This is a genomic window from Bilophila sp. T19-St14 (genome assembly GCF_059728385.1).
In genome coordinates, this window is the sequence record NZ_BAAGFT010000002.1 from 624120 (window position 1) to 681790 (window position 57671).

The 57671-nt window shown below is 57.8% G+C and carries 52 protein-coding genes (2 of these 52 cut by a window edge); 34 read left to right on the forward strand and 18 right to left on the reverse strand.

The window, feature by feature from the left end; genetic code table 11:
- The 7 genes from hpsG to AC6I1V_RS17190 form a co-directional block, all read left to right on the forward strand.
- Positions 1–2503, forward strand: the 3' portion of a protein-coding gene (hpsG, locus tag AC6I1V_RS17160) for a (2S)-3-sulfopropanediol dehydratase (protein ID WP_497737275.1). It extends 11 nt beyond the left edge of the window; only the last 2503 of its 2514 coding nucleotides appear in the window; its start codon lies beyond the left edge, outside the window; the stop codon is at positions 2501–2503.
- Positions 2503–3408, forward strand: a complete 906-nt coding sequence (locus AC6I1V_RS17165; protein WP_497737276.1) for a glycyl-radical enzyme activating protein — start codon at positions 2503–2505, stop codon at positions 3406–3408. Before hpsG ends, AC6I1V_RS17165 begins: the two co-directional genes overlap by 1 nt.
- Positions 3409–3487: 79 nt before the next feature.
- On the forward strand, positions 3488–3643 hold the full coding sequence (locus tag AC6I1V_RS17170; RefSeq protein WP_497737335.1) for a hypothetical protein: 156 nt from the start codon (positions 3488–3490) through the stop codon (positions 3641–3643).
- Positions 3627–4040: a flavodoxin family protein gene (locus AC6I1V_RS17175; RefSeq protein WP_497737277.1), complete on the forward strand. Its 414-nt coding sequence runs from the start codon at positions 3627–3629 to the stop codon at positions 4038–4040. Before AC6I1V_RS17170 ends, AC6I1V_RS17175 begins: the two co-directional genes overlap by 17 nt.
- 17 nt (positions 4041–4057) lie before the next feature.
- On the forward strand, positions 4058–5482 hold the full coding sequence (locus AC6I1V_RS17180; protein ID WP_497737278.1) for an SLC13 family permease: 1425 nt from the start codon (positions 4058–4060) through the stop codon (positions 5480–5482).
- A gap of 40 nt (positions 5483–5522) precedes the next feature.
- Complete coding sequence (locus AC6I1V_RS17185; protein WP_302553620.1) at positions 5523–6380, forward strand: amidohydrolase family protein; 858 nt, start codon at positions 5523–5525, stop codon at positions 6378–6380.
- Positions 6381–6795: 415 nt separating this feature from the next.
- Positions 6796–7299: a helix-turn-helix domain-containing protein gene (locus AC6I1V_RS17190; RefSeq protein WP_497737279.1), complete on the forward strand. Its 504-nt coding sequence runs from the start codon at positions 6796–6798 to the stop codon at positions 7297–7299.
- Positions 7300–7705: 406 nt separating this feature from the next.
- Here AC6I1V_RS17190 and AC6I1V_RS17195 read toward each other — a convergent pair whose 3' ends face one another.
- Together AC6I1V_RS17195 and AC6I1V_RS17200 are read right to left on the reverse strand one after the other, a co-directional pair.
- Positions 7706–7960, reverse strand: coding sequence for a hypothetical protein (locus tag AC6I1V_RS17195; protein ID WP_497737280.1), 255 nt, complete (start codon positions 7958–7960; stop codon positions 7706–7708).
- Between the two features lie 535 nt (positions 7961–8495).
- Positions 8496–8666 carry an Rpn family recombination-promoting nuclease/putative transposase gene (locus tag AC6I1V_RS17200; RefSeq protein ID WP_486854274.1) on the reverse strand — a complete coding sequence of 57 codons (171 nt, stop codon included), beginning with the start codon at positions 8664–8666 and terminating at the stop codon, positions 8496–8498.
- Positions 8667–8897: 231 nt separating this feature from the next.
- Here AC6I1V_RS17200 and AC6I1V_RS17205 point away from each other — a divergent pair, with 231 nt between their 5' ends.
- Positions 8898–9422: a helix-turn-helix transcriptional regulator gene (locus tag AC6I1V_RS17205; RefSeq protein ID WP_486854275.1), complete on the forward strand. Its 525-nt coding sequence runs from the start codon at positions 8898–8900 to the stop codon at positions 9420–9422.
- 377 nt (positions 9423–9799) lie between these two features.
- Here AC6I1V_RS17205 and AC6I1V_RS17210 read toward each other — a convergent pair whose 3' ends face one another.
- A complete protein-coding gene (locus AC6I1V_RS17210; protein ID WP_497737281.1) occupies positions 9800–9952 on the reverse strand; it encodes a hypothetical protein in 153 nt (50 codons plus the stop codon).
- Entirely contained in the window at positions 9949–10365 is a 417-nt protein-coding gene (locus AC6I1V_RS17215) for a tyrosine-type recombinase/integrase (RefSeq protein WP_486854280.1), read from the reverse strand. The genes AC6I1V_RS17210 and AC6I1V_RS17215 overlap by 4 nt, the downstream gene beginning before the upstream one ends.
- Between AC6I1V_RS17215 and AC6I1V_RS17220 the strand changes: the two genes are divergently transcribed.
- The 4 genes from AC6I1V_RS17220 (at position 10270) to AC6I1V_RS17235 (ending at position 12871) form a co-directional block, all read left to right on the forward strand.
- Positions 10270–10806, forward strand: coding sequence for a hypothetical protein (locus AC6I1V_RS17220; protein ID WP_486854281.1), 537 nt, complete (start codon positions 10270–10272; stop codon positions 10804–10806). The two genes, AC6I1V_RS17215 and AC6I1V_RS17220, sit on opposite strands and share 96 nt — an antisense overlap.
- 19 nt (positions 10807–10825) lie before the next feature.
- Positions 10826–11056 (forward strand): ASCH domain-containing protein, encoded by a 231-nt coding sequence (locus tag AC6I1V_RS17225; protein ID WP_302553624.1) that lies wholly within the window; start codon positions 10826–10828, stop codon positions 11054–11056.
- A gap of 305 nt (positions 11057–11361) precedes the next feature.
- Positions 11362–12072, forward strand: a complete 711-nt coding sequence (locus tag AC6I1V_RS17230) for a FadR/GntR family transcriptional regulator (protein ID WP_302553625.1) — start codon at positions 11362–11364, stop codon at positions 12070–12072.
- 1 nt (position 12073) lies between these two features.
- Positions 12074–12871: a sulfite exporter TauE/SafE family protein gene (locus AC6I1V_RS17235; protein WP_308771698.1), complete on the forward strand. Its 798-nt coding sequence runs from the start codon at positions 12074–12076 to the stop codon at positions 12869–12871.
- A 69-nt stretch (positions 12872–12940) separates the two neighbouring features.
- On the opposite strand, the gene AC6I1V_RS17240 is transcribed toward AC6I1V_RS17235, so the two are convergent.
- Positions 12941–13576, reverse strand: a complete 636-nt coding sequence (locus AC6I1V_RS17240) for a CPBP family intramembrane glutamic endopeptidase (protein WP_486854276.1) — start codon at positions 13574–13576, stop codon at positions 12941–12943.
- Positions 13573–14574: a 1,4-dihydroxy-2-naphthoate octaprenyltransferase gene (gene menA, locus AC6I1V_RS17245; RefSeq protein WP_486854277.1), complete on the reverse strand. Its 1002-nt coding sequence runs from the start codon at positions 14572–14574 to the stop codon at positions 13573–13575. Before menA ends, AC6I1V_RS17240 begins: the two co-directional genes overlap by 4 nt.
- Positions 14575–15488: 914 nt before the next feature.
- Here menA and AC6I1V_RS17250 point away from each other — a divergent pair.
- A complete protein-coding gene (locus AC6I1V_RS17250; protein ID WP_486854278.1) occupies positions 15489–16457 on the forward strand; it encodes an exodeoxyribonuclease VII large subunit in 969 nt (322 codons plus the stop codon).
- Between the two features lie 608 nt (positions 16458–17065).
- Here AC6I1V_RS17250 and AC6I1V_RS17255 read toward each other — a convergent pair.
- The 4 genes from AC6I1V_RS17255 to AC6I1V_RS17270 form a co-directional block, all read right to left on the reverse strand.
- On the reverse strand, positions 17066–17236 hold the full coding sequence (locus AC6I1V_RS17255; RefSeq protein ID WP_486854633.1) for a hypothetical protein: 171 nt from the start codon (positions 17234–17236) through the stop codon (positions 17066–17068).
- A 782-nt stretch (positions 17237–18018) separates the two neighbouring features.
- The gene (locus AC6I1V_RS17260) at positions 18019–19446 is read right to left on the reverse strand and encodes an outer membrane homotrimeric porin (protein ID WP_486854634.1); all 1428 of its coding nucleotides are present in this window, start codon (positions 19444–19446) and stop codon (positions 18019–18021) included.
- A 109-nt stretch (positions 19447–19555) separates the two neighbouring features.
- A complete protein-coding gene (locus AC6I1V_RS17265) occupies positions 19556–20929 on the reverse strand; it encodes a sodium/glutamate symporter (protein ID WP_486854635.1) in 1374 nt (457 codons plus the stop codon).
- Between the two features lie 123 nt (positions 20930–21052).
- Positions 21053–22699 carry an amidohydrolase gene (locus tag AC6I1V_RS17270; protein WP_337430929.1) on the reverse strand — a complete coding sequence of 549 codons (1647 nt, stop codon included), beginning with the start codon at positions 22697–22699 and terminating at the stop codon, positions 21053–21055.
- Positions 22700–24292: 1593 nt separating this feature from the next.
- On the opposite strand from AC6I1V_RS17270, the gene AC6I1V_RS17275 reads away from it, so the two are divergent.
- The 5 genes from AC6I1V_RS17275 (at position 24293) to AC6I1V_RS17295 (ending at position 29369) form a co-directional block, all read left to right on the forward strand.
- A complete protein-coding gene (locus tag AC6I1V_RS17275) occupies positions 24293–27394 on the forward strand; it encodes a sigma-54 interaction domain-containing protein (RefSeq protein ID WP_486854636.1) in 3102 nt (1033 codons plus the stop codon).
- Between the two features lie 543 nt (positions 27395–27937).
- Positions 27938–28201 (forward strand): hypothetical protein, encoded by a 264-nt coding sequence (locus tag AC6I1V_RS17280; RefSeq protein ID WP_486854637.1) that lies wholly within the window; start codon positions 27938–27940, stop codon positions 28199–28201.
- Between the two features lie 88 nt (positions 28202–28289).
- Positions 28290–28553, forward strand: a complete 264-nt coding sequence (locus AC6I1V_RS17285; RefSeq protein ID WP_486854638.1) for a hypothetical protein — start codon at positions 28290–28292, stop codon at positions 28551–28553.
- Between the two features lie 88 nt (positions 28554–28641).
- Entirely contained in the window at positions 28642–28905 is a 264-nt protein-coding gene (locus tag AC6I1V_RS17290; protein ID WP_302553874.1) for a hypothetical protein, read from the forward strand.
- A gap of 95 nt (positions 28906–29000) precedes the next feature.
- Positions 29001–29369, forward strand: a complete 369-nt coding sequence (locus AC6I1V_RS17295) for a hypothetical protein (RefSeq protein ID WP_486854996.1) — start codon at positions 29001–29003, stop codon at positions 29367–29369.
- A 35-nt stretch (positions 29370–29404) separates the two neighbouring features.
- Here AC6I1V_RS17295 and AC6I1V_RS17300 read toward each other — a convergent pair whose 3' ends face one another.
- Positions 29405–30052: a LexA family transcriptional regulator gene (locus AC6I1V_RS17300; RefSeq protein ID WP_486854995.1), complete on the reverse strand. Its 648-nt coding sequence runs from the start codon at positions 30050–30052 to the stop codon at positions 29405–29407.
- 118 nt (positions 30053–30170) lie between these two features.
- Between AC6I1V_RS17300 and AC6I1V_RS17305 the strand changes: the two genes are divergently transcribed.
- Positions 30171–30545, forward strand: a complete 375-nt coding sequence (locus AC6I1V_RS17305) for a helix-turn-helix domain-containing protein (protein WP_337432207.1) — start codon at positions 30171–30173, stop codon at positions 30543–30545.
- Between the two features lie 34 nt (positions 30546–30579).
- Here the strand turns inward: AC6I1V_RS17305 and AC6I1V_RS17310 are convergent, their stop codons facing one another.
- The gene (locus AC6I1V_RS17310) at positions 30580–30987 is read right to left on the reverse strand and encodes a secondary thiamine-phosphate synthase enzyme YjbQ (protein ID WP_308771689.1); all 408 of its coding nucleotides are present in this window, start codon (positions 30985–30987) and stop codon (positions 30580–30582) included.
- Between the two features lie 212 nt (positions 30988–31199).
- On the opposite strand from AC6I1V_RS17310, the gene AC6I1V_RS17315 reads away from it, so the two are divergent.
- Positions 31200–33398: a sensor domain-containing diguanylate cyclase gene (locus tag AC6I1V_RS17315; RefSeq protein WP_486854994.1), complete on the forward strand. Its 2199-nt coding sequence runs from the start codon at positions 31200–31202 to the stop codon at positions 33396–33398.
- 397 nt (positions 33399–33795) lie between these two features.
- On the opposite strand, the gene AC6I1V_RS17320 is transcribed toward AC6I1V_RS17315, so the two are convergent.
- The 3 genes from AC6I1V_RS17320 to AC6I1V_RS17330 form a co-directional block, all read right to left on the reverse strand.
- Entirely contained in the window at positions 33796–34281 is a 486-nt protein-coding gene (locus AC6I1V_RS17320) for a hypothetical protein (RefSeq protein WP_497737282.1), read from the reverse strand.
- Positions 34220–34702, reverse strand: coding sequence for a hypothetical protein (locus AC6I1V_RS17325; RefSeq protein ID WP_497737283.1), 483 nt, complete (start codon positions 34700–34702; stop codon positions 34220–34222). The genes AC6I1V_RS17320 and AC6I1V_RS17325 overlap by 62 nt, the downstream gene beginning before the upstream one ends.
- Positions 34703–34993: 291 nt before the next feature.
- A complete protein-coding gene (locus tag AC6I1V_RS17330) occupies positions 34994–36928 on the reverse strand; it encodes a sigma-54-dependent Fis family transcriptional regulator (RefSeq protein WP_337431851.1) in 1935 nt (644 codons plus the stop codon).
- 349 nt (positions 36929–37277) lie between these two features.
- On the opposite strand from AC6I1V_RS17330, the gene AC6I1V_RS17335 reads away from it, so the two are divergent.
- The 10 genes from AC6I1V_RS17335 to AC6I1V_RS17380 all read left to right on the forward strand — a co-directional run bounded on the left by AC6I1V_RS17335 (position 37278) and on the right by AC6I1V_RS17380 (position 48857).
- A complete protein-coding gene (locus AC6I1V_RS17335; protein WP_308771656.1) occupies positions 37278–37790 on the forward strand; it encodes a tripartite tricarboxylate transporter TctB family protein in 513 nt (170 codons plus the stop codon).
- A gap of 21 nt (positions 37791–37811) precedes the next feature.
- Positions 37812–39320, forward strand: a complete 1509-nt coding sequence (locus AC6I1V_RS17340) for a tripartite tricarboxylate transporter permease (protein WP_302553860.1) — start codon at positions 37812–37814, stop codon at positions 39318–39320.
- A gap of 1079 nt (positions 39321–40399) precedes the next feature.
- Complete coding sequence (locus AC6I1V_RS17345; RefSeq protein WP_486849999.1) at positions 40400–41377, forward strand: Bug family tripartite tricarboxylate transporter substrate binding protein; 978 nt, start codon at positions 40400–40402, stop codon at positions 41375–41377.
- 204 nt (positions 41378–41581) lie between these two features.
- Positions 41582–41962 (forward strand): RidA family protein, encoded by a 381-nt coding sequence (locus tag AC6I1V_RS17350; protein ID WP_302553857.1) that lies wholly within the window; start codon positions 41582–41584, stop codon positions 41960–41962.
- A gap of 914 nt (positions 41963–42876) precedes the next feature.
- Positions 42877–43989, forward strand: a complete 1113-nt coding sequence (locus tag AC6I1V_RS17355; protein WP_302554757.1) for an NAD(P)/FAD-dependent oxidoreductase — start codon at positions 42877–42879, stop codon at positions 43987–43989.
- A 13-nt stretch (positions 43990–44002) separates the two neighbouring features.
- The gene (locus AC6I1V_RS17360) at positions 44003–44278 is read left to right on the forward strand and encodes a (2Fe-2S)-binding protein (protein WP_308771659.1); all 276 of its coding nucleotides are present in this window, start codon (positions 44003–44005) and stop codon (positions 44276–44278) included.
- Positions 44278–45666 (forward strand): FAD-dependent oxidoreductase, encoded by a 1389-nt coding sequence (locus AC6I1V_RS17365; protein ID WP_486854496.1) that lies wholly within the window; start codon positions 44278–44280, stop codon positions 45664–45666. The genes AC6I1V_RS17360 and AC6I1V_RS17365 overlap by 1 nt, the downstream gene beginning before the upstream one ends.
- 52 nt (positions 45667–45718) lie before the next feature.
- Positions 45719–46114: a hypothetical protein gene (locus AC6I1V_RS17370; protein ID WP_302554754.1), complete on the forward strand. Its 396-nt coding sequence runs from the start codon at positions 45719–45721 to the stop codon at positions 46112–46114.
- A 231-nt stretch (positions 46115–46345) separates the two neighbouring features.
- Entirely contained in the window at positions 46346–47779 is a 1434-nt protein-coding gene (locus AC6I1V_RS17375) for a sodium:solute symporter family protein (RefSeq protein ID WP_337431829.1), read from the forward strand.
- Between the two features lie 370 nt (positions 47780–48149).
- Entirely contained in the window at positions 48150–48857 is a 708-nt protein-coding gene (locus tag AC6I1V_RS17380; RefSeq protein ID WP_302554469.1) for an aspartate/glutamate racemase family protein, read from the forward strand.
- 653 nt (positions 48858–49510) lie between these two features.
- Here the strand turns inward: AC6I1V_RS17380 and AC6I1V_RS17385 are convergent.
- Positions 49511–50233, reverse strand: coding sequence for a LexA family transcriptional regulator (locus AC6I1V_RS17385; RefSeq protein WP_302554468.1), 723 nt, complete (start codon positions 50231–50233; stop codon positions 49511–49513).
- A gap of 183 nt (positions 50234–50416) precedes the next feature.
- Here AC6I1V_RS17385 and AC6I1V_RS17390 point away from each other — a divergent pair, with 183 nt between their 5' ends.
- Positions 50417–50629, forward strand: a complete 213-nt coding sequence (locus tag AC6I1V_RS17390) for a hypothetical protein (RefSeq protein WP_486854495.1) — start codon at positions 50417–50419, stop codon at positions 50627–50629.
- A 698-nt stretch (positions 50630–51327) separates the two neighbouring features.
- A complete protein-coding gene (locus tag AC6I1V_RS17395; RefSeq protein WP_486854494.1) occupies positions 51328–51711 on the forward strand; it encodes a hypothetical protein in 384 nt (127 codons plus the stop codon).
- A gap of 749 nt (positions 51712–52460) precedes the next feature.
- On the opposite strand, the gene AC6I1V_RS17400 is transcribed toward AC6I1V_RS17395, so the two are convergent.
- The gene (locus tag AC6I1V_RS17400; protein ID WP_486854493.1) at positions 52461–53327 is read right to left on the reverse strand and encodes a VIT1/CCC1 transporter family protein; all 867 of its coding nucleotides are present in this window, start codon (positions 53325–53327) and stop codon (positions 52461–52463) included.
- Positions 53328–53395: 68 nt separating this feature from the next.
- Complete coding sequence (gene pylD / locus AC6I1V_RS17405) at positions 53396–54217, reverse strand: 3-methylornithyl-N6-L-lysine dehydrogenase PylD (protein ID WP_486854492.1); 822 nt, start codon at positions 54215–54217, stop codon at positions 53396–53398.
- A 1625-nt stretch (positions 54218–55842) separates the two neighbouring features.
- Here pylD and AC6I1V_RS17410 point away from each other — a divergent pair.
- Positions 55843–56550, forward strand: coding sequence for a GntR family transcriptional regulator (locus AC6I1V_RS17410; RefSeq protein ID WP_337431418.1), 708 nt, complete (start codon positions 55843–55845; stop codon positions 56548–56550).
- A 1114-nt stretch (positions 56551–57664) separates the two neighbouring features.
- On the forward strand, positions 57665–57671 hold the 5' end (the start) of the coding sequence (locus AC6I1V_RS17415; protein WP_486855035.1) for a DMT family transporter. 1010 nt of this gene lie beyond the right edge of the window; 7 of the gene's 1017 nt are visible here — the first part of the coding sequence; its start codon is at positions 57665–57667; its stop codon lies off the right edge, out of view.

Below are 57671 nucleotides of genomic sequence, written 5' to 3' on the forward strand. Positions count from 1 at the left end.
ATTGACTTCCGTCAGCTACAGCCCCCAGGAACAAGCCATTGCCACCGGCAGTTGTGTCGGAAAGAACAACCCCCCTTCGTACCATGCCCGCTTTCAGAAAATATTCAGGCGCTGCTTTGAAAATATGGTTCCCTATGTCGATGTGAACCGCGCAAAATATTTTACTGAATCCATGAAGGAAACAGAGGGGCTGCCTCTTGTTCTGCGTTATGCCCTTGCTATGAAGCATCTCGCGGAAAAGCTTCCTGTCTATATTGAGGAAGACCAACTTCTCGTTGGCCGCGTCGGTACCGACAAGGGGCGTTACGGTTTGCTGTATCCTGAAATCATAGGCGACATCATGGGTGAAGGACTGGAAGCCGCCCAAAACAACCTAAGCGCTCCCCTGCACGTCGACGTCGAAGACCTCCGCTTCGTCAAGGAAAAAATCGTGCCGTACTGGAAGGACAAGGCGTTCCATAAAAAACTCATCCAATCCATCCCCAACGAGTTCAGAAAATTCACCTATGCCACGCCTGACGGCAGCGTGCCCAGACCCTATGTCGGGGAACAGGCATCCATGAACGGCTGCCTTCAGTGGGTACCAGACTACGATAAAATCATCCGTAAGGGCGCAGCCGCCATACGCAAAGAGGCGGAAGAACGCTTGGCCCATCTGGACAGAAACAACGCAAAGGATCTGTGGGAAAAGGAATTTTTCCTCAAGGCCATGGTGACCATCTGCAACGCTCTTGTGATATGGGCGAACAGGCATGCGGAAGCCGCCCGCCGTCTGGCCGCCACGGAATCCGACCCCATCCGCCGTCTCGAACTGGAGAATATTGCGGAAAACTGCATGAGAGTACCAGAGTTTCCGGCCGAAACGTTCCATCAGGCCATGCAGTCCATGTGGTTTGTGCAAAGCATGGTCAGGCTTGAACGCTGCGTAGGCTTCATGCTCGGCAACGGCCGCATGGACCAGTACCTCTACCCTTACTACAAGGCCGACATAGAATCTGGCCGTCTGGACGACGAAAAGGTGCTGGAACTTCTGGACTGCTTGTGGCTTCAGGAGGCGCAGTTCCTCAATCTGCCCATTTCCGCGCAGTCCGCCACGCAGCATGAAGGGTACGCTCACTGGGAAGCGGCGACCGTGGGCGGACAAACCAGCGACGGCCAGGACGCGACCAACGAACTAAGCTACCTCATTCTCCGTTCCCGCAGGGAATGCCCCCTTCAGCAACCCGACCTTGCGGTCCGAATCCATGCCCGTTCGCCTGAAGCCTTCCTCTGGGCCGTGGCGGAAACGGTCAAGGTGGGACAGGGGTTCCCAAAACTGTACAACGACGAGGAAATCATCCCTCTTCATCTGGCTAAGGGAGCACCGTTGCTCGATATTATGGACTACTGCGCTTCCGGTTGCACGGAAATCCGTATGCCCAACGTGGATTCCTACACAAGCCCCTGCACACAGACCAACTGCACGGCTGCAGTGGAAACTACGCTGTTCAACGGCCGCCTGAAGAGCTATGGAGAAGATTTGTTCTCCATGGAAACAGGTGATCCCTGCACGTTCCGCACATGGGAGGAGTTTTGGGACGCATTCAAGAGGCAGATTCAGTTCATGATGCGCTATGCCCTTTTCCTCCAATATCAAATTCAGGAGCAACGTGGTCAGACTTATGCCGCGCCCATGGAAGACGCGCTTCACGACAAGGCATTCGCGTCCTGCATGGATCTGGATACGCCTCGCAACATTCCCGGTACGCTCGACTTGGGTTTTGTGGAATGCATAGGCTTCGCCACAGCAGTGGACTCTCTGGCGGCCATTAAGCAGTTTGTATTTGACGACAAGGTGTTCACCATGCGCGAACTGCTGGATGCGCTGGAATGCAACTTTGAAGGCAAGGAGCATGTCCGCCGCGTTCTTCGTTCCGGCCACTGCTACGGCAACAACGACCCTTATGCCGACAACATAGGACGTGACATCGAGGCTGCCTGCCAAGAAATTCTTTCTCAGAACTTCAAGAATACCGGCGTCCATCTCGATTTGCGCATGGTGAGCATCACGGCCAACATTCCCTTTGGGCGAATACTGGGGGCATCTCCCAATGGCCGACTCGCAGGCATGCCGGTATCCGACGGCTCCTCTGCCTCGCAAGGCATGGACGTCAACGGGCCTACTGCGGTTCTTTTGTCCAACTTCCACAGCAAGAACTGGGCTTCCACATCGCGCGCGGCGAGACTGCTCAACATCAAATTTACCCCCGGAGCTGTGGCGGGCGACGAAGGAACCCGCCGTCTCATAAGCTTCTTCCGGGCGTTCTGCGACCTCAAGCTCTGGCATGTGCAGTTCAATGTCATCAACCAGAAGACCCTGATTGACGCGCAGAAAAACCCGAAGAAATACCGCAACCTTATGGTTCGCGTGGCGGGTTACAGCGCCTACTTTGTGGAGCTCTCCACCGCGTTACAGAACGACATCATTTCCCGTAATGCGCATAACGACTTCGGAGCCGCGTGATGACCGACGAAAAGACGAGCGGAACCATCTTCAATATACAGAAGTTTTCCGTCCATGACGGCGAGGGGATACGGACGCTCGTCTTTTTCAAAGGGTGTCCCCTCCGTTGCCGCTGGTGCAGCAATCCTGAGTCCCAGAACGGCTTTCAGGAGCTTTCCTACTCCGAACAGGACTGCCTGCACTGCGGCACCTGCGAAAAAATGTGCACCAAGGGGGCCATCCGTTTCACAAATGGCTCCCCTGTGGTGGATCGGAAGATATGCCGTCCGGAATCGGCATGCCTCTGTACGCGAGCCTGCCCAGGTGGAAGTTTAGGGGTCTACGGCAAAACCGTTACCGCAGGAGAAGTCCTCCGCCGGATTCTTGAGGATCAGGTATTCTACGTGCGTTCTGGAGGAGGCATGACTCTTGGCGGAGGCGAGCCCTTGCACCAACCAGCATTCGCCCTCGCTATTCTCCGCCTGGCCAGACAAGCGAGAGTGCACACCAACATTGAAACCTGCGGCCACGTCTCCACCGAAGCCATGCTGTCCGCGGCCAGCCTCCTCGACTCCATGTTCATTGACATAAAAAGTATGAACACGGAAAAGCATAAGGTATGGACCGGCGTCGGCAACAAACACATTCTGGAAAACTTCATTCGGGTACGGGAAAGCTTTCCCTGCCTGCCCGTGACCATACGCACCCCGGTCATTCCCGGATTCAACGACAACGCCAGCGATATTGAGGAGATCGCCCGTTTCGTCAGCCGTTTCAACAACGTGCGCTATGAGCTTCTGCCCTATCATAGATATGGGGAACAAAAATACGGCATGCTCGGACGCAGTCCCGGCATGGGCGAGGCCACCCTGTCAGACGGCGCTTTTCGTGAACTCTGCGACAGAGCTAAAAAAATTCACGCATAACATCAATAATCCTCCGAAAGGGAAAACCATGTATGTGGCAGCTTTCAACGGCAGCCCAAGAAAAGGCGGCAACACCTTCATGTTGTTGCGCCGCTGTCTGAATATTTTGGAAAAGGAAGGTATGGAAACCAGACTCATTCAGGTAGGCGGAAGCAGCATTCACGGTTGCCGAGCCTGCCAGATGTGCAGAAAGAACAATCTAGAGCGTTGTGTCTTCAATGACGACACTCAATGAATGGCTGGAAGAAATGAAAAAAGCCGATGGCATTCTCCTCGGTTCCCCGACCTACTTCTGGTCCGTCACTCCAGAAATGAAAGCCCTCATCGACCGGGCTGGATTCATCGCCAGGGGCGCTCTGCGCCGCGGTGGAGCACGCTGCCTGTTCAGCGGCAAGGTCGGTGCGGCCCTTTCAGCCTATTATCGCTCTGGCTCCGTTCATAGCATTCAGACCATGCAGGCCTTTTTCCTTACCACGGGAATGATCGTGCCCGGCAGCGTGTACTGGCCTCATGCCATGGATGCCTCCAACGGTACGCTGCCCCACGGGGCAGAGCAGGACGCCGACGGTCTGCACTACGTGGATGAGCTCGGCAACGCTCTAGTCCGCCTTCTGAAAATGCTCCATAGCTAAAGCTAAAGGAAACTGCGATGACTAAAAACCTTTCCTATGCGCTTCACAGTGCCGTCGTGTTGGCCTTTATGTTTCTTTTCCAGTTCCTGCCTCCCGTAGCCCCGCTGACTCACGTCAGCATGCAGGTCATCGGCGTATTCATCGGCGTCATTTACGGGTGGGTCAATGTCGGTCTGGCATGGCCCTCGTTGCTGGGCGTGGTGGCCCTGGGCTGCACGGACTACATGCCCATGACCACCGTACTGCAAACGGCCTTCGGCTCGCAAACCCTGGTCATGATACTCTCCCTGCTGCTCCTTGCCGCCTTCGTTCAACAGGCCGATCTCACGGGAGTCATTCTCGACTGGCTGCTGGGCATGGAAAGCGCCAGAGGCAAGCCCTTTCTCCTCCTGTTCTATTTTCTGATTGCCGGGTTCCTCGCCGCGCTCCTTTCACAGAGTATCGCTGTTTTTGTCATCTTTCTCGAACTGTTCAAGGATCTCGCGAAAAAAACGGGAATAAAGCCATACTCCTCCGCCGTTCCCGCCTTTTTCGTCGGCATGGGCTTCTCCCTAGCCTTCGGCGACTCCGCTCTTCCCTTCAAGGGCAGCGGTATCGTGGCCATAGGCGCCTACCAAGCTATCACCGGCACGGAAATGAACCTGGTCCACTTCGTCCTGTTCTGCATGCCGCTAAGTGTGTTAACTATTGCCGCTTATGTGCTGTTCTGCAAATACTGCATGCGGGTTGATCTCTCTCCGCTTAAAAACTACGTCCATGTTAAGGAAAACATGTCGCTTTCATTGAGAAAGAAAGTCGCACTCATCGGCGTAATCGGTACGCTTCTCCTCCTGCTGCTGCCAGGCGTCGTTCCGCAGTCCTCCTCCCTGTACAAGATATTCGGCATGTTGGGGCTTGGCGGTCTTTCTCTGCTGTTGCTCGCCGTTTTGTTTATAGTCCGGGTAGAAGGCGAGCCGCTCATAGACGTGGGCAAAATCGCACCGTTCTTTCCTTGGAACGTGTTTTTCATTCTGGTGGTACTGTTCCCGCTCGCCAATGCAATTTCCTCCGATGTCGTCGGCCTCAACGCCATCATTTCTTCCGGCGTGTCCGCGCTGCTGAACAATATGCCTACTGCCCTCATCATGGCTACAGTTATCTTCCTCGCCGCCTACATCACCAATTTCGCCAACAACATGATCATCTGCGCACTTTTCGTGACCATTGTCTGCTTCATCCGGGACAGTCTTCCTATCCATCCCGAAATTCTGTCCTACCTTGTAGTGCTGAGTTCCAGCCTCTCCATGTTCTTTCCCGCCGCAAACCCCATCAACGCCATCATCTTCGGACAAAGGGACTATGTATCCTTCCGACAGGAATTCACGCACGGCTTTATCTGCTGCTCGTTCCTGTGCTGCGTGCTTTTGGTTTTCGGCTATGTCTGGAGCAAGGTCGTTTTCTAACCCCGTAATTTGCCTAACCCACCAATAACAAGGAACTATCATGAAAATCTTTGACTTTCGTCTGCGCCCTCCCTACAAAAGCTTTACCAGGCTGGGCATCTATTCCCCGGCGTGCAATGAAACGGCCCCTCAGAAGCATCATGGCATTCCCAGCCGCGCCGCCGGAGAAAAATCCATGGAACTGTTCTGGAAGGAACTAGCTGCGGCCGGCATCAGAAAAGGTGTGGCCATAGGCCGCCAAATACCAGACGACACAGCCTCCGTCTCCAACGACGACGTACACGCCCTTGCCGTGGAATATCCCGACAAGATCATCCCCTTCGGCAGTCTCGATGTATCCCGGGGCATAGCGGCGGCCATGGACGAGCTTGAGCGTTGCATCACGCTGGGTTTTAAGGGCATTGCCATGGAACCAGCCAACTGCATGCCTCCAAGGTATGCCGATTCCAACACGCTCTACCCCATCTATGCCCGCTGCGAAAAGGCTCGCATTCCCGTTGTGCTCACCATGAGCTTCTTCCAAGGAAATCTTGACTATTCCGATCCCACTGCCGTCCAGCGCGTGGCAAACGACTTTCCCGGACTTCAGATTGTGCTGGCCCACGGTTGCTACCCATGGATTCCCCACGTATTCAATGTCTGCTTGGTATGCCCTAACGTCTGGCTGCTCCCGGACTTGTATATGCTGAATCCAGACACCCCCGGCAACAGCATGTATGGAGAGGCCATGCGCTGGCTGGATGGAGAAAGGATATTGTTCGGTTCCGCCTACCCCTGCTACAACATGGAGCAAGCTGTCCGAGACGTAGAGCGTTTTGGCTTCTCAGAAGAACACAAGAAAAAATTTTTCCACGGCAATGCGGAAAAACTGCTAGGGGCCGATCTAGTGAACGTATAGCCCAAACAGACAAAGAAAAGCCCGCTGTGGCTTACAGGGCAGCCTGAATGCCGTGGCTCATTTTCGGCCTGATGTTGTAATAACACTGGCGGTCAATCCTTCTGACCAGCGCCAATGCCTTGCCGAATTCACAGCATTCCGCGAAGAGATATTTGCTTTCTGGGAGAAAAGCACTCTTCTGCCGACGCCACGCTTATGGTTCTGGAAATCTGGGGCACGGTACAGATGGATGCAGCCGCACAGATCTTTGTCGCCATACTCCTAATTCAGCCACTCCGTGATGGAACATATTTTACTATAACATAACCCCACTAGAATTATTGTTATCCATTTCCTTCCCCTGTAAAGGTGCACGATGTTTTGCCCCATTCAAAGGGCATAACTCTATAACCTTTTATAATAGGGGAACGGCAATATGCTGAATTACAAAACAATGACGGCAAAAGAAGCGATCCGAACAGCCAAGGAGGAAAGCGGCCTTACTGCTGAACAAATTGCTCAACGCCTTGGTGTATCAATTTCCCTCATCCGGCGTTACCTTAAAGAAGATGATAATTATTTTCCAAGTCTGAAGATGTTGCCGCGCTTATGTATTGCTCTAGGCAATTCATTACTACTGGATTGGGCAACGGCCCAAATCAAACAGGATGCGGATGAAAAGAGAGAAAAAATGCTTGTATCTCTAACAAAAATTATAAATATATTGGAAGAAACACGATTTCTTATCGTAAAACAAAAAACGCTCACCTACTGGGAGGAAGAAATCATACAGAACACCATGGATGAGGTAGATATAGAATGTTACAAAATAAGAAAGCTTTTGCCGCAGGGAAAATGCTGTTGTGGTAAAAAGAAAAAATTCTGGTGCCCGCTGTGGAAGTTATGGCAAAGCTATTTTTATAGAAATCGAACAAAATAAGGCGATGGCTTATACCTATTTTCTATCTGTGAACTTTATAAGATTTGCTTAGGTCGTGTCGTCAATTAGATATAATATCTTGAAATTTTTTAACCATTTTTAAGTCACAAAAAAATTATTTTACATAATTTCAACTTATTATATAAAATGACGACACAACCCAACAAAAAATCATTATCTAGTTTTTTTAGGCTGTGTTATAAAAAATGGTTGATGCTTTTTCCTTGAAACTCCAAAGGGATAACCGGAAAAATGCCTTAGCCGTGGATCCCGCCAAGGGGAAAACTGGAAAAAAGCTGTATTTTTCACCGCACTGTGGAGATGAAACAACCACATACTATACCAGAGCTTTTTTTAAACAAAAGACTGGAGAGCCGTTGCTTCTCCAGTCTTTATATATTTTTATTTATACCATTATAATATTCCACAAATGCAGTGCCTTGTCGATAGCTCCTTTAGGAGAAAGATCAGGGTCCGCACCGATAAACCAACATGCCGCAGTAAGGATATACTCCTCCTTTTGAGTATCTTCAAAGTGATACTGTTTAATCATTTCAGCGAGTTGACGTGCATCGCCCACAGCATCCTCAAGGGAGAGAGATGGATACCTACAGGCAATTTCGCAAGCTCCTATCATGAGTTTTTTTGAAATGTTCTCCATTTTTTCTCCTTACCTTTTAGAATAGATAAAGAGAATATCATACCATGAAGCATCATTGCCACCGTGTTTTTTATGTATATAAAAAATATCATGGCAAAGAGCCGCTTGTGAGCTATTATAAAGCCTACCCTCCCATAAATGCAATAATATAAACTAGTTAGTTATGCTATTTGAATAGCAATAGCATATATTGATAGTGATCACAAAAAATTTTGGTTCCCCTCAATGAGAGGACGGATACATACCTCATTTTTTAGATAAAACCATATGAAATATTTAATCTACTGCTATTTTCACCGATATAAAAACAGGTATTCCAGCCCATGAAGCAAGGTAACACCCCCTTGACTATTCGCCGAACCAGCTTGGGCTCCTATGCGCACTCCATTCTCAAAAACTGTGCAACCCAATCCTCGCTTTTATCCAGTTCTTCTCCCGGCACACGGCTTTCGTCCAGCAAAAATGCCGATGTTGGGGATGATAATACTTCAACCTCTCCGGCATGGGACAAAGCCGCCACTTTCTGAGGCGATTTTCATACCTTGCCCCCATTGTATACAACAATGGGAAATACCGGCGGCAATCCTTCTTTTTCACGTACATTTTCCGTCTTGACGAGATCAAGCAGAAGCAGGGTCGTATAGGACAGCGTTCTCAGGGCCATCCAGTGGTCGGGCGTGCTCTGGAACTCCAGAAGCAACGCCACATAACACCAGGAACCCTTTTACAGCCGAAACGCCAGACAATATCATCATGACGTTCCCGAAGGTCATCCGTCACATAACTATTCTATTTTCAATAATATATTAATTCAATAGATTAAATATTAAGAATAGCCCTTTCATACACTTTTTAAGGTGCTTTGAAAGGGCTATTTCTCGACATTATTGAAAACTCCCCAATTTCAAAGGTTCTCTTGTTTACGATCTTGTTGAAAATGAATTTTTCAATTTATATAATCTTGCCAATACCCCTCGAAAATCCATCATGCCACAGCTTATATCCAAATACTGATTTTGCAGATGTTATAGCTATGAAAAGTCTTCCTATGCGACAATGGCAAATCGTCATGCTGATGATCCAGAGTAAACGCCCAAAAGACATTGCCCGCATATTATCTATTCAGCGCACAACAGTTTATAGACATCAGGTGACTGTCAGAAAATTATATGGTGTGCATGGAAGTATCAAACTCATGGGGGTAATAGTTTCAGAGTTGGCTACAAGCATATCTGAATTTACGCTCACATCACGAGGAAAAGAGAGCTTTGAGCTTGCTTTGGATGGCAAAATGATTTCTGAAATATCAAAACTACTCTGCATAAGTTTCAGCGGCGTACTGCGCCACAGAGAGAAAATACTAGAAGAAAACGCTTGCCACAGTATGAATAAACTTATAGCAAAATATTATGGCCTTTTCTCCGACTCATCCTCTCTGACGACATCTTACAGGGAAAAGTGATATGCTCACGGAAAGACAGACTGTTATCGTAACAACACCGGAAGAACTGCTGCCACTCATCACTGAGGCCGCTCGTGCCGCAAAGTATAAGTAACCAATTAATATTTATGATAATTATAACAAAAATTGCTTACACCTAAAGATGTGGAAAGAGAGTTTGGCATCCACCAAAAAACTCTCGCATACTGACGGCAAAAAAGCGTCGGCCCGGTATATACAAATTTTGGCAGGCACGTCTTCTATGAACGCGCCGTTTTGGAAGAATATATTGCATCCGGGTGCATCCAAACTTCGGAATCAAAATGACGACTTTCTCAGGCTGCCAGCATGTCCCCTATAATCAAGAGCTTTTCGTTTTCCTGCCCTAGGCCGTGTCGTCAAATAGTCATATGTAATATGACGACACAACCTAGGAAAAGGTAAGCGTATCTCATCGTCATGGTGATGTTCTTGTGACGCATGAGCTTTTGCAGCCCCATAAGCATGACCTTACCGGGCTGAGCCAGCCAGGATGTGAAGGTATGTCTCATGGTATGCAGGGTGACGGCGTACAGACCATCACCGTCCTTTGGGGCCAGGTTGAGCTTTTTCTGACGGCAGTCTGGAAGCAGGCGGGCGTCTTGGTGAACACTGTTTTCTTGCGGGGCTGTTGGAAGATGGGTTCCGCAGGTTTGCGTTTGTACACCTGGAGCATCCTGACCATGTCCTCCGGCACTCGGACGAAAACCCATTTGCCTCCTTTCTGGATGACATAGAAGCCGCAGGCGTTAACATCCACGTCCTTTCCGCGCAGCTTGAAAATTTCTGTGGGCCGGAGGCCGGTTCGCAGGGAAAGTAGGGCCATGTCATGCAACTGCGGATGCCTCTTTTCGAGGTTGTCCAGAAGGGCTTTGGCTTCCCCTCCGGTCAGGAAACGCAGTCTTTCATTATTGGCTTTTACCATTTTCCAAGTACCGCCCTTGGTGGACAACAGGTTGACTCCGCTCCACATTCCGGTGGCGACAGCACGGTTTATGGCGGAACGCATGAACGAAAAGATGTTGTTCAGGGTCTACCCGGCCAGAGTTTTCCGTTTCCGCGTCTTGGTGTTGGACTTTCCTGCGGCTTTTTTGGGCTTTGTATTCCCGGTGGGTGTCTTCAGGAGCTGCGCCTTGAGGCTGGAAAGCAAATTCGGAGTCAGTTCGACAACGGGCAGAGCGTGAATTTTGTTCTTGAGGTGGGCGTTATGACTGTAGTGCCGGTCAACGTATTTCCCTTCACTTCTGCCCCATGCAAGATAGGCATCCACCAAGTCCCCGATGGTAACTTTATCCCGCTCAATGGGGTTGACGCCAGTGATATCAAATTAGGCAAGGAACTTTGCCCGCTCCTTTCTGGCAGTTAGCCGGACGGATGCCCTTGCTGTGCCTGCCGACAGTTTTCCAGTGCCCCTTACCCTCGTGGTCTGCGTATCAGAAGCAGTAGATTTTGTCATACTCTCCAGTGTGCGGATCGCTTTTGGCGAACTGACGGAAGAAGACGCTCTCGAACCTGGTCTTTATGTATTTTCTTTCATCTTCACTATTTATATTAGTATGTTAGATGATACAGCGAAAGAAGGCAAAATGCTTATCCAAAATAGATTTTCAGGATAAAAATATTTACGATAATATATTAAATTTAATAATTATTTATCTCTTTCTATTGGCAATATATGACTAAGAGAGAAACAGAGCTTTTTCACTTTTCCCGTTGGCGGGCTCCACGTCTGAGGCATTTTGTAGCTATCCGTTTGGAACTTCAAGAAGAAAAGCTTCGGCCATTTCCTGTGGCGTCCCCGTTTAAGGTATGCCAAAGGTATGCCGCTGGATAGATCCTTAAATGGTTTAAGTGGTTTGATTAAGGTTGACAGAATCGTCCAATGGTCGTATTGGTCTTACCAATTTAATAAGGAACCATCATGACCAAGACAGATCCTCTCTCCGGCCGCCCGCACCGGAGCTATCAGAAGCTCACGGAACGCCTCCGACAGTTCATGGCGGAAGGCCATTTCCGCGACGGGGACAAACTGCCCCCGGAACGCGCCCTTGCCGAGTCGTTCGGCGTTTCCCGCAGCAGCGTGCGCGAGGCCATCCGCGCCCTTGCCGCAAAGGGGCTCCTCGAAAGCAGGCAAGGGGACGGGACGTATGTCCGCGTGCCCGACATGGAGCCGCTCAAGGAGGCCATCCTTGAAGCCGTGGATTCCGAAGGCCTGATGTTCGACGAGGTGACGGAATACCGCCGCATCGTGGAGCCGGGCATTGCGGAAATCGCCGCCGTGCGCCATACCTCCGAACAGCTTGACCGCCTCAAGATCATCGCCTGCGATCAGCAGCGCCGCCTGCTCGTCGGCGAGAGCGACGGCGATCTTGACGCCAAGTTCCACCTTGCCCTCGCCGAATGCACGGGCAACAAACTGCTTATAGACACCGTCGCCCGGCTGAACCGCATCTACGCCAAGGGGCGCACCCCGGAGCTGCGGGACACGCCGTGGCGACAGTTCTCGGTTTCCTCCCACCTGCGCATCATCGACGCGCTTGAGCGGCGATCCCCGGAAGACAGCCGCAAGGCCCTCGAAGAGCATATCGATACGGTCATCCACAAACACCTTTTCGCTACCGTGAGGGACTGACATGCTGATTTCACTGGTTGTTTACTGTTTGCTCGGAGCCATCGCGGGCGTTCTGGCGGGGCTTCTCGGCGTGGGCGGGGGCATCGTCATCGTGCCCATGCTCGTCTTCGCCTTCGGCTGGCAAAACTTCCCGCCGGACGTGCTCATGCTCATGGCCCTTGGGACGTCGATGGGCAGCATCATGTTCACGTCGGTTTCCAGCTCGCTGGCCCACAGCCGCAACAAGGGCGTCCGGTGGGACGCCGTGCGGAACATCACCCCCGGCATCCTGATCGGCACGTTCTGCGGGTCGTTCCTGGCTTCCCACGTCCCGGCGCGGTTCCTCCAGCTCTTTTTCGTGGCCTTCCTCTTCTTCGTGGTCACCCAGATGCTCAGCGGCAAAAAGCCCAAGCCGTCCCGCCACCTGCCCGGCTTCGCGGGCATGAGCGCCGCGGGCGGGATCATCGGCGTGGTGTCGAGCCTCGTGGGGATCGGCGGCGGCACGCTCTCCGTGCCCTTCCTGCTCTGGAACAACCTGGACATGCGCAAGGCCATCGGCACCTCGGCGGCCATCGGCTTCCCCATCGCCCTTGCCGGGTGCTTCGGCTACATCGTGAACGGCTGGAACGCCGCGAACCTGCCGCCCTATTCCTTCGGCTACATTTACCTTCCGGGGCTGTTCGGCATCGTCATCGTCAGCATGTTCACCGCCCCGCTGGGCGCGCGCCTCGCCCAGACACTCCCGGTGCCCAAGCTCAAGAAATGCTTCGCCCTCCTGCTCATCGTCGTGGGCATCAGAATGCTGCTCAAGGCGCTGTAGACGGACGGCACCAAAAAGGCGGGGGACACCCGCCTTTTTTATGAGCGGCGCCCTTCCTTTTCCGGCCCCTCAGACGCCCGGCGTCAGGGGCCAGAGGATGAACACGGCGACCGTCCAGAAGGCGTGGGAAAGGATGCAGGGGACGAGGCTGCCGGTTTTCCAATAGAGCCAGCCCCAGAACAGCCCCGCCGTCAATGCGGCCATGACCAGCATGAAGTTCACTGAGAAAACGTGGACGCCCGCGTAAACGCACACCGCAAGGAGCCATCCAGCCTTGCCACCGAAGCGGTGCATGAACCAGCGCTGGATGAAGCCGCGCCAGAAAACCTCTTCGGCGGGGCTGGTGATGAACAGCAGCACCAGCGCCATGACGAGCGGCGAACCTTCATGGCGGATGTCGTAGATGGCCGATACCTGATGCGGCGCAAAGCGGAACAGCCAGCCGGAAAGCGTATTGCCGAGCGCGAAAACCGCATAGAGGAGCGCCGCCGAAACGAGGCCGATGAGCACGGCCCGCCCCGCCCACTCCGCCCGCTTCATGGGAACGCCCGCGAACCAAAACGAAAGCAGGGCCAGCGCCGAGGCCGCCGTGCCCATGCCGATCCAGAAATTGACCCAGTGCAGGCCGAAATTCACCCACCAGAAGAAAGCGGCCAGCGCCAGCGTGCCGCACACCTGCCCCGCCGTGGGGATGCGCGGCGTCATGCGGACAGCCCCTTGATCAGGCCCTGCGCCAGCTCAAGGCCGCGCGGCAGCAGTATCCCGGCGATGAGCAGCAGCCCGAACAGGAAATGGTGCCTCGCGGATACGCCGTCCAGCGATACAAGCTCGGCTTCGGGAAAGGGCCGGGTTCCGAGCGTCCGCAGCGTGCGCCACAGGCCCGGCGCAAGCACGAAAGGCAGCAGGCCGGACGGCGGCACGACGCCGAATGCGGCGAGGGGCAACAGGAAGCCGTATGCGCCTACGCACAGGGCCGCGTACAGGTACAAGGCTTTCCTGCGGCCCAACAGCATGGCGAGGGTCGTGATCCCGGCCTCGCGGTCGTGCGCGATGTCGCGGATGTCGTTGGCGTGCATGATGCTGGTGACGAGGCACGCAATGGGCAGGGAGGCGAGGAAGGGCCGCCAGTCGAGGGAGCCCCCCTGAATGTAGTAGGCGGGAAGCGCCATAAGCGGCCCCATGAGCAGGAACACCATCACCGGGCCGCAGGCGTGGTATTTGTAAGGCCAGAAGCCGCTGGTGTAGCCGTAGCCGCCCGCAATGCCCACAAGTCCGAAGGCGAGGATCGGCCAGCCGCAGGCGAACCCCAGCACGATGCCCACGGCAAAGGCCACGCACAAGGCGATGAGGCCGCCCCGCCGCATGGCTTCGGGGCTGATGAGGCCGAGGAGGATGGGCGATTCGCCGTGGGCGGAAGCTTCGGTATCCACGCCGCTTAGGTAGTCGCCGTAGATGTTCAGCATATTCGTGCCCGTCTGAACCGCGACGCCGCCCAGAAGCGTAAGCAGGAACAGCCCGGCATGGGCGGCATCCGAAGCCCACGCCAGAGCCGCCCCAAGCGTCAGGGGGATCACGGACGCGGTGAACGACCAAGGCCGCGTCGCCAAAAGCCACTTCTTCATGAAACTCTCCCGATGGACGATGAGCCACCCCAAAAACAGGACGGCGGGGCGGGGCTGCCCCAGCTTTTGGGGCCGCGCCATTCATTCTATCTTCTTCCTGTTATTGCAGAATGCCGCCGCAGTATACACGTTTCGCCTTGTTTTGCCACCTTTTTTGCCGTGAAGGAAAGGCTGCCGGAACCTCCCGCGCCTTTCCTCCCGCACATCCCGGCTGTCTTGGGAAAGGGGCGTTGCACCGTTCACGCCTTCCGCACAGCCCCGTTTTGGGGCCTCTCCTGGAAGGCGCGAGCTCATCGAAGGCCCACAACATCGCACAGCCCCGTTTGGGGCCTCTCCTTGGGCATCCCCGCGCGCCATCGGCCAGCTTCTGCCAGCCCTGCATACACCGTTTTGAGGCCACACAAGACATATTCCATTTTCCTTGGCCGTGCCCTAGGCCGTGTCGTTGTTTTACATGCAATTATTTGAAACTATTAAAAACAATCTTTTTATAGCTTGAAAAATAGCTAAATAATTTCAACAGATTATATCTAACTGACGACACGGCCTAGAAAACGGTTGATGCTTTTTCCTTGAAATTCCAAAGGAATAACCGGCAAAAGGCCTTGGGCATGGATTCCGCCGATGGGAAAACCGGAGAAAAAGGCTGCATGTTCACCACGCTGTAAAGATGAAACAACCACATGCCATGACAGAACCTTTTCCTTTGCTTTTCACGCCGCCGTACCGCCACGATCCACACAGGAAGACAGAGGTGTCCCCCGCCAGCCCGGCCCCTCTCTTTATAGAACCGCAGCCCGTTACAGCGGGGCCCTCTTTTTATTCGGACACGTAGCCGTCAAAGGCAGCATCCCCGGATGGGCTTACGCCCTTCCCTTATGGCGGGTTCCATGCCCGTATGCCATGTTCCGCCGGGGATGCCGTTTCCCCCGTGCGGGTTGACTCGACCGGGAAACCATGCTGAACATTTCGCAACGCCTTTCGGAGAATCCAATATGCCAATGCCCACGATGCCGTCTTTGTCCGTTGCCCGCCTGAGTTCCGTTTTCGAGGATATGGCGGGGACTGCCCTCAAAAACGCCGTAGACAGCTCCAGCAGCGTCTTCAGGACGCAGGGGATCATCGGGGACTGGACTGCCAAAAGGACATTCTGGAATGGTGTCCATTACGGCATTGAACTCACCGACGAGGGAAAAAGCATCTGTATGGATCTGCCGCTTGAGGCCATTCAAAGCGGGGGCATACGGCCGGGGGATCGCGTTGATGTCCTCGGCACCCCGGTGGTGTATCTGAAGAAATCCGTCGTCCTCTTCAAACTCCATGTCCATGCGGCCTCGGTCATTGAGGCTTCCGGGGGAGGGCGCGGCCCAGAGCCACCTCAAAATGTTGAAGGGACGATCAGCCACCTCAAGGAACTTGGCTTTAAAAGGATACCCTTCCCCAACCGGGTGACCGCCATCTCCGTGATCCATTCCAAGTCCCATGCCGCCAACGTCTTCGCCGACTTCAGGAACGAGCTTGATCTGAAAAACGTCAACGTGGAATCCCTGCCGACCTCCATGGCGGATCCGTCCGCCATAGCACGGGCGATAGATCAGGCAGGCGGCAATGTCGTCGTGCTGATACGCGGGGGTGGAGGCGACGCCGAGTTTACCACATTCCAGCACGAATACGTCGTCAAGGCCCTTGCGCGTAAAGCGGCGCACAGGATCACCGGCCTCGGCCACTCCGGCAACCTGACGTATGCGGACATCATAGCGGATTTCTGCACGACGACGCCCACCAGCGCCGGAGCCTACGTCCGGGAACAACTGATCCGTACCTACACCATGAGGCAAACGGAAAGGGAGGCCCTCGAAGAACAGGCCGCGCTCATCAAGGCACTGCGGATCGGCAAGCTGAAATGGATGTTCATCGCCCTCGCGGGGATGGCCTTGGCGGGGTATCTGGGGCTGTTCCGCTAGGTTATGTGGCACAATGGGAGGACTGCGACGGCGGCGTGCCCATGAGCTTCGGCGGAAAAGCCCAAGCTCTGGGCGGGCACCAACAGGGAGGCCCCCGAAGAACAGGCCGCGCTCATCAAGGCACTGCGGATCGGCAAACTGAAATGGATGTTCTTCGCCCTCGCGGGGATGGCCTTGGCGGGGTATCTGGGGCTGTTCCGCTAGGTTATGCGGCACGATGAGAGGGCTGCGACGGCGGCGTGCCCATGAGCTTCGGCAGAAAAGCCCAAGCTCTGGGCGGGCACCAACAGGGAGGCCCCCGAAGAACAGGCCGCGCTCATCAAGGCACTGCGGATCAGCAAGCTGAAATGGATGTTCACCGCCCTCGCGGGAATGGCCTTGGCGGGGTATCTGGGGCTCTTCCGCTAGGTTATAGGACACGACGGGAGGACTGCGACGGCGGCGTGCCCCTGAGCTTCGGCGGAAAAGCCCAAGCTCTGGGCGGGCACCAACAGGGAGGCCCCCGAAGAGCAGGCCGCGCTCATCAAGGCACTGCGGATCGGCAAGCTGAAATGGATGCTCACCGCCCTCGTGGGAATGGCTTTGGCGGGGTATCTGGGGCTCTTCCGCTAGGTTATGTGGCACGATGGGAGGGCTGCGACGGCGGCGTACCCCTGAGCTTCGGCGGAAAAGCCCAAGCTCTGGGCGGGCACCAACGTGGTACGCGACAGAGCGCCGGGGATCGGTTCCTTGCACCCTAGCTGGACGGGCAGCGTAATACGCAGCGCCGTGTCCTGCACCGGGAAGGAAGGCCCATACCTCCATCGCCGCAAAGCCTGAGGGCAACCGGAGGGATAGCATCCTCCGCCGGAGAAATGAATGCTTCACCAAACCGCTTCCAGGTCGCGCCGTCAATTAGATATAATCTATTGAAACTATTTAACCATTTTTAAGCCGCCAAAAGATTGTTCTCGATAATTTCAAATAGTTACATATAAAATGACGACACGACCTAGAGTGAACAGACGGAGAAACTCCCTGGCGGGGCCCGGCATACTTCGCCGCCACCTTGCCGCGGGGTGAGGATTGGGAAACACCCCGGAGGGGGGGATACTCTGGAAGAACAGCTCCAGATGTTCGACGCCTCATTGACCCCCCGGAGGGGAATACCCTTAGCACCGCTCAAATCATCCGCGTATGCCGCCACCCTAGCCAGTAAAGGCCGCTGCGCCCCGCCTCACTGCCGGGGTGGGCTCTCGGAGCCCCCCATTGCCGAAAAAAGGCCGCACGCACCGGCATGGCAAAAGAAAATCCCCTCTTCCCCCGGTACCGGGCGGACGGCCTAACTCCACCCTATGCGGGATTGACGCCGCCCCGGTTCCCACAAAAAACAGACGCCCCGCCATGCGCAGAGCGTCCGTTTTCGACATCGCATCGCCGGGGTTCCGCCGGGCCGTTCCCAGACCCGGCGGCTTGCTCCATCCCACAAGGGGAAGCGGAAGCCCCGGCAAACCCGATAGAGGCACCATCTCCGAACGTTGACGGAGCCTTCACTGAAAGAAAGGCGAAGGCCCCGGTTCGCCTAGAACTTGTAGCCGATGCTGAAGGTGCCCTTGAAGTTGTTTTCCTTCGCCTCGTAGCCCACGCCCCTCCACAAATCCTTATCGAGATCAAGGCGGATGTAGCCGAGCTCCACGAACAGCGAGAGGTTCTCATACAGCTTGTATTCCGTATCCAAGTTCACTTCCACGGCCTTGTCGCCCGTGGTCAGGTAGATCATGCTGTACAGGGAGTCCTGCGGGTCGGAGATCATCTTGTTCCGCACCATTTCCCTATTGTTCGTGCCCTGATAGTACACGACGCGCAGGACATGGGAGAGATCTTCCATAAACGAGATGTCCTTCACTCGGCCCATGACCGCCCATGTGCCGGAGATGCCGTAGCCCATCGTCTGGGCCGCACCGCCGTAGTTCGTGCCGTCGAAGCCGTAGGAGGTCACGTACACGTCGGGGTCGATGGAGGGCAGGCGCTCGGAACCGTTGTACGGGTTGGCGTCGTCGCCGGAGGAATACCAGAACAGCAGGCCGGGGGTGCAGGATTCCAGCTTGTATTCGGCGAGGAACGCGGCGTACCAGCCGGAACGCTTCACGTCGAAGCTCCTGCCGTCGAGCCTGCTCGTCCCCAGATCCACGCTGCCGTAGGCGGCATCAAGCGCGAAACGGAAGGGGGCGAAGGCGGTCACGTCGGCGGTGATGCCGCCGTACCATGCGCTGCCGTGATCCTTGTCGCTGGAGGCCACGATGTCCGCGAGCGCTCCCTTGCCGGCAAGGGGAAGCATGCCCTGCGTCATGGGGGAATTCAGGTCGAAGTTGCCGCCCTTGAAGCTGTCATGGCCGACAAAGGCACCCATGCCCCACGGGATCACCTTCACGCCGTCGAAGGTCAGCGGCACGGTCAGGCCGATGAAGTCCATCGCGTCGTGGGCGTCATGCTCCGCCATGTCAGGGTCGTTGTCGTTCTCGGCGCGCAGCCAGAACAGGCTCGCGGCTACGTTTTCGGTAAACTGGTTAGTGATGGTGATGCCCGCGCCGTCGGCGTCGAGGATCGGGGAGCCGATGCCGGTAAAGGTCGGCTGGACGTACGGCTGGAGGCCCATGCGAACTTTGGCGTCGGTCTGCGGGATCGCCCAGTCGACATAGCTGTAACGTACCTTGACTTCCTTGCCGTCCGTGCCGAGGGATGCGCCTTCAGCCGACTTGCCCCAGTTCTGGTGGCCGATTTCAAAGAATACCACGCCCTTCAGGGATTCCGAGGCGATCACGTCGATCTGGGTACGGATACGGCTGGCCGCCCGCATCTTGTCGTCGCCGTTGCCTTTCGCGAAGTTGCGGTCGGCGAACGACACACGGTGCTGCATCAGGCCGGACATCTTGAAGTCCGCCGCTTTCACAGCGGAAGTTGCGCCAAAAACCAAACCGGCGGCCAGCAAAAGCGTCATCAGTCTCTTCATCTTCCTCTCTCCTTTGGGGTTGAAGATACTCCGGGCGAGGGGTCCCGGCATTTCCTTTCCTCCGGGGGGTACCCCCGCATCCCTCACGTGCGGCCCGTTTCCGATGGGATCAGAACGCGGGCTTGCGGATGAGCTTCAAGAGATACATGGCGATGGGCGTCACAACGATGATGGCGGTGAAGACCCAGACGATGGGGTATCCCTCCACCGGCGCGAACGGCATGGACAGCGTGACCGGCAGGAAGGTCAGGCAAGTGAATACGTTCATGAGGCCGCCTTCCACCGCGACGGGGGTTTCATAATCCGGATCGGCGATGCGGAGCAGCAGCAGGCCCGAAGCCGCCGTCCCCGTGGCGTAGCCGAACATGATCAGGCAGCGTTCAAAGCCGAACTCAGGGGAGCGGCGGCCGAACCATACGCAAAGGATCAAGGTGATGAACGTGGCGATGATGATGGCGACGATGAAGGGCAGCAGCACTTCCTGAAGATCCTCCATTTCGATGCCGAGGAACACGGCGCAGATCATGAAGTCCACGGAGCCGCCGACCAGACGCCGGGTCGTTTCGCCGTCGATGAGGTGCAGGATGTCGACCCTGGCCATGAACTTGCGCAGCAACATGGCGAGGAACATGCCCCAGCAGAAGGTCAGGCCGAAGCCCAGCCCGGCGATGCCGGCGGGCATGTAGTTGGCGAACATGAGCCCGAAAAGATAGGCCACGCCGTAAATCGCCGCCATGAGGCCCAAATGGAAGCCGAGATTATCGATGTTGGCGGGGTGGGTGGTGCTGTGGGAACAGGGAGGGTTGTCGCCGCGATCCATAAGGCCGCGCAGGAAGTTCTGGGGCAGTTCGCCGGAACGCCCCCCGGTGCACCAGCCGCGCTTGATGCCGTAGAAAGCCAGCGGCACGCCCACGATGCCCGCCACGAGAAACCCGACGGCGGCGAAGGCCAGCCCGACGCTCAGGGCGTTCGCGGTCTGATAGGAACCCTGCCAGATGGTCGCGTAGGCCTGCGTCTGACCGGGGCCCTGCGTGAAGCCCGCGCCGAGAAGGTAGCCGTTGACGGTTTCAAACGTGCCGCCGAACAGCTCCTGCCACAGCACGAAAACGCCCTTGCCGATGAGCGCCTGCACGGAGAAAAGCAGGCCGAATACAAGCGCTATCCACAGGGCGCCGCGCATCACAACCTTGCCGCTGGCGGGCTTCTTGGTCTGGAGCAGGCCGATGCCCACGAAGCCGAAGGCGAACAAGTGGAAGGTGATCATGCTGAAAATATTCGGGGTGATGTCCTTCCAGCCGGTGGAGGTGGGCATGCCGATCAGATCAAGGTTGATCAGCACAAACCCGATGAGCCCGCCGATAAGGGAGGAAGGGAACAGCAGCTTCTGGAACAACGGCACCTTGGCGCGGATTAACGTCCCAAGCATGAGCAGCACACCGATCCAACACAAGGCACCCAGATACGGATAAAACGACGCTTCCATAAATCCCTCTCTTTGTAAGGCTGAGATCGTCAAGGCAGGGAGAACCCGCAAATGCAGGGGGGCAGGGAAATCCGGCGGGGGAGGCGGGAAGGAACGCCCCGCGCCGCCGGATTTCCGGCAAGGCTATTCCAGCGACCCGTATACGAGCTCATTGCCGACGATGGTCGCCAACACCGGGATGTCGCGGATGGCCTTTTTGTCCACGGCAAGGGGGTTGTCCCCAAGCACGACCATGTCGGCCAGCTTGCCGGGTTCGAGGCTGCCCTTGCTCGTTTCCTCGCAGGCCTGATATGCGGCCCACGAGGTTACGCTGCGCAGCGCGTCCATGACGGAAATGGTGTATTCCTCGCCAAGGACTTGCCCGCTGCTGGTGAGGCGGTTGACCGCCGACCACACGGAGAGCAGGGGATCTATGGGGGTCACGAACGTATCGTTGTGGTTGCTGAACCGGATGCCGCGCTTCAGGGCGCTGCGGAGCGGGCTGATGCGCCGGGCGCGATCCGGGCCGAGGAAGATGTCGCGGTGGCGGTCGCCCCAGAAATAGGTGTGGACGACGAAGAACGAGGGCACCACGCCGAGGCGCTTGATGCGGTCAAGCTGATCCTCGCGCACGGTCTGGCAGTGGATGATGATGTGCCGCGCGTCGGCGCGGGGGTAACGCTTCTGCGCTTCCTCGTAGGCGTCCAGAATGAGCTGGATGGCCTCGTCGCCGTTGCCGTGAATGGCGATCTGCCAGCCTTCCCGGTGCAGGGCGACGATGCGATCGATGAAGCCCTGCGGGTTTTCCTGAATGTACCCGCGCCACAGGGGGCCGTCCGGCAGATCGTAGATGATTTTGTGGTAGGGATTGCTCAGGCAGCCGGTATAGCACTGCAGGCTGCCGTCGACGAGGTGTTTGACGGCGCCGAGGCTGATCTTGCCGTCGGCGGTCAGCGGCGTACCGGAAACGTGGGAAGCGAACTGGCTGAGATCGCAGCAGCCGAGGCCGGGCAGGATCTGCACGCGGTTGCGGAGCAGGCCCTTTTCATGGGCCTTGCGGAGCTGCGCCCACTGCTTTTCTTGGGTGAACCCGTCCTGCGCGGACGTAACGCCCTTTGCGGTATAGGCATCGCAGGCGGTTGCGACGCTGCGCATCCAGTCCTCCTCGGACGGTTCGGGCAGCAGCTCGGCGACGGGGTTCATCGCCGGAGGTTCCTCAAGCACGCCGTTGGGGTTGCCGTGCGCGTCGCGGCGGATGATCCCGCCGACGGGATCGGGCGTATTCCGATCATAGCCGACCAGAGCCAGCGCCCGGCTGTTGCAGGAACACAAGTGCCCGGAAACATGGCGCAGGAGCACCGGGTGATCGGGCGTCACGTCGTCCATGTCGGACGCGAGCGGGTGGCGGCGATCCGCAAGGGCGGTGTCGTCATAACCGTATCCCAGAATCCATTCGCCCTTGGGCGTGGAGGCGGCCTTTTCCCTGAGCAGATCGCGGATTTCGGCGATGTCCTTCACCTTGCCGACGGGCGGGGAGGAAAGATCAAGCTGTGTGGCGAACATAAGCCCGGCCCAGACGAAATGGCTGTGCCCGTCGATGAAGCCGGGCAGCATAGTCCGTCCCCGCAAATCAGTGACGACGGTGTCCGGCCCCGCATGGGCCATGACTTCCTCCTCGGTCCCCACAGCGAGGACAAGGCCGCCCTCGACGGCCAGCGCGCTGGCCACGCTCCCCCGTGAATCCATCGTCAATATCGTGCCGTTCCGGTAGATCTGCGTTGCCGTACCCATAGTGATGGCTCCTCTGTTAAGCTGTTGTTCACGATTGCCCTTTTTAGAGCAAGCGGCATGCCAACGGTGAAGAGCCGGAATAAATATTTATATTGCACTTATTTTATTATTTTTTTTAAAACGACGGCAATCCGTCCGAACATAAGGGGAGAAAACGAAAGGCCCTTCAGTCCAGTTTTTTAGACGGAACGGGCCCGTTATAAAAATAACATGCTGAATAAACAGGATAAAAGGGAAAAAGAAGCCCTAGGGAAACGGTCGGCAGAGGCAAAAACGGAAATCCCCTTTTTATCAAATCACCGTAAGATAATTCTTTTTTTGAAAAAGAACCTCCCTTGCACCCACGACTCGGCAGTTTTCCAGAAAACTGGAATCATCCAAAAATAAAGACGCCGCCTTTTTCCAACGCCCCGTTATAGAATGTGGTTGTTTCATCTCCACAGCATGATGAAAATACAGCTTTTTTCTCCAGTTTGTCCGTCAGACGGCTCTACGGAGAGGCACGTTGCCGGTCATCCCTTTGGGGCTTGAAAAAAGAAAGCGTCTGCCATTTCCTGAGATACGGCCCTTTTCAATTGTCCCCTTAAGCACAAATGGATTGTCCACGATTCTGCCCAACGGCTGTGCCGAAGTGGAACAGCGCGCAGGAGCCCCCTTTTTTAGGGAAACGATCGGAGGAGGCAAAAACGGAAATCCCCTTTTTATCAACTCATCGTAAGATAATTCTTTTTTTGAAAAAGAACCTCCATTGCACCCACGCCTCGGCAGCTTTCCAGAAAACTGGAATCATCCAAAAATAAAGACGCCGCCTTTTTCCAACGCCCCGTTATGGAATGTGGTTGTTTCATCTCCACAGCATGGTGAAAACACAGCTTTTTTCTCCAGTTTGTCCGTCAGACGGCTCTACGGAGAGGCACGTTGCCGGTCATCCCTTTAGGGCTTCAAAAAAGAAAGCATCAGCCATTTCCTGAGATACGGCCCTTTTCAATTGTCCCCTTAAGCACAAACGGATTGTCCACGGTTTTGCCAAACGGCTGTGCCGAAGCGGAACAGCGCGCAGGAGCCCCCTTTTTCCAATGCCCCGCCTCCGGGGAAAGGACGCACTTGGGCCCTTCACCTGTAATAGGCTCCTTTTGCATGCCGCCCCTCAAGGAAGGAACACGCTTTGATGCCTGCGGCGAGGGCTTGTTCCGGGAGATGCCGCCCCTCCGGGGAAGGGGCGCACCCGGCCCCAATCCGGTACGGGCTCCCTGCCGGAAAACGCGGAAGCCGGGCGTATCGTAACCCCCCGGTTTCCAACAGACGTTTTCCGCATCAAGGCCTTTTCATTTCAGCGAGACATCTTTATAAGGTTCCGGCATCGCATGTGGCCGTTTCATCTCCACAGCGCGGTGGGCATACAGCCTTTTTCCCCAGTTTTCCCCTTGGCTGAACCCGTGGCTAAGGCATTTTGCCGGTTATTCCTTTGGGACTTCAGGGAAAAAGGCATCAGCGACTTTCTATGGCACAGCCATTTACAGAAACCGGGACTTCCGCTGTGCCGCACGTACCGCGCCGCAGACGGCTCCCTTTCCCCGGCCCTTGGAGGTATCCATGCCCCGTCCGCTGAACCGCTCCCAAGCCGTGCTCGTCACAGCCCTACACGCCGCCGGACGCCCGCTCCTGACGCAGGAACTCGCCGTACTGGCTGGAAAGCCGCAAGAGGCCATCGCCTCTTTCCTTGAGCCGCTTCTCGGCGCAGGGCTCGTTGTCCGGGCCGGCGGCCCGGATGCATGGGCCTGCCCCAGCCTGCCAGATGCCGTGCGGGACGGGCTCGCGCGCCTTGTCGCCCGGAACGCCTCGCCGGGCAGCCTCACACATGCGCTCGCGCGGCTCGGAGCTCCTGATATGGCGCTCGACGACTGCACCGCCATTGCCGAGGCCATCGGCAAAGGGCTCGGCAAACGGCGTCCGGGCAGCATCATCTGCATGGAATGCGCGCTGCGCTTCCTGATCGCATGGGGCGAGCGCCACCTGCACGGCGCCGGAGGCGTGGAAAGCTGTCTGTACGGCAAGCTCGCCCTGACCTTCCAGAGCATGTGCATCCTCGCCAACCGCCACATCCCGCTGGCCTTCAGGCTCTCCTCCATCGCCTACGAACTCGCGGGGTACGGCGGCAACGAACGCTTCCGCCCCCTCATCGGCATCCTCAAAAACTACATGCGGCTGATCAGTCTGGAGCTTCCCGATGAGCCGTGGGACATCAGCGAAGTTGAGGTCGAATTCCTGCGCCTCAAGGACGCCTGCGAACAGGAGATGAAAAACCATATCGCCTGTTTCGCGGGCCTGCTTTACGCTATCAGCGGCGACTACCCGGATTCGCTGCGCAGCCATGTCCATCAGGGGGAGCCCGGCGACTGGCTCGACCGGATCGCCCTGTTCCATGCCATGAGCATCAGCCAGTCGGCCATGTACCTCGGCCGCTACACCCTCGCCGTCGGGACAGTGGAATCCGCCCGCCACTCCGCCGAGCTTGCCGGGGAAAAAACCTTCTCCCTGCTCTGGCTGACCCATCTCTGTTTCCTGCTGCTGCGCAAAGGCGATTGGGACGACGCGCTTAACCATCTGGACTTCCTCTTCTCCTGCACCCATCCGGTGGAGAATCCCAAAATCTTCTCCAGCACGGTACGCGGGCTGGCGCTCTACCACTACCTCAACGGGCGGCCCGGCGCCGCCTACCGCATCCTCCGCCGCGAAACCGAAAACGCCATCGCCGCGGGTTCGCCCCACTCCCCTTTTGTCGATCCCTATATTCTGGATATGCTGTATGATTTCGCAAAGGTGGGGTATCCCGACATTCCCCGCTACGCCTTCCGGGATACCCTCGAATCTTTTCTCCGCAGCCCCAACCGCCAGCGGCGCGGGGCGGCGCTCCGCGTCAAGGCCCTGTGCCTGCGGGACGGCAAAGCGGGCCGATGGGATGCGGAGGAAGCCGATCCCGTAAGCCTCCTCCGCCAAAGCATCGGCTGCCTCGCCCCTTCGCAGGATGTGCGGGAGTTGGCCCTGGCCCGCCACGAACTGGCGAACACGCTGGAAAGCCTCGGACGCCATGACGAGGCCCGCCCCCTCCGCATGCTGGTCTCGGAGTCCATAGGCCGGGCGTCCCACGCGGGCATGAGCCCCCTCGAAATCTCGATCCTCGCCACGCGGGACAGGGACAGCGACGTCTTTTCGCCGGGCGTCCCCACTGTCGATACCCGCTTCTTGAAAGAAGAGCTCATGGATCGCTGCCATGACGCATTCAATGACGTCCCCATCCGGCAGACGCTTGAGGACAACCTCCAGCGCATCGTCAACGTCGCCCAGCTCGAACTCAAGGCCGAACGCGCCGCGCTGTTCAGGCCCTCGGCGGGCGGGCATCCCGTAGAATGCGCCGCCTCGGTGAACCTTACCCGGACGGAGCTGCAAAGCCCGTCCATGCGCGACCGGATTGCATGGGTTGCGGATTGCCTGAGCAAAAGGAAGGGGGATCGGGAACGGCGGGCGGTCTGCCTGTCCCTGAACGTCGGCGGGCGGCAGCCGTGGCTGCTGTATCTCGACACGCGGTTCGGGCCGGGCTTTCTGACGCAGCTCAAGAAAAGCGAACTCGGTGAACTGGCGCGGCTCTTCGCCGCGGAAGTGCGGACTGCGCTGCGCCTCGACGACATGCGGCAACAGGAAATCCATTGGCAAAACGCCAAGTTCAACGCCGTAACGCTCCAAAAAAATACGGGGGAAGCCCCCATCATCGGCGAAGGGCTGAAGCAGCTCGCCGCACAGGTGCGGCAGGTCGGCATGACGGATGCCGCCGTGCTGTTTTATGGGGAAACCGGGACGGGGAAGGACGTCTTCGCGCGGCAGCTCCACCTCTTCAGCCAGCGCAAGGGGCCCTTTGTGGCCGTCCATCCCGCCAGCACGCCCGAACAGCTCTTTGAAAGCGAATTCTTCGGGCACGAGAGAGGGGCCTTTACCGGGGCCACAAGCCAGAAGATCGGGTACGTTGAAATGGCCGACGGCGGAACCCTCTTCATCGACGAAGTGGGGGAAATGCCTCTGAGCATGCAGGTCAAGCTGCTGCGCGTGCTCCAGAACCAACGGTTCATGCGCGTGGGCGGCACGGCCGAAATTGTATCCCGGTTCCGCCTCGTCGCCGCCACCAACCGCAATCTGCGCGACGAGGTCGCCAAAGGCCGCTTCCGTGAGGATCTGTTTTACCGCCTCTCCGTGGTGCCCCTGCGGGTTCCCCCGCTGCGGGAACGCCGCGAAGACATCATCGGGCTTGCGGAGGCGTTCGTGGAAACCTATTGCCAGCGTTACGGCAGGCCGCCCCTTCAGCTTACGGGTGCGGAACGGGCCTGCCTCCTGAACTACCCTTGGCCCGGCAACGTGCGGGAGCTCAAGAACATCATCGAGCGGGCGGTCATCCTGAACGCGCCCTTGCTCGAACTGGTGTCGCCCAGCCGATCAGCCGCCTCCGGCTCGGCTGCGGGGGCCTTCACCATTTCGGATTTTCCCACGATCCCGGAGCTTGAGGAGCGTTATCTGCGTTATGTGCTTGAACAGACGGGCGGGAAAGTCTGCGGGCCGGACGGCGCTGAAGCCCTGCTCCGCCTCAAACGCTCGACCATCTACCTCAAACTGAAGAAATACGGGATCACCCCTTCCGACTTCATATAGTAAATGAAAACATGCTGTTGATAGATAGAGAGAGTGGGGGGGCGGTTCAAGCCGGGGTACCGCCTTGCCGCACATCCCAAAGCGCAGCCCTGCACAGCGGCCCGCCGGGGGAAAAGCCTTCCCTCCTTTTCTTAAAGACGCGGCAGAATCCGTACGCATCGGCCCGCAGGGAGGAAAGCCGCCCGCCGAACCCGCCTGTTGCGGAACAGGAAGCCCTTTGGCCCGATGGCGGGCCCCAATCCCGTAACCAGACGTTTTGGCGACGGACAGCAAGTCTACAGTAGTGCTCCGGGCTTTTTTCCGGTATTGTTGCCCTAGTGTCTTTGTACTGTATCCCTTTTGTTTGGCACATTTTTGAAAAGGCTGTGTTATAGAAAACGGTTGATGCTTTTTTCCTTGAAGCTCCAAAGGGATAACCGGCAAAATGCCTTGGCCGTGGTTCTCGCCAAGGGGAAAACGGGAAAAGAGGCTGTATGTTCCACTGCACTGTGGAGATGAAACAACCACATACTATAATAGAGCCTTTGGAAAAGGATTGGCAATATGAGCCTTTATTTTTCGATCAGCGACCCTTCCGGCAAATTCCTTTGCGCGGACGAGCTGCTTGAGCCTTCCATCAATGCCTTGAAAGAGGCTTCGGAAAAAAACGCAGGCACCTTCACGCTCTCTTTCACTCAGGATCAATGCATCTGGTCCGTCATGATGGAAGCGAAAGGCGGCAAGGCCACGGTCGTCAATCCCCACTTGTATGAAAAAGCGAAAAAATTCGATGCCATGATACAAGAGTGGAATAAAGAAAAGGACTAGTAGGCTCCCGATGCCCCTTGGTTGGCGGCGATGGTTGTGATGAAACAACCACATACTATAATAGAGCCTTTGGAAAAGGATTGGCAATATGAGCCTTTATTTTTCGATCAGCGACCCTTCCGGCAAATTCCTTTGTGCGGACGAGCTGCTTGAGCCTTCCATCAATGCCTTGAAAGAGGCTTCGGAAAAAACCGCGGGCACCTTCACGCTCTCTTTCACTCAGGATCAATGCATCTGGTCCGTCATGATGGAAGCGAAAGGCGGCAAGGCCACGGTCGTCAATCCCCACTTGTACGAAAAAGCGAAAAAATTCGATGCCATGATACAAGAGTGGAATAAAAAAAAGGACTAACGGGCTCCCGGTGCCCCTTGGTTGGCGGCGATGGTTGTAATGAAACAACCACATACTATAACAGAGCCTTTGGAAAAGGATTTCCAATATGAGCCTTTATTTTTCGATCAGCGACCCTTCCGGCAAATTCCTTTGCGCGGACGAGCTGCTTGAGCCTTCCATCAATGCCTTGAAAGAGGCTTCGGAAAAAAACGCAGGCACCTTCACGCTCTCTTTCACTCAGGATCAATGCATCTGGTCCGTCATGATGGAAGCGAAAGGCGGCAGGGCCACGGTCGTCAATCCCCACTTGTACGAAAAAGCGAAAAAATTCGATGCGATGATACAAGAGTGGAATAAAGAAAAGGACTAGCGGGCTCCCGGTGCCCCCTTGGTTGGCGGCGATGGTTGTGCTGTTTTTGCCTGTGGGGGAACGGGTGCGGGAAGGGGAAGCCGTCGGATGTTACCGTGCATTCCCCATGCGGGCGCACCCCCTTTGCCGTCCCGATGATGAACCCCTTGACGGCGTCTTCCCCATGCGGGCGGGCGCACCTCGTCACTGACAGCCCGAATCCGGTCGATAGAAATACATTCCCCCTGCGGGCGGACGCCCCCGTTCATCCCGCGGTCCAACCGCTCGCGCACGGATACATTCCCCATGTGGGCGGACGCCCCCCCCCCGGACTGGATGCGGGCTGCCGACAAGAAAAGCACCTTCCCCATACGGGCGCACCCTCCGCGAGGATGCGCCACCTTCCCGCAGCGGATGGTTTTCCCGTGCGGGCGCACGGCAACGCCCGGAATGCCGGGCGGGGCAAGCCGTGCGGAACTCCCTGATTCCGGGGGCTCAAAAGAATGGGGGCGGTACCGGGTCACATGGCTTGGAAAACCCAAGCGATCCTGCCGACGAGCCTCCCGGCTTCGGTGAGCGGGATGGACATGGATGGGTGGAGCGGGTTGTCCGTACGGAGCAGGAGCGTGTCGCTGTCACAGAACACCCGTTTGATGACGATCCCTTCAAAAGGCACGGACACCGCGAAGATGCTGCCGCTGGAAGGCCGGACGCTGGACGTGTCGACCCCCACGAAAGCCCCCTGCCGCACCGTGGGCGAAAAGCTGTCACCCGTTATGCGGAGGACGCGGAACCCCTTCCCGGCATACGGCTCAGGGAGCATGATCGTCCCGGAAGGCTCCCATACGCCGCCCTGCACGCGATCGGAATCGTAATAAGGCAGGGAAATGCCCCGTCCAAGCGGCGTGGAGGCAGGTTCCGGCTCCATATAGCGCCCGTCTTCAGTGCGGAGATACATGGGGCCCCTGCCCTGCTTGAGCCAGTCGGGGTTCACCCCGCGCATCTCGAACAGAGCCAAAAACCAGCCGGGAGGCACTGTGCCGCGCTTTTTGGATTCGGAAATGGTCGATTGCTTGATGCCAAGCACGTCCGCCAATTCCTGTTGCGTGCTCGTACCGGTTACGCTCTGAAACCTGCGGAAAATTTCGTCGAAGGAACTGGAGTCCATTTAGGGTGCCTCTCATAGTGCGCAGGAGCGGGCCAACGCCCTGATAACCTGGTTGGAGTCTCATTTTTGTATGTTTTAGAATACATCTTTTTGTCAAGTCTGGGCTAGATCTCCCGGCATGGAAGATCTACCGGGATTGAAAAGCGCTATCGCTGCCGTACTCCGGCGCGCCCGAAGGGAGACCAGGCTATCGCAGCAAAAACTTGCTGATTTCGCTGGCCTCTCTCGTATTCACATCGCCCAGCTTGAGGGCCGCCGGCAAAACGCCACCCTCAACGTCCTGCTTCTCATAGCGATGGCGCTGAACATGGACGAACTTTTGTTTCTCAAGATGATTCATGAGGAAATGCTGCGGAACGGGCACGGGCGCTACAGGAATGCCCGGCGCAGGGCGGAAGGGCAGGAAGGGCCGCATCAGGAAGCCCTTCCAAAAGACACGGGGCAGGCAAGCCCCTCCGCCCCCGGAATGGATGCCGGACGCGGGGCCGCTTAGGGGGCGCCAAGGCACACGCCGCCGGGCACGGAAATCAGGCGTCCTCTGGGGCGGGCAGCCACTGGATCCAAATCGAACGGGAGCGCGGGCCGTCGCCTTCATACAAATAGACGCTCTGCCATGTGCCGAGGCGCGGTTCGCCGTCCTCCACAATCACGAACAGGGACGGCCCCATAAGGCTCGCCTTGATGTGCGCGTCGCTGTTGCCTTCCCCATGCCGCCACCCGCCCCCGTGCGGTATGGTGCGGCTGAAAAAGGCCGTCATGTCCCGGCGCACATCGGGATCGGCCCCTTCATTGATCGTCAGGCCGCAGGTCGTATGCGGGCAAAACAGCGCCGCGACGCCCCTCCTCCAGCCTTTTTCCCGGATCACGGCGCAGACGTGCCCCGTGATATCCACCATCTCCTCCCGGCTCCGGGTGGCCACCGTGCATATTTCCATAGGAAACCCTCTCTTGCTCCGCCTTGTACAGGCATCGGGGGTTCAATGCAAGTGAATAGCTATGAATGATCGGGCGGATACGGTTGTTCATAACAATGTAGGATATTTTATTTCGTGCATGGACATCCCGCCGTTCTTGGCTTCCTCTGGACATCGCTTATCGACACGCGTTATCCTTCTCAAAGGCGACAGACTTCTTCCGGGGAAGCTTTATGGATCAAAAAGAATGGAAAGGGTTGCGTACCTATGCTTTGTACTGCCTCGTGGCGGCCATCTCGCTCGCCGTGGTCTTCCTCGTCTATTTCAGCAGGACGAAGCGGAATATCCAGGAACAGGCCGAAGCGCAGCTCGCCGAAGTGACGCGCCAGTACGCCAACGCCATCAAGACGGATATGTGCGGCACCATCCAGGCCGTCGAGGTGCTGGCCCACGTTTTCGGGGAGCTTGGGCAAGGCGTCCCTGAAACGATCATCCCCCTGCTCATGGGGGCCGTCGATACGCTCGGGCTCAAGCGCATGGGGTACATCACCCCCGACGGCATGGCCCACGCCACGGACGGCCTGACCTTCGACGCCCGGAACCGGCCCTATTTCAAGAAGGCGCTCATGGGTTCCCCCTCCGTCTCCATCCTGCTCGTGGACAAGACCGACGACAACCCCATCAACGTCTACGTCTCCCCCATCATCCATAAAGGCAAAGTCCTTGGCGCCCTTTTCGCAACGGTACAGACGGACGCCTTCATCATGTCCATCGACGACCGCCTCTTCAACGGCAGCGGGCAGGTGCTCGTCACCGACAGTCAAGGGCATATCCTGTTCCGGGGGCGCGGCTCCGTCCAACTGGCCCGCTACGGCAACATCGCGGAACTCATCCCCCCAAGCGCCCCCGGCTCGCCCGATCATGGCATACCGGACGCCTTCGGCAGCGGGGGGCTGTTCAGCTACGACGGCAGGCCGTACTACATGGCGCACAGCAAGCTGGAACTCACCTCCACGGAGTGGCACATCTTTTCCATCGTCCCGGAAGACACGCTGGCCGCCAATGTGGGCACCATCCAGAGGGAAGTGCTCTATCTCATGCTGTTCTTCATCGGCTTGAGCATGCTCTTCCTCTGGCTCGTGCTCAGGATGCAGGGGCGGCAGGCCAAGCGCCTCCGGCGGGCCAAGCAATTCCTCGAAACGGTCATTGAAAACATCCCCGGCGGTTTTTTCCGCTACAGCAACGATGAAAAGCTGGAATTCGACTATATCAGCGAAGGGTTCCTCAAGCTGATCGGGCACTCGCGGGACTCATTCAAGGAAACCTACGGCAACCGGTTCGACAACCTCGTCCACCCGGAAGACCGCAAACGCGTGTTCGACTCCATCAACAGGCAAATCAAGCGCAGCGACTACGACATGGTGGAGTACCGCGTGACCAAGGCGGACGGGCGCATCCTGTGGCTGTTCGACAAAGCGCAGCTTGTGCACGATGAAAACGGGCGCTCATGGTTCTACGTCATCGTCATGGACATCACATCCCTGCGCAAGACGCAGCAGGAACTCAAGATCAGCGAGGAGCGTTACCGCATCCTCACGGAGCTTTCCGAGCGCATCATCTTTGAACACGACCTTGTGATCCGCCGCTCCTATTTCTCTCCCCGCTTCAAGGAAAAATTCGGGTACGATCCCGCCGTGGACGGGGCTTCCGGCTCACTTTCGGAACACTGCATCCACGCGGAGGACAGGCCGCTCTACCGCCAGTTCTTCAGCCGGATACTGTCGGGCCGTTCCGCCCCGGCTGAACTGCGCTTCCTCAAGCAGCCATCGGGGGTTCTCTGGTGCCGGGTTCAGGCCGTGGCCATTTCCGACGAATCGGGCCAGCCCGTGCGGATCGTGGGGGAAATCGCGGACATCGACACGGAAAAACGCAATACGGAACGGCTCCGCAAGAAGGCGCAGCTTGATCCGCTCACCGGCCTCTACAACGCGAGTTCGGCCAGAAAGCGCATCGAAGCCTGCCTCCGGCAGCCCCCCGGCGCGGGGATGCATGTGCTTGCCGTAATTGATGTAAATCATTTCAAGCAGATCAATGATACATGCGGCCACCTCACCGGTGACCATGCGCTCATTGAGACGGCCCGGCGCCTAAGCGCCATGCTCAATGAAGGGGACATCGCCGGGCGCATCGGCGGCGACGAATTTATCGCGCTTTTCCGGGATGTTCCTTCAAGGGATGCCCTCGAAAGGCGCATCGGGGAGCTCAGGCGCGGGCTGTCGTTCCCCTTGCCGGACGGCCTTTCCATGTCCGCAAGCATCGGCATGGCGGCTTTCCCCGACGACGCAGCCGACTATACCGGGCTTTTCCGAATGGCGGACGCCTCCATGTACGCCGAAAAGCGGCACAGGGGGGAGGATGTAAAGGGGGATTGAGGGAACCTTGGGGAGAGGGAGGGGAAACTTTCTGGAGAAAGTTTCCCCTCCCTCTCCCCAAACCCCTCTCCCTCCTCTTCAAAGACTTTCAACTGGTGGGGAGGCTGTGCGGAGGGAGTCCGTTCCGATTGTAGGGAGTCCGTGTGGAGGCAAGCCGTTCTGATTGATGGGGAGTTCGTGTAGAGGGAACCCGTTCCGATTGTTCGGAAGGCCGCACGAGGGAGCCCGTTCCGATACGGGCCGAAAGGCCAAATTGCCGCGGCCAGCCCGGAACGGCACTTTTCCCCACGGCTCCCCACAGGCGGGGCCTTGAGCCTTGCGGCTGTTCGGGGAACCGTTTTTGACGAATGGTTCCCCCGCAAGCGGGGCCTTGATCAGGCATTCCGCCGCATGGGGCTCAACCGCTGGACAGTTTCCCTAGAGGCGAGGCTTTGAGTACCTTCCCGCAGCGTGGGAGACAGCCACACGACGGTTCCCGCAAGCGGGGCCTTGAACACGCCGGGCACACCGCAGGCATAAGTTCACGAGCCCCCTGCAAACGGGGCAGGTTCTGGCGGCTGACCCGTGCGCGGCGGATGTCAGTCATGATCCCCCGCAAACGGAGCAGATCACCGGCCACGCGCTCACGGTGGGACGATCCCTCATGAGCTCCTCTCAAGTGGAGCAGAGCCTTCAAGCGACCTATCGCATATCCGTTATTGATCATGAGCCCCTTCAAGCGGAACAGATACCGCGCCGGATCGCAGCGTTCCGGGGATGCCTCATGATCCCCTGCAAGCGGGGCAGGTTCTGGCGGCTGGCCCGTGCGCGGCGGGTGTCGGTCATGCTCCCCGCAAACGGAGCAGATCACCATCCACGCGCTCACGGCGGGACGATCCCTCATGTTCTCCCCTCAAGTGGAGCAGAACCTCCAGTCGGCCTATAACCTCTCCGTTACTGATCATGAGTCCCTTCAAGCGGAACAGATACCGCGCCGGATCGCAGCGTTCCGGGGGATGCCCCATGATCTCCTGCAAGCGGGGCAGGTTCTGGCGGCTGGCCCGTACGCGGCGGGTGTCGGTCATGATCCCCCGCAAACGGAGCAGATCACCATCCACGCGCTCACGGCGGGACGATCCCTTATGAGCTCCCCTCAAGTGGAGCAGAGCCTTCAAGCGACCTATCGCATCTCCGTTATTGATCATGAGCCCCTTCAAGCGGAACAGATACCGCGCCGGATCGCAGCATTCCGGGGGATGCCTCATGATCCCCTGCAAGCGGGGCAGGTTCTGGCGGCTGGCCCGTGCGCGGCGGGTGTCGGTCATGCTCCCCGCAAACGGAACAGATCACCATCCACGCGCTCACGGCGGGACGATCCCTCATGAGCTCCCCTCAAGCAGAACAGAGCCTCTCAACGGGGTTTCATGGTTGGGGCCTTTTATTGGTTATCTATTTGAAATTTCAAAAAAACATCAGAAGGCATTCACCCTTTCGATAATTTCCTAAAAAATTCATTTTGAATTTCATAGGGTTGAATACAAGTTTCATTGGAAACATGGATGTCTCGCTTATGGGTGCCCTTTCTTCAGGAAAATTTTCCGGTCTCCCCCAAGCGGTCAGTCCGTTAAACCGTACTTGTCCATCTTCCGGTACAGCGTGGGGCGGCTGACGCCGAGGGCGAAAGCCGTCTGGCTGATGTTCCCGCCGAAACGGGCGAGGGCGGCGGCGATGGCCTGCCGTTCGATATCCTCAAGCGTCGCCTGCGCCGGGGCAGGCGCGGCTGGCCTGCGGTTTTCCACAAGATCCGCAATCCCGAAATGCTCAGGCAGCAGCGCGCCGCCTTCCGCCAGATGCACCGCCCGTTCCACGGCGCTCTCCAACTGCCGGATATTGCCGGGCCACGGGTAACGGCGGATAGCCTCGGCCGTTTCCTGCGGCAGGGGAACCGGGCGGCGGTTCAGGCGCAGCTCGTGCCGGCGGATGAAGTGCTCCGCCAGCGGGAGGATGTCTTCGGCACGTTCGCGGAGCGGAGGCACGAGGATGCTCAGGGTACTGATGCGGTAATACAGATCCGCCCGGAACTGGTGCTGCGCGATGGCTTGCTTGAGATCCTTGTTGGTCGCGGAGATGATGCGGAGATCCACGGGGACGGTGCGCAGGCCGCCCACGCGCTGGATTTCCCCCGACTGGAGCACGCGCAGCAGCTTGACCTGCATGTCAAAAGGCATGTCCCCGATTTCATCGAGGAACAGCGTACCCGTGTCCGCAAGCTCGAACTTGCCGGGCCGCCCGCCCTTCTGCGCGCCCGTGAATGCGCCCTCCTCATAGCCGAACAATTCGCTTTCCAGCAGCTCTTTGGGGATGGCCCCGCAGTTGATCGCCACAAAGGGCCGGTTCCGCCGGGGCCCGTCGTTGTGGATGGCCTGCGCGAACAATTCCTTGCCCGTCCCCGTCTCGCCGTACAGCAGCACCGGGGCCGTGCTTCCGGCGGCGATGTGGGCAAGATGCAGGGCCGAGCGCAGGCCCTCGCTCGCCCCAAGGATGGACTCAAAGGTGAAATGTGCGTGCGCCCCGGTCATTTCCACCGCCATGCGCATCATTTCCTTCTTTTCCATGACCGTGAACAGGCCGCCCACCAGTTCGCCGCTGTTCATGCGGATAGGGTCAAGGGATGCGAAATGCGTCGTCCCGCTGCGCCGGGCGAGGATTTCACGCGCCCGGAACCCTTTCCCTTCCTTGAGGTACCCCGTGATGTTGTAGCTCTCGCCCACGCTCTCCTCAAACGACTTGCCCTCGCAGCCCGGCGCGAGCTTCAGCAGCTTGCGGGCCGTGCTGTTGGCCTCCACGATGCGCCCGGCCTGATCCACGGTGACGATGCCCCGCGAATCGGATTCCACCAGCGCGCGCATGTACTGGTTTTTGATGGCCAGTTCGCGGATGCGTTCGCGCTCGCGCAGTTGCGAAGTGACGGTTTCCGCCGCCTGCCGCACGAGCCCAAGCGTGTGGACGTGCATCATATCGGAACTGCCGCTGAGGGAAATGGCCCCAAGCACGCGGCTCCCGTCCAGCGAAAAGACCGGCGCGCCCGCATTGCTGATCTTGCGGGCCTGCGCGGAATACATCCGGTCGCCGGGCAGGAACACGGGCACGCGCTCCTCCAGCGACAGGCCGATGGCGCATGTCCCGATGTCGCGTTCCGTCCAGCGGTAGCCGGGGATGCAGCGGCGCCGCTTGAAATGCTCCACGAGATCGGGATCGCCAACGACATACAGCACATAGCCCTCCGAGTCCGCGAGGGCCATGCAGAAGCCCGTGTCCCGCAACAGGCGGTACAGGGAGTCGATCTGCTCTTTCGCCAGCGTGTAGAAAACGCGCTGCCCGTTGATGCGTTCGCGCAACTGTTCATCCGAAAGGCGGGTGGATTCGGGCGCGCCGTCAAGGTGCGGGTCTACGCCGTAGCGGGCGGATCGCTCCAGCGAGCGCCGGATGATGTCTTCCTGGGCCGGCACGCTTTGCCGGATGCCTTGGGCCGGGGAAAGGGCGGTCAGCATGGAATGGCCTTTGTAATAAAACATTACAGTGTAATGATACGTTACATTATTTTGCCTAAAAAGACGAAAACCGCTGATAGTCCTCCCCTCACGCGGTATCTTTTTATACCACAAAGGACTATTTATGTCACGTATTGTTACAATTCCATATTGCGCACTTTTCCGCCTTTGTTACATAATCATCTTATTTTTATGAGGAAAACACTGTTGTAACACTTTGGCACAGTACCTGCTTAGAAAAAGCCGGGTGAAAGGCCCGGCGCGGATGCCCCTCCGCGCGGCAAAGCAAAGAGCGGATCTTGTTCACGGATTACGTCGAAAACCTTTTCGCTTCAGGGGAGAATCTCATATGGGCAGGCTATTAAGGCGAAACATCTGGATCGAAGCGGGCATCAGCCTCTTCCTCATGCTCTTTTTCATCTATTTTTACTGCCACATCGATCAATGGGTCATCGAAACCCTGCCCTCGACCGTCAGCCCGGCCTTTTTCCCATCCGTCGTCACCCTCGTCCTCATCGCCATGAGCGTGCTGCTTGTGGGGTTCTGTTTCCGGGCCGTGCGCCACATGCTTGCGGGCAAGATCGACGAGGAACGCCTTGAGCTTCAGGAAGGCGGCGAAGAGGCCGGACGTTTCACCGCCCTCGCCGGTTACGTCGGCATCCTGTTCCTCTACCTCATCGGCCTCCATTTCATCGGCTTCGTCTACTCCACGCCGATCACCATGCTCCTCGTTTCCCTGATGCTCGGCCTGCGGCACTGGCTCATCGGCATGGCCTGCTACGTGCTGTTCACGCTCCTGCTCGATTACGTGGCGTTCAACTTCATGCAGATCATCCTGCCTGCCGGCGTCCTGTTCGGCTAGGCCAACCACGGGAGAGGCATCATGTTCGCGGACATCTGTACAGGGCTCATTTCCATCCTCACCCCAGAGACCATCGGGGCCGTGGCCCTCGGCATCTTCACGGGGCTCATGTTCGGGGCCATCCCCGGCATTTCGGGCATCATGGCCATTTCCATCCTCCTGCCGCTGACCTTCTACGTCAGCCCGCTGGTGGGCATCCCCATGCTGCTCGGCATCTACAAAGCCAGCATGTTCGGCGGCTCCATCACCGCCGTCCTCCTCAACACCCCCGGCGCGCCGCCGGCCGTCTGCACCGCCATGGACGGCTACCCCCTCGCCAAGCAGGGCAAGGCGGGCAAGGGCCTCAACGCGGCGCTGGTCGGCTCGGTGTTCGGCGACACCTTCAGCAACATCCTGCTCATCTGCGTGGCCGCCCCCCTGTCCTACCTCACCCTCAAGGTCGGCCCCGTCGAACAGTGCAGCCTCATCCTGCTGGCCCTGACCGTGGTGGGCAGCATTTCGGGCTCGTCCATCCTTAAAGGCATCATCTGCGCGGGCGTGGGCATCCTCCTCGCCACCGTGGGCGTCTCCGGCACCACCGGGGCCATGCGCTTCACCTTTGAAAACGAAAACCTCATGTCGGGCATCGCCCTCATCCCGATGGTCATCGGCCTGCTCTGCCTGCCCGAAGTCATCCATCAGGCCTGTTCCGGCATCCGCAAGACCTTCGAGCAGAAGCTCGATCTCTCCGGCGAGGACGGCCGCCTCTCGTGGCAGGAAATCAAGAGCCGCATCCCGGTTCTGCTCCGCTCGTCCATCATCGGCTCGATCATCGGCGCCATGCCCGGCCTTGGGGCTTCACCCGCCGCGTACATGGCGTATTCCGAAGCCCAGCGCACCTCGAAGCACCCCGAACAGTTCGGCAAGGGCGCCATCGAAGGCGTCATGGCCCCCGAAGCCGCCAACAACGCCGTGACCGGCTCCGCCATGATCCCGCTCCTGACCCTCGGCATCCCCGGCGACGACGTGACCGCCGTGCTCATGGGCGCGTTCCTCATTCAGGGCATCACCCCCGGCCCGAACATTTTCTTTGAAAACACCACGGTGGTCTACGGCATCTTCGGCTCGCTCATCATGTGCGACATCCTGCTCTACGTCATCGCCAAGCTCGGCTTCAAGGCATGGATCCGCATCACGCAGCTCCCCAAGCACATCATTTTCTCGGCCGTGACCATCTTCGCCTTTGTCGGCACCTATTCCATCAACCAGAGCCTGTTCGACATCCTCTGCCTTATCCTGTTCGGCATCCTCGGCTACGGGATGCGTCGGTTCCAGTTCCCGGCCGGGCCCATGATCATCGGCTTCATCCTCGGCCCCCTGCTGGAGTCGGCCTTTGACCAGACCATGACCCTTTCCGACGGCAGCTTCATGATCTTCCTGACGCACCCGTTCTCGGTCGTGCTTCTCCTGCTCACCGTCGCCGCCGTCTTCAGCATCGCCCGCGCCCGCCTGCGCCGCTCGAAGATCGCCCAGCTCGCGCAGGAGGGATAGGGAGAGATGAAATTTGGGGGAGGGGAGAGGAACCCCTTCTGGAGAAGGGGTTCCTCTCCCCTCCCCCAAGCCCCCTCCCCTCTCCTCCCCAAGACTTTCGACTGGTGGGGAGGCCGCGCGGCAGGAGTTCGTTCCGGCGGGGAAAAGGGGCAAAAAACTGACGAGAATGGCTGAAGAGTGCTGGGGGCCCGGCCCGGCGGGAATAGGGCAATGGGAAACGGGCAAGCGCGGGGCACTCCGCGGGAATGAACACTGTAGACCGATACGGCGAAAATGCGCCGCGGGGACGCCGTCCGCAGGATAAGAGAGAGAGAGAGAGAGAGAGAGAGAGAGAGAGAGAGAAAGAAAGAAAGAAAGAAAGAAAGAAAGACGACAGTTGGGGAGGGAACCCCCTTCTGGAGAAGAGGTTCCTCTCCCCTCCCCCAAGCCCCCTCCCCTCTCCTCCCCAAGACTTTCGACTGGTGGGGAGGCCGCGCGGCAGGAGTTCGTTCCGGCGGGGAAAAGGGGCAAGAAGCTGACGAGAATGGCTGAAGAGTGCCGGAGGCCCGGCCCGGCGGGAATAGGGCAATGGGAAACGGGCAAGCGCGGGGCTCTCCGCGGGAATGAACACTGTAGACCAATACGGCGAAAATGCGCCGCGGGGACGCCATCCGTGGGGCAAGAGAGAGAGAGAGAGAGAGAGAGAGAGAGAGAGAGAGAGAGAAAAAAAAAGAAAAAGATGACAGTTGGGGAGAGAACCCCCTTCTGGAGAAGAGATTCCTCTCCCCTCCCCCAAGCCCCTCCCCTCTCCTCCCCAAGACTTTCGACTGGTGGGGAGGCCGCGCGGCAGGAGTTCGTTCCGGCGGGGAAAAGGGGCAAGAAACTGACGAGAATGGCTGAAGAATGCCGGGGGCCCGGCGGCGGGAATAGGGCAATGGGAAACGGGCAAGCGCGGGGCTCTCCGCGGGAATGAACACTGTAGACCAATACGGCGAAAATGCGCCGCGGGGACGCCATCCGTGGGTAACCGGCGGGCGGAAGCGGCGCTGAAATACAGGGGGCAGGGGCCCCTGCAACCATCAACCCAAGGGGAAAACCTTATGTTTACGACCCTTCGCACAGCACTTTTCGGCATAGGCGCTTTCCTGCTCGCCGGCGGCCTTCTGACCGCCCCGGCTCAGGCTTCGGGCTATCCGAGCAAGCCCATCCAGCTCGTAAGCCCCTACGGTGCGGGCGGCGACTCTGACCTGACGGCCCGCGTGTGGGCGGAATTCGCCAAGAAAAAACTGGGGCAGCCCGTGGTTGTGGTGAACAAGACCGGAGGCGGCGGGCTGACCGGCAGCCTTTTCGCAGCCAAGGCCAAGCCCGACGGCTACACGCTGTTCCTCGCGCAGGCCGGGCCGAACATCATCATCCCGCTGACCGCCAAGGGCGCGAAGTACAGCTTTGACAGCTTCGACTACATCGCCCGCATCATGGTCGCCAACTGCGCCGTGGTCGTGAACAAGGACGCCCCGTGGAACAGCCTCAAGGAATTTGAGGCCGCCGCCAAGAAGGAACCCGGCAAGCTCGTATTCGCCAGCCCCGCCGCCACCTCGTGGCTGACCTTCGCCATGCGTAACTGGTTCACCGGCACCGGCGTTCAGGTGAAGCAGGTCGAATACAAGAGCGGCGGCGAAGCGGCCACCGCCGTCCTCGGCGGCCATGCCGACATGACCTTCCTCTTTCCCCAGAACTACGCGCCTATGGCCTCCGCCGACAAGCTCAAGATCCTCGCCATCGGCACCAAGAGCGACGAGTACCCCAACGCCCCCACCTTCGCGGAGCAGGGCTATGAGGGCAACTACTACGGCTGGGCGGGCATCGCGGCCCCCAAGGGCACGCCCAAGGAAATCCTCGACAAGCTCGCGGCCATTTCCGAAGAGATCGTCAAGGACCCCGAATACATCAAGGCCATCAAAAACATGAACGCGACGCCCGACTACGCCGCCGGCGAAGCGTGGATGAAGCAGCTCAAGGAACAGTATGCCGAAATGAACAAGGTCCTTACCGACCTCGGACTGACCGGCAACAAGTAGCACGCGGAATTCCGGGGGAAGCTTTCCCTTCCCCCGGCAGGGGCCGCCCCTCTTCCGGCGGCCTTCCTTCCCGCCCTGCCCCGGGGTTCCCCTTTCCTCCCCCTTGGGGGGCTTCGGGACAGGACGCAAAGGAAGCCCCTTCCTGAAACCACGATTCGACAGGCCATACCCTCAAAAACCGATACGAAAACCAAGGAGCAGACCATGTCCATCAAACGCTACGGCACCCCCACCAAGCCTGGCGCCCTTCCCTTCTCCAAAGCCGCCGGAGCGGACGGCTGGCTCTTCGTCAGCGGGCAAGTCCCCCGTGACGCCGACGGCGAAATCGTCACCGGCAACATCACCGTGCAGGCCCGCGTCACCCTCGAAAACCTCAAGAAGGTGCTCGAATCCGCCGGGTATTCCCTTGAAGACGTCGTCCGCGTCAACGTCTACCTCGACGATCCCCGCGACTTCGCCGGGTTCAACAAGGTCTACGCCCAGTTCTTCACCGCCGAGCACGCCCCCGCCCGCGTCTGCGTACAGGCCCGGATGATGAGCGACCTCCGCGTCGAAGTCGACTGCGTCGCCTACAAAAAAGACTAGGCTGTGTCGTCAATCAGATACAATATATTTAAATTATTAAATTATTTTTAGGTTACAAAAATATTTTTAATAATTTCATATAGTTAAATATTAAACGACGACACGGCCTAGGGCATGTTCACACCCTGCTGAGTTTTTCCCATGACTGAAGAGGGTTGAAGGAAAATGCAGCACCGCTCAAAAAAATAGGCTGTGTTATAGAAAATGGTTGATGCTTTTTTCCTTGCTCCAAAGGGATACCCGGCAAAATGCCTTATCCGTAGCTCCCGCCCCTCCCGGCGCGAACCGAGAGGGGGGATCCAAGCAAAATGCCTTATCCGTAGTTCCCGCCAAGAGGAAAACTGGAGAAAAAGGCTGTATTTTCAATGTACTGTGAAGATGAAACAACCACAAACTATAACAGAGCCAAAAAACAAGGATAACCATCTGTAAAAAACTATATTTATTTTTTGTTTTCGTGAACAGGCCCTAGGAAAAAAGGGGAATGAGGCTTGGGGAGGCAAAGGAGAACCTTTCTTCAGAAAGGTTGCTCCCTTCCCAAACCCCACCCCTCCCTCTCCCAAAACTTTCGTAACGGGGACGGGGCCGTCTGGAATCCTGCCGCAGGATGCGACTGCCTTACTTCGCAACATGATGAAATAATAAGCCTTCCTTATTGTTCCGTCAGCGGGCCCCAGACATTGTATCGGCACCCTCCTTTGGGCTTCAAAAAGGCATCAATCGTTTGCTGTGATACAGCTATTTGAAAAACACAGAGCGGGTACGTCAGGCCTTCGCCAAGAAAGCGCCTGACGCCCACAGGACGGCGGACGGCGCGGCGAAGCCGTGGCGCCCGCCGCACTGGGGGGGTCCGGGGGGAATCATTCCCCCCGGGCAGGTCCGGGCGGCAGCCCGGCCGCCGGAGGCATTCTCCCATGAGCACGACAGAACAAGACATCATCATCGTAGGCGGTGGCATATCGGGCGCCGCGCTGGCATACGGGCTTTCCGGCAAGGGCCGGAAAGTGGCCGTGCTGGACGCGCCGACCGATACCAATAAGGCGTCGCGTACCAACGTAGGGCTGATCTGGTGCCAGTCGAAATTCCTGCACCTGCCCAACTATGCGAAATGGGGCTTCGTCTCCTCGCGGCTGTACCCGGCGCTGACCAAGGAGCTTGAGGAAGTTTCAGGCCATGCGATCCCGGTGAACTACACCGGCGGCATCATCCCCGTCCTGAGCGAAGAGGACTACCAAAAGCGCGGCGACTACATCGAAAAGCTGCGCGAGGCCCTCGGCGAATACAAGGGCAACATGATCGGCCGCGCCGAGCTTGAGAAGAAGCTGCCCAAGATCGGCTGGGGCCCCGAAGTCTGCGGCGCGGCGTGGTGCGAAGAGGACGGCGTGGTCGATCCCCTGTCCCTGCTGCGCGCCTTCCGTGCGGCCCTGCCCCGCGTCGGCGTGGACTACCGCCAGACGCTGGTGTTCGACGTGAAGCCCCATGCGGGCGGCTACCGCGTCACCACAAAGGACGGAACTTTCGACTGCCAAAAGCTCGTGCTCGCCGCCGGGCTGTCCAACCGCCGCTTCGTCCAGTTCGCCATGCCCACGCTGCCCGTCTACCCGGACAAGGGGCAGGTGCTGCTCGTCGAACGCATGCCTTTCGTCATGCCCATCCCGGTGCTCGGCGTCACCCAGACCTTCGGCGGCACGACCATCATCGGCTTCCGCCACGAGAAGGCCGGGCACCACACGCAGGTCGTGCCCTCCGCCGTGGCCTCCGAAGGCAAGTGGGCCATCCGCGTCTGGCCCGAACTCGGCAAGAAGCGGCTCATCCGCACATGGGCCGGGCTGCGCGTCATGCCCGAAGACAACATGGCGATCTACAGCCGCCTGCCGGGGCATCCCAACGTGACCCTCGTCAATACCCACAGCGCCGTGACCATGGCCGCGGCCCATACCCGCCTGCTCCCCGATTTCATCCTCGGCGGCGAACTGCCCGAAACCGCGCAGGGCATGACCCTCAAACGCTTCGGCTATTCGTGCTGAAAAGGACTACGCCATGCAAAACGAACCAACCGTTCATATCACCTTCGACGGGCAGCCGATGGAAGTCCCCGCCGGGATCAGCGTCGCCGCCGCCGTGCTCGGACATGCCCACGCCGGGCACACCTGCAAGCATCCCGTGGACGGCAGCGCCCGCGCCCCGTACTGTCTCATGGGCGTGTGCTTTGAATGCCTTATGGAAATCGACGGCGAACCGGATGTCCAATCCTGCCTCGTCACCGTGCGGGAAGGCATGACCGTGAGGCGCCAACTTTCCGGGGAGGCCGAATAATGGACAGAAACATGGATCTCATCGTCATCGGGGCCGGCCCCGCCGGGCTTTCCGCAGCCTGCGCCGCGCGCTCCTGCGGGCTGGACGTAACCCTTGTCGACGAACAGGCGGCCCCCGGCGGGCAGCTTTTCCGCAACATCGAAACCCCGATGGCGCAGGCCCTGCTCGATCCCAAGGATCGCGCCGCAGGGCTTGAGCTCGTAAGGCGCTTCCGCGAATCCGGCGCGACCTACTACCCCGGCGCAACCGTCTGGGGCCTTGAGCCGCACCGGGTCTCGTGCACCATGAACGGCAAGGCCGAAGAACTGACCGCTTCGCACATCATCATCGCCCCCGGCGGCATGGAACGACCAGTCCCCTTCCCCGGCTGGACGCTGCCCGGCGTCATGGGCGCGGGCGGGGCCGACATCCTGCTGCGCTCCGGCGGCACGCTCTCCGCCGACAAAAACGCCCCGGTCGTCCTTGCGGGCAACGGCCCCCTGCTGCTCCTGCTCGCCGGGCACCTGCTCGACGCGGGCGTGCCCATCGCCGCGTGGCTCGACACCGGCTGGTGGTCCCGCCGCATCATGGCGGGCGGCCTCATGCCCGCAGGCGTGCTCGACATGCCCTATGTCGCCAAGGGCATCAGGATGGCCCTGCGCGTGCTCAAGGGCAAGGTGCCGATCATCCGCAACGTCACCAATATCCGCGCCGTGGGCTCCGATCATCTGGAAAAGGTCGTCTACGACGCGGGCGGCAAGACCCACGAAATCAACGCCTCCACCCTGCTGCGGCACGAGGGCATCATCCCGCGCACGCACATCCTCAACTCCCTGAACGCCGAGCACGCATGGGACGGCGTCCAGCGGTACTGGCATCCCGTCGTCGATGAAAACGGACGCACCAGCGTGGACGGCATCTCCATCGCCGGTGACGGAACCTATGTCCACGGCGGCGACGCGAGCATGCTCAAGGGCACCATCGCCGGGGTGGAGATCGCCCGGCGCCTCGGCGTCATCAGCGACGCCGAAGCCGCCCACCGCAGCGGCCCGGCCCGCAGGCGGCTCCGCGCCATGCGCATCGCGCGCGGGTTCCTGCGCTACGTGTTCGCGCCCAACCCGGCGATCTTCAATGTCCCGGACGAAACGCTGGTCTGCCGCTGCGAATGCGTCACCGCCGGGGACATCCGCAAGGCCGTGGCCGAAGGCTTCCGCGACGTCAACGAAGTCAAGCGCTTCACCCGCTGCGGCATGGGCCAGTGCCAAGGCCGCATGTGCGGGCCCGCGCTCGCGGAAATCACCGCCGCCGCCCAGTCCAAGGCCCCCGACGCCGTGGGCTGCCTGCAAGTCCGCCAGCCCTTCCGCCCGGTCAGCCTCGAAAACTACTGCAACCTCAACCTGCCCGGCTAAACGGGCCCGCCCCCTTCCCGACGTCCGGGGAGGGGGCCGCGGAAAATTACCTATGCGGCTTTCCCTTTCCCTCCTCTGCCGGCAAGGACTTTGCCTTGTGCTTGCTGTCGGCTACATCGTCTGCCTGTGCGCGGCTTCGCTCAATGCCGCGCCGAGGGTAGCCGAAGCGGGGAGCATCGCCAGCCTCGAACTGCTGCCGCAAGCGGAAAGCCCACACCTCGCCCCGGATGATCCCGCCCTCGCCGCGCCGACCCCCGAAACGTCGAACAAAAACCCGCAAAGCTGGGAAAGCCTGTTCCCGCTCCTTCTCGTCATCCTGTGGCCCCACCTGTTCCGGGCCGTCCGCCTCCGGCTCCAAAACCATCGGCTGCCGCGCCATACCGACATACGCGGCCTGCTCCCTCTCCCCGCCGCTCCACCCGTTCGCGTATCCTGCCATGTCTGCTGAGGATTCCATTCCCCTTTTTCCGTAGGCCGTGCCATAGGAAATGGCTGACGCTTTATTTCTCTCAATGCCAAGGGAATAACCGGCAAAATCCCCAACCAGAGAATCCGTCAACGGGAAAACGAGAGAAAAAGCCTTTCTTTTCATTGCATTGTGGAGATGAAACAACCACATTCCATGACAGGGCCTTTCCGTATCAAGCAGCGCCGCTCGGCCTGCATCTAGGAGCATCCCATGACCATCCATTGGCTGGATTACGCGATCATCATCCTGTATTTCTTCGTCGTGGTCTACATCGGCTACTGGGCCATGAAGAAAGTCACCAACTTTGACGATTACGCCGTCGCCGGGCGCGGCCTCCCCATGTCCATCTTCTTTGCGGCCATCGCAGCGACCCTGTGCGGGGGCGGCGCGACCATCGGGCGCGTCTCGTTCATGCACACCACGGGCATCGTGGTCTTCGCCGGGCTTGTCGGCGTGGTGATCAACCAGATCTTCTCCGGCCTGTACATCGCCGGGCGCGTGCACAACATCAAGAACGTCTACAGCGTGGGCGACCTCTTCGGGCTGTATTACGGGCGCGCGGGGCGGCTCGTCTCCAGCATCGTATGCTTTTTCTTCTGCCTTGGGCTGTACGGGGTGCAGATCCTGGCGATGGGCGCCATCCTCCAGACCGCCGTGGGCATAGACCTCATCCCGGCGGCGCTCATTTCCTCCATCATCACGCTGGCCTATACGTGGTCGGGCGGCATGCTCGCCGTGACCATGACCGACGCCGTGCAGTATGTGATCATTATCATCGGCGTGAGCCTGTGCGGGTATCTCGCCATCGACCATCTCGGCGGCTTCGATTCCATGATGGCGACCCTCAACAGCATGCCCCGCTATGAAGACAACCTGAAGGTGTTCTCAGGCTGGGGGCCGATCCAGTTCGCGGGCCTGTTCCTGAGCTTCCTGTTCGGGGAATTCTGCGCGCCGTACTTCATCCAGCGCTACGCCTCCACCAAATCCGCCAAGGACAGCAAGGCCGGGGTGCTGATCTTCTCCGTCCACTGGATCTTCTTCCTCGCCACCACCGCCGGGATCGGACTCGCTTCCATGGCGCTCCAGCCCGACGTCAAGCCCGACCTCGCCTTCACCAACCTTATCCGCGACGTGCTGCCCATCGGCGTGACCGGCCTTGTGCTGGCGGCCCTGCTCGCCGCCGTCATGTCCTCCGGCGCGGCCTTCATCAACACCGCCTGCGTCGTGTACACCCGCGACATCTACAACAAGTTCATCAACCCCAAAGCCACGCAGGATCAGATGCTGCGCCAGTCCCGCATGTCCACCCTGCTCGTGGGCGGCGTTTCCATCGGCGTCGCCATCCTGTTCCAGGACGTGTTCGGCCTGATGATCTACATCTTCAAGCTGTGGCCTTCGGCGATCATCCCGCCGCTGCTGGCCGGGCTGCTCTGGGGCAAGGTGTCGCCCTACGCCGGGGCCCCCGCCGTGACCATCGGCGTCGTGAGCTGCTTCCTGTGGAGCGACAAGATGCTCGGCGAGCCCTTCGGCATCCCCGCCAACCTCATCGGCATCGGCCTCAACTGCCTGACGCTGTTCGTCATCCACCAGATGACGAAGCACCGCGCCCCCTCGACGGGCATTTACGCCCCCGAAGCCCTGTAAGCCCGCAAGGAGACTCTCATGCTCGAATTCACGAAATACCTGATCTACGCGTCCTTCATCCTGAACATCGCCTGCGGCGTATGGGTGCTCACCGGCATCGTCCAGTGGATTGCGGAAATGAACAAGAAAAACTGACAGGAAAAATTCGGTTGAGAGGAGGGGCGGCGCTCTTCCCCCAAAAACCTCCTCCCAACCGATCCCCCCAACCTCCATCTCCAACGGCTTTCCCTTCAGCGGATTCCGTCCAAAGGTTTGCCCCCGGCAGAAAGAGGCGAGGGAACGGCGCGGGAATCGCGCCCGGTGGAAACGGCTTTTCACGAATACCCATACGGCAGGCTGCCCGCCGTATGCCAACCGAAAAGGAGCGAACATGAAAGGTGGTAAGCTGTATTACGACATGCCCATCGGCATCTTGTGCCTCGAATCGCTGTTCCCGAAACCGCGCGGGCACATGCGCAACCCATTGACGTACCGCTTCCCGACGGTAACGCGGGTCATCCGGGGCGTGGACATCCCGCGCCTGCTGTTCAATCCCACGCCGGATCTGCTGGAACCGTTCATTCAGGCCGCGAAAGAGCTTGAGGCCGACGGCGTGCAGGCCATTACCGGAAGCTGCGGCTTCATGGCCCGCTTCCAGAACCAAATCGCCGCCGAGCTGCACATCCCGGTTTTCCTGTCGAGCCTGCTCCAGCTTCCGCTGGTGCGCCTCATGCACGGCGAAAAGGCCAGCATCGGCGTCCTCACCGCCAGCCGCCAGGCGCTGACGCCCGCCCATTTCGCCAACTGCGCGACGCCGATGGAGTCGGTGCACATCCGGGGCATGGAAGGCAATCCCGAATTCTGGGAAACCATCATCGAAGGCAAGCGCCACGACTTCGACATGGAACGCCTCGAAGCCGAAATCGTGGGCTCCGCCGCCGCGTTTGCGCAGGAAAAGGCGCTCGACGCCCTCGTGCTCGAATGCACCGATCTCTCCGCCTTCTCCGCGCCCATCCAACGCGCCGTCAACCTGCCCGTCTACGACATCAATTCGCTCGTCGAATATGCCTATTACGCCGTCTGCCGGAAGGACTACTAGCCAGCCTCAAGGATTGCCAACTATCCTGCTCTTGCAGTACATACAATTACGGGGCTGCCTTTTGCTGCGGCAGAACCATTGCAAAACAAGAAAGGCGAAGGGGAAAACCTTCGCCTTTCCTCGTTATGAAAAGAAAGTCTCTGTTACAGTATGTGGTTGTTTCATCTCCACAGTATAGTGAAAATACAGCCTTTTTCTCAGGTCTTCCCCTTGGCGGGAGCCACGAATAAGGCATTTTGCCGGTTATCCCTTTGGAGTTTCAAAGAAAAAAACATCAACCATTTCCTATAACACAGCCCAAAGAAAAACACCGCCTCCCCCACATGCCGCAGGGAAAACAAAGATGACGTCCATGCCTCCAACGAGCATGGACAAACCCTATAACCATATGAAATATAGTCTAATACAAACCATACCCCTTACACCAGTAAACGCCATCCGTATGACCGTAGGAAAAGGCTATGTCCCGCCCCACGAAAATGGCCCGGTTGTGCGTCATCCACATGCCCACAGGGAAAAGCGCCAAAAGGGATTCGATAACATCAAAAGTCTTTGAGAGAGGAGGGATGGGGGTTTGGGGGAAGGGAGGAGAGAACTTTCTTCAGAAAGTTCTCTCCTCCCTTCCCCCAACCTTCCCCAACTTTCCCTACCCCCTACGCTTCACGGCACCACCAGATGACCTTGCCGATGATGCGGACGGACTCGGCCATGTCGCCGCGCAAGTCCACTTCGATGGGGTCGTAACGCTCATTCAGGCTGCGGAGAAGCATCCTATGGCCGGGCAGCGTCTCGATCTGCTTGATGTAGATTTCCTCGTTGACACCCACGGCATAGATCGTGTGGGGATAAATCTGCTGCTTGCTCTGGTCGATGAGGGCCATGTCCCCGTGGCGGATCTCCGGCTCCATGCTGTCGCCGTAAACCTTCATGAGCACCATCTTGTCGGGGTTCCCCTTCCGGCACAGCCAATCGGAACGAAAGGCAAAATAATCCAATACATCGGCTTCGGTTTGCAGGCTCCCTACCCCTGCGGAAAGGCTCGCCGCCACCAGAGGGATGCACAACAGGTCGAGATCGGGAACCGCCGCGCCCGCAGGCGTCGATGCCTGAGACGTTGATGAGGCAGCCGGAGCATGGGAAGCCGGGGTGGATTCGTCCCCCTTCCCGAACATCAGCCAGTCCATCGACAGGCCGCACCGCTGCGAAACTTTGACCACCCATCCTTCCGGGATCTTGCGCTTTCGCCGGGCCTGGCTCACGGCCTGCGGCGAAACGCCAAGAAGCGCCGCAAGCTGGGCGTCGCGATGCAGCCCCGCACCGGAGAGGAGGCGATCCAGAATGGCATTGGAATCGGATTCGGATAGTATTGTGCTCATGGGCCAACCTATACCCTATCCTTGATTGTTTTGTCAATCTCAACTTGCCCCTTGCGAGAAATATAAATCAATTTTCGTTCAATTTATCAATTTTTAATTGACAAATAAACCAGACTCAGGCACTTTCAAAACGCGCCGGGAGAACGGCGGATTTCGTGGAGCGAGACGATAAGGAGAAACCTCATGGCTATCAGTGAAGATTTGCGGAGCGTACAGGCGACACTCATGCAGGGGCTGAGCCTCGATAATGCACCGCTGCTGCGTCTGGTATGCAGCAACCTGCAATCCATCGCGGAACAGATCGAATCCCTTGAGAACCTCCCTTTGGCAACGCGGGATATCGCCGGAAAAACCGGACGCCGCCGGGGGAAACGATGCGCCCTCGGTGCGGTGTAATGCCGGTGAAGCCTTGCTTGCAATTGCAGTTGATGACAGTCAATAAAAACCAAGGCTGTGTCATAAAAAACGGTTGATGCTTTTTCCCCTGAAGCCCGAAAGGAATAACCGACAAAATGCCTCAGCCGTGGACTCCACCAAGGTGAACGCTAAAAAAGACTGTATTTTCACAGTACTGTAGAAATGAAACAACCACATACCATGACAGAGCCACAACGAATAGAAAATCATACTACAGTCATTGCCCGTCATTCAATATTGAGGTGACACCAGAGGATAATCCCTGCGGCAGGGCGTGAAGCTGGCCTCCTATGGGTACGGTATGAGCCCGTGCCGCTGTAGGCGGCTTGGGGAACAAGGAGCCCCTCCTGCTTCCTCTCCATCGCCTATGCTGCAACTGCAATGTATCCCTATGCAGACTCTCCCTCTGCAACTCAATTCATAGCGAAGCCACCTCAAGGCCGTCAGACTGCTGAAGAGCTGTTGTACTGTGGGAATATAGTTTTTGTAATATCCATAGTAAGGTTCATTCCTACGTGCATAACCCTTTAAAATATGTTTTCTTTGCTTGAACATCCGATACGGACGAAAAAAACTCGGCACAAAAGGCCGTTTTTTTGCCTCCATCTGGTTGACTCCGGGCTACTCAGCCTTATGTTGAGTGAGTCAAAGAGATTCCGCCAAAGGAGGATTTGGTCATGACGAACAAGGAACTCGAAGTTATTGTTTGTAGCGCGATGAACGCTCATAAGGAGCAAGGGACGCCTTTTGACCGCGATGCCTTTGTAGCCCTCGTTAAGATGGCGCAGGCCCTCTACCCCCATACGACCTACGAACATCAGATTGATGTCGTCGCCCGCATGAAGAGTATCGTCGATCCGATTGATGGCTTCCATCCCCGCTGGGAAACGGACGATTTGTTCGCCGCCTGCATCAAGGCCATTGAAGCCAAGCAGTCGTCTTATACCGTCCCCTATGAGGATGTCGTCATTTTCATCGACAGCATCAAGATGGCTTTGAAGAGGCTTGACCTGAAGGTGGACACCTGCTCATGCCTCCCCGCCCTAGCTGAAAAGCTGTAAATTTCTCAGCACCATTGCTGGAACAAACAGCCCGTGACACAGCTACGTCACGGGCTGTTTGTATTTGTTCCCTCAAGCTGCTTTTTTAAGGCTGTGCCATAGAAAATGGCTGATGCTTTTCCTTTAAGTTCCAAAGGGATAACCGACAAAATGCCTTAGCCAGAGATTCCGCCAAGAGGAAAACTGGAGAAAAAGGCTGTGTTTTTCCGTGCTGTAGAGGTGAAACAACTCCATACCAGGCCGTGTCGTCAATTCGATATAATCTATTGAAATTATTAGCTATTTTCAAACCGCGAACAAAATTGCTTTCAACAGTTTCAAATAGTTATATGTAAAGTAACGGCACAGCCTGGGGCTGAGCTTTTTTAATCAAGGAAAATACAAAAATAGGTTTTCTTCTGCATCCATACAATATTTGGGAACATGCTGTCATAGCATATGGTTGTTTTATCTACACAATACACTGAAAATACAGACTCGTGCTGATTTCTCTGCTGATGAGCTTCATGTTTGGGGCATTTTATTGGGTATTCCTTTGGCATTTCAAGGAAAAAGCATCAACCACTTCCTATGGCACAACCTTTGGAAAAACAAAGGGTTCCCGCAGTTCACATATAAACCCGGCACGGGACGTCCTTCTACAGGGACGCCCGTTCAGTTGCTGACGGCACATTCCCGAAACTGCCGACCAACCTCCCCTCCCATAGCGGACATTCTTTTGACGCCCCAAAAATCAATCTCAGATTGATTCATACGTCAATGTTCAGCCAACTCCGAGCCGCCCAGCCTATCAGGAAGGAAATGCCCGCCACGCTGAAACTGATGGTAATCATCTCAGCAAACCCACGCACGAACGATTCTTTCCTCACCACGGATACGAAGTAGGTAAAGCCCAAAATGATCAGTGCCGCGTCGAACAGGCAGAACCCCAGAGCCGCCAGCGGGCTGTCGAACACGATGTAAGGCAGCAACAGGAAAGCGACGGTGATCATATAGGCCACGCCGGTATATATCGCCGCCTTAAGCGGATGCTTTTCCGAACTGTCAGCCTTCTTGGACAAATATTCGGAAGCGGCCATCGACAGCGTCGCCGCCACCCCGGTAATGAACCCGGCCATGCCGACCATGCGGTTGTCATTGAGGGCCAGCGTAAACCCGGCCAGAGCGCCGGTCAGCTCAACCAACGCGTCGTTGAGGCCAAGCACCATCGAGCTTATATAACTGAGTTTTTCCTCGTGAATCATGGCCGCAAGCTGCGCCTCGTGACGGGTCTCGTCTTCCATGATGCTCCGGGCTTCGGGCAATTCCTCCATGAGTTTCCTGTAATTCTCCGCGGAATCGTCTTCCCCGCCTTCCATCAGATTGATCACGAACACGAGCCCAAAAACCTTCCCAAGCACCACAAACAGCCACACCCGAAACATATCGGCTTTGGCTTCAGTTCCCGTATAACGGCCCCATACCGCACAATGCAGGCCTTCATCACGAGACATCTTTTCAAGGATTTCACGGTTTTTTGGCAAACTGGCCTGTTTTGCCAGCGCCGCGTACACACGCTGATCCGTGGCCTCGCGGCCCTGCATCCTTCGGATAACGGCCAACGTCTCTTCCTTCATAGTTGCCTCCTCATAACCTACCGCTTTAATTGGCTTCACCGGAAATGGCAACCACTGAGAAGGGCTTGTCAGGGCCTTCCGAATGCGGCGGCGAGGAGCATGACGGCGGTACCGAGCTGAAGCGGATCATGCCATACGCTTGCACCCTCCGGGGCCCGGAGAGCCCATATGCAGGGCACGCAGGGAGCCGAAATGCACGCTCCGGCGGCAAGCCGATCCAAGGGGAAAAAGTCGTTGGTCGGCGCCGCGTCGAGCAGGCACCCAAACAGCGGCAATCCAGATAGATCGTCCGGCACGCAGGGGGTGCAGCCGGAGAGCGCCCCACAAGCGGCGCGGGCCTTTTCCCCATCCAAGTCGCACAGGAAAACCTCGTAGCCCGCGCGGGCCAGCGTCTCCGCACCGGCCCGGCCCACAGGCCCGGCCCCAAGCACAAGGGCGCGCTTTTCCAAACCCTTCCGCGCCGCCATACGTATCAGGGCGGTGGCAAACCCGCGCCCTGTGGCCCGCCCGTTTTCGCCTACGGTGCCGGTCAGGATGTTCTCAGCAAGGAACGTATCGTCGTCAGCCCAGATGAACAGATCAAACCCACCGCCCTTGGCGACCTGAAAGCCGGGCACGTCCGCCGGGAGCACATCGGCCTCAAAGCCAAGGTGGGCCGCAATGGAGGCCAATGAGTCCGCAAACCCGCCGATAACCCCTTCCCCAGACGAAATCGGAATCGCGCCTACCCGCAATTCCCGCACACCTGCGCGGGCGGTTTCGGGGGCGATGCCAAGCGTCCGGGACGCCAACGTCAACAGATCGTCACCCGTCAACTCTTCAAGCCGCCTTTCGTAGGTGGCCCATTCCGCTTCCATACCGGCAATATCGTTTTCCGTCAGCCGAGTCATGGCTCCTCCTTGGGATGGCGTGAATGTGGAAAACATACCCTCTGCGAACAAGGAAAGGCTGCGTCATGGGAAACGGTTGAGGCTTGATTTCTTGAAATTCCAAAGGAATAACCGATAAAACACCCCAACCATGAAATCCACCAGCAAAAATTGATAAAAAGCCTATATTTTCATCATGTTACTGATACAAAACAACTACATGCCATGACAGAGCCAAAGGAAAAACTCCCCTCTTCCCTCAAGGCTTCGGGTGGGAAGCCGTGCGGAGGGGATCACAATATACCTGTAGGTTGAGAGGAGGATATGCCGGGAGCGGCATTTCAGCAAAGGTTTTCTCCAGTGCGGGGAAGATGCGGGAGGTACGGGGAGAAACAAGCCCGACGCCGATAAGGACGATGGAACGCCGGATCATGAAGCCCCCCGGTTAAGAGCGGCATACCCCGCAAGCAGCCGCCGTTAAGTGGGGCAGGTTGGCTGCAATTGGGGCGCGCTTCTTCAATTGAAGCCGCCCTTTCCAACACGCCTTTCCAGCCCGTTTCCTTGCCACCCCCTGCAAATACGCCATACAGCCGCTGGGCGGGATGCCACTTCTTCCGCGTCCTGCCCCGCAAAGGTCAGGCTTGCGGCCCACGGGCCCGAAAGCAGGTTTCCACCACAACGGAGCCGTCCCCTTTCAGGGCTGCGGGCCAGCGTCGGCTTCAAACCGAACGCTCCAAGCCTCCCGGCACGAACGCGCCGGGCATCTCCGACCCCGCAAGCAGCCCACCGTTAAGTGAGACAGGTTGGCTGCAATTGGGGCGCGCTTCTCCAATTGAAGCCGCCCTTTCCAACACGCCTTTCCAGCCGTTTCCTTGCCACCCCCTGCAAATACGCCATACAGCCGCTGGGCGGGATGCCACTTCTTCCGCGTCCTGCCCCGCAAAGGCCAGGGTTGCGGCCCACGGGCCCGAAAGCAGGTTTCCACCAAAACGGAGCCGCTCCCTTTCAGATCTGCGGGCCAGCGTCGGCTTCAAACCGAACGCTCCAAGCCTCCCGGCACGAACGCGCCGGGCATCTCCGGCCCCGCAAGCGGCCCACCGTTAAGTGAGACAGGTTGGCTACAATTGGGGCGCGCTTCTCCAATTGAAGCTACCCTTTCCAACACGCCTTTCCAGCCCGTTTCCTTGCCACCCCCTGCAAATGCGCCATACAGCCGCTGGGCGGGATGCCACTTCTTCCGCGTCCTGCCCCGCAAAGGCCAGGGTTACGGCCCACGGGCCCGAAAGCAGGTTTCCACCAAAACGGAGCCGCTCCCTTTCAAGGCTGCGGGCCAGCGTCGGCTTCAAACCGAACGTTCCAAGCCTCCCGGCACGAACGCGCCGGGCATCTCCGACCCTGCAAGCGGCAAAGCGCGGAGACGCTTTACCATGCCCTGCGGATACGCTACGTTCTTCATCGACCCCTTTCATATATCAAAAGCGTACAGGCCCCATAAGATATTGCTCAGCGGAAAAAATCAAACGCCTCCAACCATACAGGATTCCCCATGCCAAGAACTTCCGCCCCGTGCTTTTTCCTTGATCTCCGGGGCCGCTTCATGCCGCATATGGCAATCTCATATATCTATGAACAACGGGAGGGCGAGGGTGAACCATTCCCAAAAGCCCGGTAAAGGTGCCGTACCTGGCGAGGAACCAAAAGCCGATTCCCTCCGCGAGCGTGTCTATCAATACCTCAAGGACGCCATGCGTGCGGGAAACCTGCGGTATGGCGAATTCCTCGATCAGGACAGCATTTGTGAAACCCTCGAAGTCAGCAAGACACCCTTGCGCGACGCCCTTATCCGCCTCGAAGCGGAAGGCTTCGTAACCATCCTGCCCCGTAAGGGCGTCTACATCAACCCCATCACGCAGGATTTCATCAAAAGCGCGTACCAAATCATCGGTTCCATTGAGGCCGACTGCCTCAATGAAGTCTTCGGCAAGCTCACCACCTACCATGTCCGGCAGTTTGAGGCCTCCAATGAAAGACAGTGGGAACTGCTCAAAAAGAACGACTATACGGAATATTATGATGAAAATATCCGCTTTCACGGCATATTCCTGTCGCTCTCCGAAAATATCCTGCTCGAACAGACGCTCATCCCGCTGCGCCGCCGCCTCTACGACTTCCCGCGCCGCCAGTATTCCTACGAATGGGAATCCATGAACCTCAATACCCATCAGCGTTTCATCGATTCCGTCAAACTCGGCAACCGCGAAGCCGCCGTCAGCATCTTCCGTATTGAACACTGGTCTTATGAGGTTCACAAAAAATATCTCAAACTCTATTACGACTTCGATCAAAAGAAATGACGCCCCGGCGTTGGGGCAGCCGCAAAAGGGAACGCCGTTCCTCAACGGCCCTGCCATATATGCGGCTGTTTCATCTCCACAGCGCGGTGAAAAATATAGCCTTTTTCTTCAGCTTTCCCCTTGGCGGAATCCATGCCTACGGCATTTTGCCGGTTACTCCTTTGAAACTTCAAGGAAAAAACATCAGCCATTTTCTCTGGCACGGCCTTCCACAGTTGAGCCTGCAAGAAGCGGGAGGCTACGGCGCGTCCCTCCGGGGGACATTCGCTTTTCTAGGCCGTGTCGTCATTTTACATATAACCATTTGAAATTATTTAAAACAATCTTTTTGTGACTTAAAATAGTTAAATAATTTCAATATATTATCTCAAATTAACGGCACTACCTAATGTATTTTGAAAAGCTGTGTCATAGAAAACGGTTGATGCTTTATTTCTTGAAATTCCAAGGAAATAACCAATAAAAGCCCCCAATCATGGCGCCCACCAGCGGAAAAATTGGAAAAAAGTTATATATCTTCAGCATATTGATGAAACAAAACAACCATGTACTATGACAGAGCCTTTTGAAATGGCTGTGTTATAGAAAGGCTGTATTATAGAAAATGGTTGATGCTTTTTTCCTTGAAGTTCCAAAGGGATAACCGGAAAAAGGCCTTAGCCGTGAATCCCGCCAAGGGGAAAACCGGAGAAAAAGGCTGTATTTTCACCGCACTGTGGAGATGAAACAACCACATGCCATAACAGAGCCTTTGAAATCATTCAGCCGTCCTCTTGACTTGTCATGGCGCCATTCCATTGAAAACGTAAACGTCTCCCTCCGGGCTGGGAAACGCCATTGCCCGTTCATACACCCTTGCCGTTTTCTCTCCGGGAGAGGCGTTGAAGCCGCCAAACGGTCGGGGAAGCCCGGCCTTCCTTTTTTCCGGTCTTCCGATGGAGCGAGAAACAGGGCAAAACCATGAGGGTGGAAGACTGGAAAAGATGCCATTGTGCCTTACGCCCAATGTTGATAAGGCAAGACCGGGCGGAGCCGCCCGTACTGGGAGTTCTACTTCATCACGGACATAACTCCCCCTTTGGGAGGAGCCGCCCCGCCCACATGGGGAATTCTCATGCACC

Excerpts from the sequence above, each read along its gene's own strand:
- AC6I1V_RS17190 (WP_497737279.1), top strand. The coding sequence starts at position 6,796 with ATGCTGAATTACAAAACAATGACGGCAAAAGAAGCGATCCGAACAGCC.
- AC6I1V_RS17180 (WP_497737278.1), top strand. The coding sequence starts at position 4,058 with ATGACTAAAAACCTTTCCTATGCGCTTCACAGTGCCGTCGTGTTGGCC.
- AC6I1V_RS17265 (WP_486854635.1), bottom strand. The coding sequence starts at position 20,929 with ATGGAAGCGTCGTTTTATCCGTATCTGGGTGCCTTGTGTTGGATCGGT.
- AC6I1V_RS17370 (WP_302554754.1), top strand. The coding sequence starts at position 45,719 with ATGCGGCTTTCCCTTTCCCTCCTCTGCCGGCAAGGACTTTGCCTTGTG.
- AC6I1V_RS17230 (WP_302553625.1), top strand. The coding sequence starts at position 11,362 with ATGACCAAGACAGATCCTCTCTCCGGCCGCCCGCACCGGAGCTATCAG.
- AC6I1V_RS17375 (WP_337431829.1), top strand. The coding sequence starts at position 46,346 with ATGACCATCCATTGGCTGGATTACGCGATCATCATCCTGTATTTCTTC.
- AC6I1V_RS17165 (WP_497737276.1), top strand. The coding sequence starts at position 2,503 with ATGACCGACGAAAAGACGAGCGGAACCATCTTCAATATACAGAAGTTT.
- AC6I1V_RS17290 (WP_302553874.1), top strand. The coding sequence starts at position 28,642 with ATGAGCCTTTATTTTTCGATCAGCGACCCTTCCGGCAAATTCCTTTGC.
- AC6I1V_RS17310 (WP_308771689.1), bottom strand. The coding sequence starts at position 30,987 with ATGGAAATATGCACGGTGGCCACCCGGAGCCGGGAGGAGATGGTGGAT.
- AC6I1V_RS17240 (WP_486854276.1), bottom strand. The coding sequence starts at position 13,576 with ATGACGCCGCGCATCCCCACGGCGGGGCAGGTGTGCGGCACGCTGGCG.
- AC6I1V_RS17330 (WP_337431851.1), bottom strand. The coding sequence starts at position 36,928 with ATGCTGACCGCCCTTTCCCCGGCCCAAGGCATCCGGCAAAGCGTGCCG.
- AC6I1V_RS17205 (WP_486854275.1), top strand. The coding sequence starts at position 8,898 with ATGAATTTTTCAATTTATATAATCTTGCCAATACCCCTCGAAAATCCA.
- menA (WP_486854277.1), bottom strand. The coding sequence starts at position 14,574 with ATGGCGCGGCCCCAAAAGCTGGGGCAGCCCCGCCCCGCCGTCCTGTTT.
- AC6I1V_RS17195 (WP_497737280.1), bottom strand. The coding sequence starts at position 7,960 with ATGGAGAACATTTCAAAAAAACTCATGATAGGAGCTTGCGAAATTGCC.
- AC6I1V_RS17185 (WP_302553620.1), top strand. The coding sequence starts at position 5,523 with ATGAAAATCTTTGACTTTCGTCTGCGCCCTCCCTACAAAAGCTTTACC.
- AC6I1V_RS17270 (WP_337430929.1), bottom strand. The coding sequence starts at position 22,699 with ATGGGTACGGCAACGCAGATCTACCGGAACGGCACGATATTGACGATG.
- AC6I1V_RS17365 (WP_486854496.1), top strand. The coding sequence starts at position 44,278 with ATGGACAGAAACATGGATCTCATCGTCATCGGGGCCGGCCCCGCCGGG.
- AC6I1V_RS17305 (WP_337432207.1), top strand. The coding sequence starts at position 30,171 with ATGGAAGATCTACCGGGATTGAAAAGCGCTATCGCTGCCGTACTCCGG.
- AC6I1V_RS17280 (WP_486854637.1), top strand. The coding sequence starts at position 27,938 with ATGAGCCTTTATTTTTCGATCAGCGACCCTTCCGGCAAATTCCTTTGC.
- AC6I1V_RS17350 (WP_302553857.1), top strand. The coding sequence starts at position 41,582 with ATGTCCATCAAACGCTACGGCACCCCCACCAAGCCTGGCGCCCTTCCC.
- AC6I1V_RS17335 (WP_308771656.1), top strand. The coding sequence starts at position 37,278 with ATGGGCAGGCTATTAAGGCGAAACATCTGGATCGAAGCGGGCATCAGC.
- AC6I1V_RS17260 (WP_486854634.1), bottom strand. The coding sequence starts at position 19,446 with ATGAAGAGACTGATGACGCTTTTGCTGGCCGCCGGTTTGGTTTTTGGC.
- AC6I1V_RS17275 (WP_486854636.1), top strand. The coding sequence starts at position 24,293 with ATGCCCCGTCCGCTGAACCGCTCCCAAGCCGTGCTCGTCACAGCCCTA.
- AC6I1V_RS17315 (WP_486854994.1), top strand. The coding sequence starts at position 31,200 with ATGGATCAAAAAGAATGGAAAGGGTTGCGTACCTATGCTTTGTACTGC.
- AC6I1V_RS17170 (WP_497737335.1), top strand. The coding sequence starts at position 3,488 with ATGTTGTTGCGCCGCTGTCTGAATATTTTGGAAAAGGAAGGTATGGAA.
- AC6I1V_RS17175 (WP_497737277.1), top strand. The coding sequence starts at position 3,627 with ATGACGACACTCAATGAATGGCTGGAAGAAATGAAAAAAGCCGATGGC.
- AC6I1V_RS17390 (WP_486854495.1), top strand. The coding sequence starts at position 50,417 with ATGGCTATCAGTGAAGATTTGCGGAGCGTACAGGCGACACTCATGCAG.
- AC6I1V_RS17380 (WP_302554469.1), top strand. The coding sequence starts at position 48,150 with ATGAAAGGTGGTAAGCTGTATTACGACATGCCCATCGGCATCTTGTGC.
- AC6I1V_RS17320 (WP_497737282.1), bottom strand. The coding sequence starts at position 34,281 with ATGAGGGATCGTCCCGCCGTGAGCGCGTGGATGGTGATCTGCTCCGTT.
- AC6I1V_RS17325 (WP_497737283.1), bottom strand. The coding sequence starts at position 34,702 with ATGACCGACACCCGCCGCGCACGGGCCAGCCGCCAGAACCTGCCCCGC.
- AC6I1V_RS17360 (WP_308771659.1), top strand. The coding sequence starts at position 44,003 with ATGCAAAACGAACCAACCGTTCATATCACCTTCGACGGGCAGCCGATG.
- pylD (WP_486854492.1), bottom strand. The coding sequence starts at position 54,217 with ATGACTCGGCTGACGGAAAACGATATTGCCGGTATGGAAGCGGAATGG.
- AC6I1V_RS17385 (WP_302554468.1), bottom strand. The coding sequence starts at position 50,233 with ATGAGCACAATACTATCCGAATCCGATTCCAATGCCATTCTGGATCGC.
- AC6I1V_RS17345 (WP_486849999.1), top strand. The coding sequence starts at position 40,400 with ATGTTTACGACCCTTCGCACAGCACTTTTCGGCATAGGCGCTTTCCTG.
- AC6I1V_RS17220 (WP_486854281.1), top strand. The coding sequence starts at position 10,270 with ATGCAACTGCGGATGCCTCTTTTCGAGGTTGTCCAGAAGGGCTTTGGC.
- AC6I1V_RS17215 (WP_486854280.1), bottom strand. The coding sequence starts at position 10,365 with ATGGTAAAAGCCAATAATGAAAGACTGCGTTTCCTGACCGGAGGGGAA.
- AC6I1V_RS17210 (WP_497737281.1), bottom strand. The coding sequence starts at position 9,952 with ATGAGACATACCTTCACATCCTGGCTGGCTCAGCCCGGTAAGGTCATG.
- AC6I1V_RS17340 (WP_302553860.1), top strand. The coding sequence starts at position 37,812 with ATGTTCGCGGACATCTGTACAGGGCTCATTTCCATCCTCACCCCAGAG.
- AC6I1V_RS17300 (WP_486854995.1), bottom strand. The coding sequence starts at position 30,052 with ATGGACTCCAGTTCCTTCGACGAAATTTTCCGCAGGTTTCAGAGCGTA.
- AC6I1V_RS17285 (WP_486854638.1), top strand. The coding sequence starts at position 28,290 with ATGAGCCTTTATTTTTCGATCAGCGACCCTTCCGGCAAATTCCTTTGT.
- AC6I1V_RS17355 (WP_302554757.1), top strand. The coding sequence starts at position 42,877 with ATGAGCACGACAGAACAAGACATCATCATCGTAGGCGGTGGCATATCG.
- AC6I1V_RS17235 (WP_308771698.1), top strand. The coding sequence starts at position 12,074 with ATGCTGATTTCACTGGTTGTTTACTGTTTGCTCGGAGCCATCGCGGGC.
- AC6I1V_RS17250 (WP_486854278.1), top strand. The coding sequence starts at position 15,489 with ATGCCAATGCCCACGATGCCGTCTTTGTCCGTTGCCCGCCTGAGTTCC.
- AC6I1V_RS17395 (WP_486854494.1), top strand. The coding sequence starts at position 51,328 with ATGACGAACAAGGAACTCGAAGTTATTGTTTGTAGCGCGATGAACGCT.
- AC6I1V_RS17400 (WP_486854493.1), bottom strand. The coding sequence starts at position 53,327 with ATGAAGGAAGAGACGTTGGCCGTTATCCGAAGGATGCAGGGCCGCGAG.